Below are 56,021 nucleotides of genomic sequence, written 5' to 3'. Positions count from 1 at the left end.
GCACCACCTCGCCCCGCTCCCTGATCTGGGCCTACGCCGAGCTGATCCTGGGCGCCAACCCGGCCGTGTGGATGTACTCCTCGGGCCCCGCGTTCGCCGGCATCCTCTTCGAGGAGGGCAACGAGGTCCAGAAGCACATCGCGAAGATCGCCACCGAGAAGCAGTGGGGCTCCACGATGGTACTCACCGAGCCCGACGCGGGCTCGGACGTGGGCGCCGGCCGCACCAAGGCGGTCCAGCAGGAGGACGGCTCCTGGCACATCGAGGGCGTGAAGCGCTTCATCACCTCGGGTGAGCACGACATGTCGGAGAACATCCTCCACTACGTGCTCGCGCGCCCCGAGGGCGCCGGCCCCGGCACCAAGGGCCTGTCCCTCTTCCTCGTGCCGAAGTACCTGTTCGACTTCGAGACCGGCGAACTGGGCGAGCGCAACGGCGTCTACGCCACCAACGTCGAGCACAAGATGGGCCTGAAGGCGTCCAACACGTGCGAGATGACCTTCGGCGACCGGCACCCCGCCAAGGGCTGGCTGATCGGCGACAAGCACGACGGCATCCGCCAGATGTTCCGCATCATCGAGTTCGCCCGCATGATGGTCGGCACGAAGGCGATCTCCACGCTGTCCACCGGCTACCTGAACGCGCTGGAGTACGCCAAGGAGCGCGTCCAGGGTCCGGACCTGGCGAACTTCATGGACAAGACCGCGCCCAAGGTCACCATCACCCACCACCCCGACGTGCGCCGCGCGCTGATCACCCAGAAGGCCTACGCGGAGGGCATGCGCGCCCTGGTGCTGTACACCGCCTCGATCCAGGACGCCATCCAGATCAAGGAGGCGAACGGCGAGGACGCCTCCGCCGAGCACGCGCTGAACGACCTGCTGCTGCCGATCGTCAAGGGCTACGGCTCCGAGAAGGGCTACGAGCAGCTCGCCCAGTCGCTGCAGACCTTCGGCGGCTCCGGCTTCCTGCAGGAGTACCCGATCGAGCAGTACATCCGGGACTCCAAGATCGACACCCTGTACGAGGGCACCACGGCGATCCAGGGCCAGGACTTCTTCTTCCGCAAGATCGTCCGCAACCAGGGCGCCGCGCTGAACTCCCTCGCCGAGGACATCAAGAAGTTCCTGGCGCTCGGCACCGGCGGCGAGGAGCTGGCCGGCGCCCGGGAGCAGCTGGCCAAGGCCGCCGTGGAGCTGGAGGCGATCGTCGGCGTGATGCTGACCGACCTCGCCGCCACCGAGCAGGACACCAAGAACATCTACAAGGTCGGCCTGAACACCACCCGCCTGCTCATGGCCTCCGGTGACGTGGTCGTCGGCTACCTCCTGCTCAAGGGCGCCGCGATCGCCGCCGAGAAGCTGGCCACCGCCTCGGCGAAGGACAAGGCGTTCTACACCGGCAAGATCGCCGCGGCGAAGTTCTTCGCGGCGAACGTCCTGCCGGGCGTCACCCTCGCCCGCAAGGTCGCCGGCAACGTCGAGCTGGACCTGATGGAGCTGGACGAGGCCGCCTTCTAGGTCCCGGCGTTCCGGGCGTCCGGTTTTCCGACGTTCCGGACGTCCCCGTCGATTCCTCGCGCGGGCCCGCTCTCTTTCCGGGAGCGGGCCCGTGCACGTCGTTAAGGTGAATCCCATGAGCGCACCAGCCCGCTTCGACCGCGGCCACACCGACGACCTGATGTCCTTCCTGGCGGCGAGCCCGTCGCCGTACCACGCCGTGGCGAACACCGCCGAGCGGCTGGAGAAGGCGGGCTTCCGGCAGGTCGCGGAGACGGACGCCTGGGACGGGACGCACGGCGGCAGGTACGTGCTGCGCGGCGGCGCGATCGTGGCCTGGTACGTGCCCGAGGGGGCCGAGCCGCACACCCCGTTCCACATCGTCGGCGCGCACACCGACTCCCCGAGCCTGAGGATCAAGCCGCGCCCGGACAGCGGGGCGCACGGCTGGCGCCAGGTCGCCGTGGAGATCTACGGCGGCCCGCTGCTCAACTCCTGGCTGGACCGCGACCTCGGGCTGGCCGGGCGGCTGTCCCTGCGGGACGGCTCCTCCGTCCTGGTCAACGTGGACCGGCCGCTGCTGCGGGTGCCGCAGCTCGCCATCCACCTGGACCGGACGGTCGGCTCCGAGGGGCTGAAGCTCGACAAGCAGCGGCACCTGCAGCCGGTGTGGGGCCTCGGCGACGACGTGCGCGACGGGGACCTGATCGCCTTCCTGGAGCGGGAGGCCGGGCTGGCCGCGGGCTCGGTGACCGGCTGGGACCTGATGACCCACCCGGTGGAACCGCCGGCCTACCTCGGCCGGGACCGGGAGCTGGTCGCCGGTCCGCGCATGGACAACCTGCTGTCCGTGCACGCCGGTGCCGCCGCCCTCGCCGCCGTCGCGGCCTCCGGCGCCCCGCTGCCCCGCATCCCGGTGCTGGCCGCCTTCGACCACGAGGAGAACGGCTCCCAGTCGGACACCGGCGCGGACGGCCCGCTGCTCGGCTCCGTCCTGGAGCGCTCGGTGCTCGCGCGCGGCGGCACGTTCGAGGACCGGGCCCGCGCCTTCGCCGGCTCGGTCTGCCTGTCCTCCGACACCGGTCACGCCGTGCACCCCAACTACGCCGAGCGGCACGACCCGACGCACCACCCGCGGGTCAACGGCGGCCCGATCCTCAAGGTCAACGTCAACAACCGCTACGCGACCGACGGTTCGGGGCGCGCGGTGTTCGCCGCGGCCTGCGAGAAGGCGGGCGTGCCGTTCCAGACCTTCGTCTCGAACAACTCCATGCCGTGCGGCACCACCATCGGCCCGATCACCGCGGCCCGGCACGGCATCCGCACGGTGGACATCGGCGTGGCGATCCTCTCCATGCACAGCGTCCGCGAACTGTGCGGCGCCGACGACCCGTTCCTCCTCGCGAACGCCCTGACGGCCTTCCTGGAGGGCTAGGCCCCCGCGCCGAACTCCCGCCGCGCGCACCGGATTCGGCGGCGGGGCCTAGCCGCGACCCCACCGGGTACCCGGACGGCACCGGAGATTCCGGCACCGGAAGGGGAGGCGAGGTCTCATGGGTCTCGGCGGATGCATCATCCTCATCGGCGTGGGGGCCATTCTGACGTTCGCGACCGACTGGCACATGAAGGGCGTCAACGTCACCGTCGTCGGCCTGATCCTCATGGCCGTCGGCCTGATCGGCGTCGCGACGTTCAGCGGGATCGCCCGCCGCCGCCGCGTGGTCGTCCCGCCGGCCACACCGGTGGTGGAGGAGGAGCCCCACCGCCACCACCACCGCGTCGACGGCTACACGGACGGCTACGGCGTCTGACGGACTTCGCCTACTGCTCGTCCATGCCCGCCAGGACGAGCGGCAGGCGGTCCGTCCCGCCCGCCGCGAGGCGGAGCGGGACGCCCCAGTCCTGCTGGTGCACGTGGCAGGCGGGATACGGGTTGGCGGGGTCGTCGTCGCAGCTCGCGGCCATGGCGGAGACGTGCAGGACGCCCTCGGGCACGGCCGGGTTCAGTTCCAGCTCGCGGGACAGGTCCGTGTCCGCTCCCTCGCCCTTGAGCAGCAGCTCGGGCGGGGTGGCGGAGACCAGCAGACGGGTCGAGGGGCCGTAGCGGGTGTCGAGTTTCTGGCCGGCCGGGGCCTGGAAGATCACGTCCAGGGCCAGGCGGCCGGGTGCGACCTCGGTGGCCGCCCGCCGGGTGCGGTGGGCGACCGACTCCACGCGCACCGCCTCCTCGGGCAGCCTCAGCCGGGTCAGCCGGTGCCGGGCCGACTCCACCACCACGATGTCCTCGCCCACGAGGACGGCGTCGCTCGGCTCGCGCAGATCGGTGGCGAGCGTGGTGACCTCGCCGGTGGCCGGGTCGTAGCGGCGCAGCGCGTGGTTGTAGGTGTCCGCGACGGCGACCGAGCCGTCCGGCAGGGCGGTGACGCCCAGCGGGTGCTGGAAGAGGGCCTGCTCCGCGGCGCCGTCCCGGTGGCCGAAGTCGAACAGGCCGGTGCCGACGGCGGTGTGCACCCGCCCGTCGGTGTCCACCCAGCGCAGGGCGCTCGTCTCCGAGTCGGCGAGCCACAGCCGGTCGGCGGTGGCCGCGAGGCCGGAGGGCTGGGCGAACCACGCCTCGGCGGCGGGACCGTCCACCAGGCCCTCGTTGGTGGTGCCGGCCGCCACCGCGACCGTCCGCTCGGCCGGGTCGTACGTCCACAGCTGGTGGACGCCCGCCATCGCGATCCACACCCTGCCGCCGAAGACCGCCACGTCCCACGGGGAGGAGAGGTCCACCTCGCGGGCCGGGCCCGAGGTCGCCGAGCCCTGCCACCACTGCCTGCCGGTGCCCGCCAGGGTGGTCACCTCGCCGGTGGCCGGGTCCAGCCGGCGCAGGGCGTGGTTGACGGTGTCGGCGACCACCACCGAACCGTCGTCCAGCAGGGCGAGGCCCTGCGGCTCGTTGAAGGACGCCCGGTCCGGGCCGCCGTCGGCGAAGCCGCGCGTGCCGGTGCCGAGCCGGCGCACGACCGTCTCGCCGTCCTCGGCCAGCTCCACCAGCTGGTGCCGGGTGGTGTCGCTGACCAGGAGGTTCCCCGACGGCAGCAGCAGCGCCTTGCCGGGGAAGCGCAGCGTCGTCGGCTCGGGCTCCGGCGGTACGTAGGGGCCGTCGCCGCGGCGCAGGGTGCCCTTCGCCCCGTACTCGGCCTCCAGCTCCCCGACCAGGCGCTCGATGGCGTGCGCGTGGCCCTCGCCGGCGTGCTGCGCGACGACGTACCCCTCGGGGTCGATCACCACGAGGGTGGGCCAGGCGCGCACCGCGTACTGCTTCCAGGTGGCCAGCTCCGGGTCGTCCAGGACCGGGTGCGCCACGCCGTAGCGCTCGACGGCGTCCACGACCGCCCGGTGGTCGGCCTCGTGGGCGAACTTCGGCGAGTGCACCCCGATCACCACCAGCGTGTCCCGGTGCTTCTCCTCCAGCTCGCGCAGCTCGTCCAGGACGTGCAGGCAGTTGATGCAGCAGAAGGTCCAGAAGTCCAGGACGACTATGCGTCCGCGCAGGTCGGCAAGGGTGTACTGCTGGCCGCCCGTGTTCAGCCAGCCGCCCTTGCCGATCAGCTCGGGGGCGCGTACTCGGGCGCGTCGGGGTGCGGAGTCGGTCATGGAACCAAGGGTGCCACCCGGCGCCGGCGGACGTTCGGGCGCCCGTGGACGACCCGGCCCGGCGGGGCCCGGCCGGGGACGACCGACCGGGGAGTCAGTCCTGGCGGACCACGTTCCGGCCGGGGCCGCCGGAGAGGGTGTCGCGGCCCGCTCCGCCGTAGAGCCGGTCGTCGCCGCTGTTGCCGTAGAGGGTGTCGTTGCCGCTGTTGCCGTACAGCACGTCGTTGCCCTTGCCGCCGTAGAGGCTGTCGGCACCGGCCCCGCCGGTGATCGTGTCCTTGCCGTTGTCGCCGGACAGGTACTGGCCCCCGGAGCCGCCGCGCAGCGTGTCGTCGCCCCTGCCGCCCTGCGCGATGTTGCCGCCGCCGGACGCGTTGATCGTGTCGTTGCCGTCGCCGCCCCAGGCCAGGCCCTCCTTGCCGACCGTGAGGGTGTCGTCGCCCGCGTCGCCCGAGACGTAGGCGCCGTCGAGGCGGCCCGAGTCGGTCGCCCTGTCGTCGCCGGCGCCCAGCGAGATCTGGGCGTAGGAGTAGATCTGGTCGGTGCCGTTCTCGTACGCGACCGTGTCGTCGCGGTCGCCGAGGTTCATGACCAGGGCGGCGTAGGGGTCCTGGCTGTCCACGCCGGTGACCGTGCAGGAGACCTTGGTGCGGTCCGCGGCGACGGGATGGGCGCAGCCGTGGCCCGCCTCGACCGGCACCACGTCGTCGATGAGGTAGGTGATGCCCGCGCGGTCCGCGGTGGGCGTCGCGGTGACGGTGGCCTTGTTGGTCTGGCCGGCGGCGGCCCGGTAGGTGAGCTGCCAGTCGTACTCGTTGACCTCGGCGGTGGCCGGGGCCGTGGCGGCGCCGGCGGCGCCGGCCAGGGTGAGCGGGACGGCCAGGGCCGTGCCGAGGACCAGCATCGCCGCCGGAACGGCGCGGAGCGCCCGGCTGCGGGCGGGACGGACGGGCATGGGAAACCTCCGAAAGGACGTGCGCGGTCGTGCGCCTTGCGTACCTTCCGACTCGCTTCCCACCCGCCCGGTTGGGCAACGGCACCCTGCGCACGGGAAGTTCATCCGGCCGTCACCGCGCGGCCGGACGGATTCCGCCGGCCGGACGCCCGGAGGCGCGGCACGGTCCCGTCGGCGGGTATGACGGCTTTGTGACGATCGCCCGTCGCCGGGGAAGCCTGTTCCGTATGAGATTCCTCGTACGCGACCGGATCCTCGGCATCGGTGACGACTGGTGGATCGAGGACGAGCACGGCCGCAAGGTCTACCTCGTCGACGGCAAGGCCATGCGGCTGCGGGACACCTTCGAGCTGAAGGACGCCGGGGGGCGGGTCCTGATCGACATCCACCAGAAGATGTTCGCGCTGCGCGACACCATGGTGATCGAACGGGACGGCGAGGTCCTGGCCCGGATCCGGCGCAAGCGGCTGTCCCTGCTGCGCAACCACTACCGGGTCGCCCTGGTGGACGGCACCGAGCTGGACGTCAGCGGCAAGATCCTGGACCGGGAGTTCGCCGTCGAGTACGACGGCGAACTGCTCGCGGTGATCTCCCGCCGCTGGCTGGCCGTCCGCGACACCTACGGCGTGGACGTCGTCCGGGAGGACGCCGACCCGGCGCTGCTGATCGCGGTGGCGGTGTGCGTCATCCACCTCTCCGAGAAGGAGGGAGCGGAGGACTGATCCGGGTCGGACGCGGCTTCGGCGAGGGCGCTCAGCCCCGCTGCCGGGGCGGCTCCAGGCCCAGGACCCGGTCCTTCAGGGCGGGGAACTGCTCGCGGGTCGCGGCCACCTTCGCCGGGTCGATGTCGACCGTGAGGACCTCTTCGCCGGAGCCGGCCTCCGCGAGCACCTCGCCCCACGGGTCCACCACGATCGAGTGACCCGCCTGCGGAACCCCGGCGTGCGTCCCGGCCGTTCCGCAGGCGAGCACGAACGCCTGGTTCTCCACCGCCCGCGCCCGGGCCAGCAGCGTCCAGTGCGCGCGCCGCCGCTCGGGCCAGCCCGCCGGGATCACCAGCGTCTCGGCGCCCGCGTCGACGAGGGAGCGGAAGAGTTCGGGGAAACGGAGGTCGTAGCAGGTGGCCACGCCGATGGTGGTGCCGGGCAGCCGGACCGTCACCAGGTCCCGGCCCGCGCCCATCAGCACGGCCTCGCCCTTGTCGAAGCCGAAGCGGTGGATCTTGCGGTAGGCCGCGGCCAGTTCACCGGAGGGGGAGAAGACGAGGGAGGTGTTGTAGAGGGGGCCCTCGGGGTCCCGTTCCGGGATGGAGCCCGCGTGCAGCCACACGCCCGCGTCGCTCGCCGCCTTGGCCATCGTCTCGTACGTCGGGCCTTCGAGCGGCTCGGCCTCGCGGCCGAACTCCTCGTAGGCGAAGGCTCCGGTGGTCCACAGTTCCGGGAGGACGACGAGGTCGGCGCCGCTCTGCTCCCGCACCAGCGCGGCCACGCGCTGCCGCCGGGAGTCGACCGGCTCCCTCTCGTCCACGGCTGTCTGGATCAGCGAGGCGCGCACACTACCACCGTCCTGGGTTTCGAGTCGTCCACACGGGCCTACGATCGTCACACGAAAGCACTGCCGGGGTGCCTTTCCGCAGCGTAACTTAGCGTCTCAAGACACCCGCCGAAGTGCAGCCGCCGTCCGCCGGCAACGCCGCCGCAAACCCGCCCGTGTACCGACCGCCGAGGGGTCCCGTTCCGTGAGTCTGCATCCCACTCTCCAGCCCTACGCCGACGCCTGGACGCACTCCATCGAAGCGATATCCGAGATGGCGCAGTCGCTCGTCGAGGGCGAGTGGAACCGGCGGACCCCGTGCCCCGGCTGGTCGGTGCGCGACATCGTCTCCCATGTCATCGGCATGGACTGCGAGATGCTCGGGGACCCGCGCCCCATCCACGCCCTGCCGCGCGACCTCTTCCACGTCGCCACCGAGCACCAGCGCTACATGGAGATGCAGGTCGACGTCCGCCGCCACCACACCGCGCCGGAGATGACGGCCGAGCTGGAGTACACGGTCATCCGCCGCAACCGCCAGCTCCGGGGCGAGTCCCGGGACCCCGGGACCCTGGTGCGCGGACCGCTCGGCAAGGAGATCACCCTGGAGCAGTCCTACCGGATGCGGGCCTTCGACGTGTGGGTGCACGAGCAGGACCTGCGCACGGCCCTCGGCCGCCCCGGCAACCTGGACTCGCCGGGCGCGTACGTCACCCGGGACGTGCTGCTGGACGCGCTGCCCAAGGTCGTCGCGCGGGACGCCGACGCCCCGCGCAGCTCGGCGATCGTGTTCGACGTGCACGGCCCGGTCGAGTTCCTGCGCACGGTCCGCGTCGACATCCAGGGCCGGGGCACGGTGGAGACCGTCCCCGCCCTCGGCCCCGCCGCCACGCTCACCCTGGACTGGGAGACCTACGTCCGCCTGGCCTGCGGCCGGGTCTCCCCGGAGGCGGTGGGGGACCGGGTGAAGACGGAGGGCGACCAGGACCTGGCGGCGGCGATCCTGCGCCACTTCGCGGTCACGCCGTAGCCCCGCCCCGGCCGCGGCCACCGGGCAGCGGGCACCGCGGGCGCCTAGGCGGGAACGTGCACCGTCTCCACGCGGCTGGAGATCAGCCGCTCCCGTTCCCGCCGGGCCGCCCGCCCCCGCAGCCGCAGGATCTGGCTCACCCCGAGCGCCTGCAGCACGAACACGGAGCCGAACGCCACGGTGTAGTCGTCCCCGGTCGCGTCCAGCAGCACGCCGATCGCGAACAGCGTGGTCATGGAGGCGATGAAGCCGCCCATGTTGGTGATGCCGGACGCCGTGCCCTGCCGCTCGGGCGGGTTGGCGGGCCGGGAGAAGTCGAAGCCGAGCATGGACGCCGGCCCGCACGCGCCGAGCACCGCGCACAGCGTCACCAGCAGCCACAGCGGCGCGTGCCGCCCGGGGTAGGCGAGGGTCGCCGCCCACAGCAGCGCGGTCGCGCCCACCGTGCCGAGCGCCAGCGGCAGCCGCGCCGCGTGGTGGCGGGCGACGATCTGGCCGTAGACCAGGCCGATCACCATGTTGGACAGCACGACGAGGGTGAGCAGTTCACCGGCCGTGGCGCGGCTGAGGCCCTGCGCCTCGACGAGGAACGGCAGGCCCCACAGCAGCAGGAACACCATCGCCGGGAACTGGGTGGTGAAGTGCACCCACAGGCCGAGCCGGGTGCCCGGCTCCCGCCAGGCCGCGGCGATCTGCCCGCGGACGTAGGCGGCGCCCCGGTGCGGGGACGGCTGCGGTTCCTGTCCCTCGGGGTGGTCCTTGAGGAACAGCAGGGTCAGCACCAGGACGACCGCGCCCGCCAGCGCGCTGCCCGCGAACGCGGGGGTCCAGCCGATGCCGTGCAGCAGCCGGGCCAGGAGCAGGGTGGAGACCAGGTTGCCCGCCATGCCGATCAGTCCCGCGAGCTGCGCGATCAGCGGACCGCGCCGGGCCGGGAACCAGCGGGTGCCCAGCCGCAGCACGCTGATGAAGGTCATCGCGTCGCCGCAGCCCAGCAGTGCCCGGGAGGCGAGCGCGGTGCCGTAGGAGGGGGAGAAGGCGAAGCCCAGCTGTCCGGCGGTGAACAGCAGCGCGCCGATGCTCAGCACCTTCTTGGTGCCGAGCCGGTCGACCAGCAGGCCGACGGGTATCTGCATGCCCGCGTAGACCAGCAGCTGGAGTATGGAGAACGTGGACAGGGCGGAGGCGTTGACGTGGAAGCGGTCCGCCGCGTCGAGGCCGGCCACCCCCAGGGACGTACGGAAGATGACGGCCACGAAGTAGACCGCCACGCCGGTGGACCACACGGCGACCGCCCGGCGGCCCCCCGGGGGGTCTCCCGGAAGGGTGGCGTTGCGCGCCGTGGCGCTCATCGGACCTCACCTCGCGCGAGGTGCGAGAACCAGCTCACGTGCCGGTGCACGATCCCGACGGCCGCCTCGGCGTCCCCGGCGCGCAGCGCGTTCAGGATCTCCTCGTGCTCGGCGAGCGTCTTGGCGATCCGGTCGGGGTGGGAGTGCAGGACGGCGACGCCCATCCGCAGCTGGCGGTCGCGCAGCTGGTCGTAGAGGCGGGAGAGGATCTCGTTGCCCCCGCTGCGCACGATCTCGGCGTGGAAGGAGCGGTCGGTGACCGCGGCGGCGGCCAGGTCACCGGCGGCGGCCTGTGCCTTCTGCCGCTCCAGCAGCTCGGTCAGCCGCTCCAGCAGGCCCGGCGGGGCGGGGACGGCCTTGCGGGCCGCGTGCTCCTCGACCAGCAGCCGGGTCTCCACCACGTCGGCGATCTCCTGCGCGGAGACCGGCAGGACCAGGGCGCCCTTCTTCGGGTAGAGGCGGAGCAGGCCCTCGACCTCCAGCCGCAGCAGCGCCTCCCGGACGGGCGTCCGCGAGACCCCCACGGCCTCGGCCAGCTCGCCCTCGGTGAGCAGCGTGCCGCCCTCGTAGCGGCGGTCGAGCACGCCCTGTTTGACATGGGCGTACACACGGTCGGCGGCGGGTGGCTGCTTGAGGGACTGGGGCGCGGAGTGCTCGACGGCCGTTCTCATGCCCACAGGATAGATACAACACGTACGCAAGCGGGGGAGCCGTCCATCATGCGGACGTGGCGATTCATCACCCCTCACCCGGGAACCGCACAACCTTCTGTGCTACTTACGTGTCACACACATGCGGCCCCTTTTTCGCACCCACCTCAACTCGGCCGCACACCAGGGGCATTCAACACATTCGGGGTACATCAGTTGATTACCGGCATTAAGGGCACCAGTCTTCGCAAAGCCGCCGTCGTCACCGTCACCGCCGGCGCGCTGGCCGCCACCGGTGCCCTCACCGCGGCGCCCGCACAGGCCGTCACCGCGCCCTCGATCGTGGCCAAGGGCGGGTACCTGATGAACAACGCCAACAGCTCGTCGCTGTTCACGAAGAAGGCGGACACCCGGCTGGCCACCGGCTCCACCACCAAGATCATGACCGCCAAGGTCGTGCTCGCGCAGAAGAACCTCAACCTGGACTCCAAGGTCACGATCCAGAAGGCGTACAGCGACTACGTCGTCAAGAACAACGCCTCCCAGGCCCACCTGATCGTCGGCGACCGGGTGACCGTCCGTCAGCTGCTGTACGGGCTGATGCTGCCGTCCGGCTGCGACGCGGCCTACGCGCTCGCCGACAAGTACGGCTCCGGCTCGACCCGGGCGGCGCGCGTGAGCAACTTCATCGGCAAGATGAACACCGCCGCCAAGAACCTGGGCCTGAAGAACACCCACTTCGACTCCTTCGACGGCATCGGCAACGGCAAGAACTACTCGACGCCGCGCGACCTGACGAAGATCGCCAGCAGCGCGATGAAGAGCTCCACGTTCCGCACGATCGTCAAGACCAAGTCGTACACCGCCAAGACCCAGACCAAGTCGGGCGGCACCCGCACGATGGCGCCGTGGAAGAACACCAACGGGCTGCTCAGCAGCTACAGCGGCACCATCGGCGTGAAGACCGGCTCCGGCCCGGAGGCCAAGTACTGCCTGGTCTTCGCCGCGACCCGGAAGAACAAGACGGTCATCGGCACCGTCCTCGCCTCCTCCTCCATCGCCAACCGCGAGGCGGACGCCAAGAAGCTCCTCAACTACGGCTTCGCGCGCCTCGGCTGACGCGCACGCGTGACGAAGGAGCCCGCCGCGGCGAGCGGCGGGCCCCTTCGTGTTCCCTCCAGGTGTCGCGGACCACCCGGCGCGGGCGGTCACGCCCAGGTGATCAACCGCTTCGGCTGCTCCAGGATCGCCGCCACGTCCGCCAGCACCTTCGAGCCCAGTTCGCCGTCGACCAGGCGGTGGTCGAAGCTGAGGGCCAGGGTGGTGACCTGGCGCGGCTTCACCTTGCCCTTGTGGACCCACGGCTGGAGCTTGATCGCGCCGACCGCGAGGATCGCCGACTCGCCCGGGTTGAGGATCGGGGTGCCCGTGTCCACGCCGAAGACGCCGACGTTGGTGATGGTCACCGTGCCGCCCTGCATCGCGGCCGGCGAGGTCTTGCCCTCGCGGGCCGTCGTCACCAGCTCGCCCAGCGCCTCGGCCAGCTGCGGGAGCGTCTTGTCGTGCGCGTCCTTGATGTTCGGGACGATCAGGCCCCGGGGGGTGGCCGCCGCGATGCCCAGGTTGACGTAGCGCTTGAGGACGATCTCCTGGTTCGCCTCGTCCCAGGAGGCGTTGATCCCCGGGTTGCGCTTGATGGCGACGAGCAGGGCCTTGGCGATCAGCAGGAGCGGGTTGACCCGCAGGCCCTGCATGTCCTTGTCCTGCTTCAGCTCGTCGACCAGCCGCATGGTGCGGGTCACGTCCACCGTCACGAACTCGGTGACGTGCGGGGCCGTGAACGCCGAGCCGACCATCGCCTGCGCGGTGGCCTTGCGCACGCCCTTGACCGGGACGCGCGTCTCGCGCGCCGTGTCGTACGACGCCGCGGGCGCCGGGACCGCGGGTGCGGCGGCCGGGGCGGGCGCGGCCGGGGCCTGGGCCTGGGCGGCCGGTTCGGCGGCCGGCGGGGCGGCCGCGGCGTGCACGTCCTCGCGGGTGATCACGCCGTCCGGGCCGGAGGGGGTGATCGCGGCCAGGTCGACGCCCAGGTCCTTGGCCAGCTTGCGCACCGGCGGCTTGGCCAGCGGGCGGGACTTCTCGGCGACCGTGCCGCCGTGGCCGTTCAGCTCGGCCTGGATCGCCTGCGCCGCTCCCGTGCCACCGGTCTGCGGGCCCTTGCGCGGGCGGCGCCTGGTGGAGGTGGTGGCCACGCCGTAGCCGACCAGGACGGGCTGGCGGGCCTCCGGCTTCGGCTCCTCGGCGGCCGGGGCGGGCTCCGCCGCCGGCTGCTCGGCGGGCGCCTCGGGCGCGGCGGCGCCGGCCACGGCGACCGTGATGATCGACGTGCCCACGTCCACCGTGGTGCCCTCGGGGAAGCACAGTTCCCGGACCACGCCGTCGTAGGGGATGGGCAGTTCGACGGCCGCCTTCGCCGTCTCCACCTCGCAGACCACCTGGCCGTCGGTGACCGTGTCGCCCGGCTGGACGTACCACTTGAGGATCTCGGCCTCGGTGAGCCCCTCGCCCACGTCGGGCATCTTGAACTCGCGTACGGACGCATCCGTCATCGTCGTCACGTCCCTCTCCTCAGTACGCCAGCGAGCGGTCGACGGCGTCGAGCACGCGGTCCAGGTCGGGCAGGTACTCCTCCTCCAGGCGGGCCGGCGGGTACGGGGCGTGGTAGCCGCCGACCCTGAGGACCGGTGCCTCCAGGTGGTAGAAGCAGCGCTCGGTGATCCGGGCGGCGATCTCCGCGCCGGAGCCGAAGAACACCGGCGCCTCGTGCACCACGACCAGGCGGCGGGTCTTCTCCACCGAGGCCTGGACGGCGTCGAAGTCCAGCGGGCTGACCGAGCGCAGGTCCAGGACCTCCAGGGAGCGGCCCTCCTCGGCCGCCGCGGCGGCGGCCTCCTGGCAGAGCTTCACCATCGGGCCGTAGGCCGCCAGGGTCAGGTCCGTGCCCTCGCGGACGACGCGCGCCTTGTGCAGCGGCGCCGGGATCGCCTCGGGGTCGACCTCGGCCTTGTCCCAGTAGCGCCGCTTGGGCTCGAAGTAGATCACCGGGTCGTCGCTCTGGATGGCCTGCTGCATCATCCAGTACGCGTCCGAGGCGTTCGACGGGGAGACGACCTTGAGGCCGGCCACATGGGCGAACAGCGCCTCCGGGGACTCCGAGTGGTGCTCGACCGCGCCGATGCCGCCGCCGTAGGGGATGCGGACGACGACCGGCATCTTGACCTTGCCCAGCGAGCGGGCGTGCATCTTGGCGAGCTGGGTGACGATCTGGTCGTAGGCCGGGAAGACGAAGCCGTCGAACTGGATCTCCACCACCGGGCGGTAGCCGCGCAGGGCCAGGCCGATCGCGGTGCCGACGATGCCGGACTCGGCGAGCGGGGTGTCGATGACCCGGCTCTCGCCGAAGTCCTTCTGCAGGCCGTCCGTCACCCGGAAGACACCGCCGAGCTTGCCGACGTCCTCGCCCATGACCAGGACCTTGGGGTCGGCGTCCAGGGCGCGGCGCAGCGACTCGTTGATGGCCTTGGCCATCGCCATCTTCTCGGCCATCTCAGTGACCCCCTTCATCGGCGAACGACGCCTGGTAGGCAGCGAACTGGGCGCGCTCCTCGTCCACGAGCGCGTGTCCGTCCGCGTACACGTTCTCGAAGAGGGCGAACCGGTCCGGGTCGGGCATGGCGCGGACCGCTTCGCGCACTCGCCTGCCCAACGCCTCGGACTCGGCCTCGAGTTCCGCGAAGAATCCCTCGTCCGCGTGGTTCGACGCCTCCAGGTAGCGGTGCAGGCGCAGGATCGGGTCCTTCGCCTCCCAGGCCAGCCGCTCCTCGTCGCCCCGGTAGCGGGAGGGGTCGTCGGAGGTGGTGTGGGCGCCCATGCGGTAGGTGTACGCCTCGACCAGCGTGGGGCCCTCGCCGTTGCGGGCGCGCTCCAGCGCCCACTTGGTGACCGCGAGGCAGGCCAGCACGTCGTTGCCGTCGACCCGGACGCCCGGGAAGCCGTAGCCCTGCGCGCGCTGGTACAGCGGGACGCGGGTCTGCTTCTCGGTCGGCTCGGAGATCGCCCACTGGTTGTTCTGGCAGAAGAACACCACGGGGGCGTTGTAGACCGCGGAGAAGGTGAACGATTCGGCCACGTCGCCCTGGCTGGAGGCGCCGTCGCCGAAGTAGGCGATGACCGCCGAGTCCGCGCCGTCCTTGGCCACACCCATCGCGTAGCCGGTGGCGTGCAGCGTCTGGGAGCCGATGACGATCGTGTACAGGTGGAAGTTGTTGCCGTTCGGGTCCCAGCCGCCGTTGTTCACGCCGCGGAACATGCCGAGCAGGTTGGTCGGGTCCACGCCGCGGCACCAGGCGACGCCGTGCTCGCGGTAGGTCGGGAAGACGTAGTCGTCCGGACGGGTGGCGCGGCCCGAGCCGATCTGGGCGGCCTCCTGTCCCAGCAGGGAGGCCCACAGGCCCAGTTCGCCCTGGCGCTGCAGGGCGGTGGCCTCGGCGTCGAAGCGGCGGGTGAGCACCATGTCGCGGTACAGGCCGCGCAGCTCTTCGGGGGTGATGCCGGCGACGTAGCCGCCGTACTCGGCGTTCTCGACCCGCTCGCCCTCCGGGGTCAGGAGCTGCACGAGGTCGGGGTCGGCGCTCTTCTTCGCGGTACTGCGGGTGGTACGGGTGGTGCGCTTGGTGCCGGTGGCTCCGGTCTTGCTGCCGGTGGTGCCGGCTTTGCCTGCGGCGGTGCGTCGCGGCTTGCGCGCGGCACTGCTCTCCACGGTCACGTGTGCTCCTCCGTCGTTCCGGCCCCCGGGGTTGCCGGTAGGCCAGTGCGGCTCACCTGTTTCGACCACCGGGCACGGGGTGGGTGCCACTCGGCCGGGAACAGGCGTGACAGGTGCCCCGGCGAGCGCCCTGCAACCATCACGTTACCCAGTGCCCCACATTTCTGTGAAACCCCGTTTGACCTGCGATTTTGCTTGGATTTCCAAGTAAATCGAGGTGGTGGGAAAGCGCGCTGGTCACAGCCTTGCGACAGGCCCGAGCAAGCGCACGTTATCCCGCCGACCCAGGTCACGGGAAGGGTTTCATGTGAAACGGGACTCGTACACAAAGCGGGAGAAATCCCGTTATTACCGCCCGGTTGGCGGAGTGCGCATTGCGGTGGCGTTACCGGACGGCCGTCACCGTCACCCGTATGCGCGAGGAAATGCCCGAGCGGTATCCGAAAGCGACCGGCGATGACAGCCCGTGACAACGCCCAGCTCACGGCCGCCTCGCGTGCCCTAGCATCTGGCGCGTGCCGCGCTCATGTGTACCACCTGCCGTGCTTCACGCGCCCCCTCTGGGCGCCCTGCTGCGCCTGTATGCCGCGGGTACCGCCCTCGCCTGCGAGCCGGTTGACCAGGGGCTGCTCAACCGCGGCTACCGGCTGCGCACCACCCGCGGCCGCTACTTCCTCAAGCACCACTTCGATCCGGACACCGCCGACCCGGCCGCCATCGAGCGCCGGCACCGGGCCACCCGGCGCCTGGCCGACCTCGGCGTCCCCGTCGCCCCGCCGCTCGCGCACCGCGGGGGCCGCACGGTCGCGGTCGTCGGCGGCCACGCCTACGCCCTGCACCCCTGGATCGACGGCGGGCACCGCGACGGCGGCCAGCTCACCCGCGCCGAGAGCGCCCGCCTGGGCGCGCTCCTGGGGGCCGTCCACGCCTGTCTGGAGCGGGTGATGCCGCCCAAGGGCCGCACCCGCCCGGCGACGGGCCCGCACCCCGTGGAGAGCGCCGATCCGGCCGGCACCTTCGCCCTCATCGACGCCCTGCTCGCGCGGGTGCGGCGGCGCCGGCCCGCCGACGCCTTCGACGAGCTCGCCCGGCACCGGCTGCTGGAACGCCGCGCCCTGCTGGAGCGGCACGCGGACCGGCGCCCGCCGCGCGGCGGACCGGTGGGCTGGGTGCACGGCGACTTCCACCCGTTCAACCTGCTCTACAAGGACGACGCCCCGGCCGCCATCGTGGACTGGGACCGGCTCGGGGTGCAGCCGCGCGCGGAGGAGGCCGTGCGCGCCGCCGCCCTCTTCTTCGTGCGGCCCTCCGGGCGGCTGCACCTGCCGAAGGTGCGCGCCTACGCGCGCGCGTACCGGCGCGCGGCCGGTGCCACGCCCTCGGAGCTGGCCGCGGCCGTGCACCGCGTGTGGTGGGAGCGGCTGAACGACTTCTGGATGCTGCGCTGGCACTACGAGCGCGGCGACACGCGCGCGGACTGCCAGTTCCCGGCCGCGTCGGCGCTCGCGGTGTGGTGGACGCGCGAGTACGACGCGGTGTGCGACGCGTTCGTGGGGTGAACGGCCGGCGGGCGGTGAACGCCCGGCGTCACCTCAGGGGGTCGCCGGGCCGGTCTCCGCGGGCTCGCTTCAACCGGTGGTCTCACCGGTGGTGCCGCCGTCGGTCGTGGTCCCCTCCGAGGTGCCGCCGTCGGTCGTGGTCCCCTCGGAGGTGCCGCCGTCGGCCGTACCGGCGTCCGTGCCGCCGTCCCCGGTCCCCGCGTCGGTGCCGCCGTTCACCGGGTCCGTCGGCTGCGACTGGGTGGTCTGCGGGCTCGACGGCTGGGTGCTCGGGGTGGAGGAGGCCGTGTGCGACCGGGGGTACGACGGCGTGGTGGCCGGCGGCCAGCCGGAACCGCCACCGCCGCCGGTGCTGTTCGAGCCATCGGTGTTCGTGGAGACGTCCGGCGAGTCCTCGGTGTCCTCCTCGCTCGGGGTCGGGGAGGGCGACTTCTTCTTCGTGTCCTTGGAGTGCGTCGTCGTCGGCTTGGTGTCGGTGCCCTTGCCGCCGTCGCCGCCGCCCGTGTTGTGCAGCGCCAGCGCCACGCCCGCCGAGATCGCGATGACCGCGAGGACGGCCAGGATCCACAGCTTGCCGCGGCCGCCGCCCTTGTTGCCGTGCCCCTCGAAGCCGCCGTCGTCGCCGCTGCCGTAGCCCGTGGGCAGGATCGGCTGCGGGATCTGCGCGGTGCCGCCCGCGTCCACCGGGTGCGGCATGACGGTCGTCCCCGCGAAGCCGGCCGACGGGGTGTGCCGGCCGTCGTGCGCCTCCACCGGGCCGGTGTTCCAGGTGCCGGTGTGGGCGCCCTGCTCGTACAGCATCTGCAGGCCGTACTGGACCAGGCCGCGCATCTCCTCGGCCGTCTGGAACCGGTCGTCGGGCTCCTTGGCGAGGGAACGCATCACCAGGCCGTCCAGCTCCGGCGGGCAGGTGCCGTCGGTGACCTGCGACGGCGGCACCGGGATGTCCTGGACGTGCTGGTAGACCACGGAGAGCGGGGTCTCGCCGGTGAAGGGGGGCCGCAGCGCGAGCAGTTCGTACAGCAGGCAGCCGGTGGCGTACAGGTCGGAGCGGTGGTCGACGGCCTTGCCGAGCGCCTGCTCCGGGGAGAGGTACTGCGGGGTGCCCATGACCATGCCGGTCTGGGTCATCGTCGTGGACGCGCCGTGCAGGGCGCGGGCGATGCCGAAGTCCATCACCTTGACGGCGCCGCTGTGGGTGATGATGACGTTCGCCGGCTTGATGTCACGGTGCACGATGCCGTGCTGGTGCGAGTAGGCGAGCGCCTCCAGCACCCCCGAGACGATGATCAGGGCCTGCTCGGGGCCCGGCGCCTCGGCGTTCAGCAGCAGGTCGCGGATCGTGCGGCCCTCGACCAGCTCCATGACGATGTACGGCACGGCCTGACCGCCCACCGTGTCCTCGCCGGAGTCGTACACGGCGACGATCGCGTGGTGGTTGAGGCCCGCGACGGACTGTGCCTCGCGGGTGAAGCGTGCCTTGGAGACCGGGTCCTCGGCCAGGTCCGCGCGGAGCAGCTTGACCGCGACGGTGCGGCCCAGGCGGACGTCCTCGGCGGCGAACACCTCGGCCATGCCGCCCCGGCCGAGGCGGTGCGTGAGCCGGTACCGGCCGTCTCCGACGAGCCCGCCGTTGCCCCACAGCTCCGGCGCGTCCGACATGCCGCCGCCAGTCGCCTCGGGGTCGGACGGGCCCTGAGAGCGCTGCGTCTGTGCCATCAGTCCTCGCCGTCGTTTCTGCCCGCGGTGCGCGCGGTGTTGTTACGGTCTCCGTCGGCCACGCTACAGCCTTCGTGGGGGCCGCCGGTCCGGAACCGCGACCGGGACGGACCCGAGACGGGACCGGTCATGAAACCCCCAGCACGCGCTGTCGTGCAAATTCCGTGTGCTGGTCGTACGTCCCCTGTAACGCTTGCGCGACGCTTCTTGCGCGTACGGTCACGGAACGGGCACCGAGCTTGACGTGCCGGTGCCCTCGGGCAGACTTGGCCGGGAATGAGACATTCGATCAAGGCCTGTCCGCTGGATCACGGCGCCGGACGGCCACTGGGGGACGCGGAGAGATGAGCCAGCACGGCGCACGGGGCCGGTACGCGGGGCAGGCCCTGGCCCAGGGCCGCTACCAGCTGCGCGACCTGCTCGGCGAGGGCGGCATGGCCTCGGTGCACCTGGCGCACGACACGGTGCTGGACCGTCCGGTCGCGATCAAGACCCTGCACACCGAACTCGGCCGGGAACCGGCGTTCCGCGAGCGCTTCCGCCGCGAGGCGCAGGCCGTGGCCAAGCTCACGCACACCAACATCGTCTCCGTCTTCGACACCGGCGAGGACGAGCTGGACGGCATGGCCACGCCGTACATCGTCATGGAGTACGTCGAGGGCCGGCCGCTGGGCTCGGTCCTGGAGGAGGACGTCCGGCAGTACGGCGCGATGCCCGCCGACAAGGCGCTGAAGGTCACCGCCGACGTGCTCGCCGCCCTGGAGATCAGCCACGAGATGGGGCTGGTCCACCGCGACATCAAGCCGGGCAACGTGATGACGACCAAGCGCGGTGTGGTCAAGGTCATGGACTTCGGCATCGCCCGCGCCATGCAGTCCGGCGTCACCTCGATGACCCAGACCGGCATGGTCGTGGGCACCCCGCAGTACCTCTCGCCCGAGCAGGCCCTGGGCCGTGGCGTGGACGCCCGCTCCGACCTGTACTCGGTCGGCATCATGCTCTTCCAGCTGGTCACCGGGCGGCTGCCGTTCGACGCGGACTCGCCGCTGGCGATCGCGTACGCGCACGTGCAGGACGAGCCGGTGGCGCCCTCCTCGGTCAACCGGTCGCTGCCGCCCGCCGTGGACGCGCTGGTGGCCCGCGCGCTGAAGAAGAACCCGAACGAACGCTTCCCGACCGCCGAGGCCATGCGCGACGAGTGCCTGCGCGTCGCGGCCTCCCTGCAGGCGGCGCCGCCGAACATCGTGCCGGACGCCGGGCCGCGGCAGAGCGGTTCGGGCGTCGGCTCCGCGGTGTTCCCGCCGGTCGACCAGGCGGCCCCCGCCCCGCACGGGCAGGTCCGGACGCCGTACCAGCCGGCCCCGCCGCCCAGCCCGTACGGCCACCCGGCCCCCGCCCCGGCCTACGGCTACCCGTCGCAGGGCGGCTACCAGAACCCGCCCGCCGTCTACGGCCCGCAGGGCACCGCCCCGACCCCGCCGCCGTACACCATGTCGCCCCAGCCGCCCCGGCAGAGCCGGCCGTCCGCCGGGCCGGGGCGCGGCAGGCGGCCGGTGGTCGTCACCTCGGTCGCGGTGGCGGCCATCGTGGTCGCCGGGGTGGTCGTCGCGCTGACGCTGCGCAACGGCGGCGACGCCGAGGCCGGGGGCACCGGTGCCTCGGCGTCCGCGTCCCACCGGGCGGGCTACCGCGGGCCGGACCCCACGCGGCGGATCGACAAGAGCGCGTGCACCGACCCGCAGGAGTCCTGGCGCGACTCGGACAAGATCGAGCTGCCCGACTTCCGGTACAAGGACATCGCCTCCGTGAAGCAGTGCCTCCAGGCCGCGGGCTGGAAGTGGAAGATCGGCCGCGAGGACGACAACACCTGGGGCGAGGGCACGGTCCTGAAGCAGTTCCCCGTGCAGGGCGCCGACGTCGACCCGGACGATGTGGGCACCATCCAGCTGAACGTGTCCACGGGCAATCCCCCGCAGTGACCGGCGGCCGGGGCGCGGCCCTCGCGCGCCCGCCCCGCGGCCACCGGACACGACAGGGGCCCGGCGGTCGTCCGCCGGGCCCGTTCGTGCCGTAGTCGGGTCGGGTGAGCGCTTCGGGCGCGGATTACAGGTACGGGCCGCCCGAACGGCCGCCCGCGTGGTGCTCGTCGCCGCCCTCGGGACCGGCGACGCCGGGCGGGAGCGCGCGGCGCATCTGCTCCAGCTGGGCCCGCGCGGCCATCTGCTGGGCGAACAGCGTCGTCTGGATCCCGTGGAAGAGGCCCTCCAGCCAGCCCACCAACTGCGCCTGCGCGATCCGCAGTTCCGCGTCGCTCGGGGTGGCGTCGTCGGTGAACGGCAGGGAGAGCCGCTCCAGCTCCTCGACCAGCTGGGGGGCCAGGCCGTCCTCCAGCTCCTTCACGGAACTGGCGTGGATCTCCTTCAGCCGCACCCGGCTGGCCTCGTCGAGGGGAGCCGCCCGCACCTCCTCCAGCAGCTGCTTGATCATGCTGCCGATCCGCATGACCTTGGCCGGTTGCTCCACCTGCTCCGTCACCGGGGTCTCGCGGGAGTCCTCGTCCCCGCCGCCGAGTGCCATCCCGTCCTGACCCACGACGAGGATCTGGGGATTCTCCGGCGACCGTTCGTTCCTCGGCATCTCCATGCCGTCATTCTCTCGCACGCCCCCACCCGGGCACCGTGGCGCCCCCTCGTGGCGCCGTTCGGCCGATTCGACCCATCGGCCCAATCCGGCATGCCCTCTCCGGGATCGGATGTGAGGCTGTTCCCGTCGGTTATCCATCGGTCACGACACCTGGGCTCCGGGAGGTCACCGACGTGACTCCACGCCTGCGACTCACGCTCCGCTGTCTGCGGCTGCCGGCCGTGCTCACGGCGGCGGCGCTGCCGTGGTACGGCATCGCCGTCGTGTACGGCAGCCCGCCCGCGCACACCGCCGAGCCCGGCCCCGCCACGTCCGCGCACCACGGCGAGCAGCGGCCGGAACCCGTGCGGGACGCGCCGCCGGGGCGGTCGCTGCCGGGCCACCCCCCGGTCCACTCGGCCGGGACCCGTTCCGCCGCGGCCCGTCCGCACAGCGGCCCCCCGGACGCGGGGCACGGCGCCCGGGAGGGGGAGCGTCACGAGGGCGAGCATCCGGGCCGGGACCGTCCGGACGGGGACCATCCGGACCGGGACCGTCCTCCGGAACGGGACCGCCCGGACCACGACCGGCCGGGCCGGGGGCCTTCCCCGTCCGCCGGGCTCGCGCAGGAGGGCTCGGCCGCCCCCGTTCCCCCGCCGACCGGCTCCGCGTCGGCGTCGGTCCACCCCTATCGCTCCCTCGCCTGGACCGAGCCCACCCGGGCGGGCAGCAGGCCCGGGGAGGGGAGGATGCGTCCGGGCCGGCCGGACGGACCCCCGGCCGAGGCGGAGGACGAGGACGGCTCCGCCACCGCCACCCCGGCCGTCCAGCCGGCGGAGCCGGAGACCACGGACGTGCCCACCGTCTCCGGGGAGCCGCCCGAGGAGGCCGGTCCCGGCTCCGCCCCGCCCGCGCCGCGTACCGGCGCCCGGCAGGCGGCCCCGCGGAGCGAGGCCGCCGCGGAGCCGATGCTGCGGATCCTGCCGCTGGGCAGCGGGCTCGTGCTCATCGGGCTGGGTCTCGGCCTGGCCCTGCTGGGCCTGAGACTGCGCAGGACCTGAGCGAACCGCGCGGGGGCGGCGGCCGCTACGGCGCGACCAGCAGCACCTTGCCGATGTGACCGCTGTCCTCCACCAGCCGGTGTGCCTCGGCCGCCTCCGGCATCGGCACCTCCCGGTCCACGACCGGCCGGACGTGCCCGTCGGCGAGCAGCGGCCACACGTGCTCGCGCACGGCGGCGACGATGGCCGCCTTCTCCTCCAGCGGACGGCCGCGCAGCGAGGTCGCGCTGATGGCGCCCCGCTTGTTCAGCAGCGCGCCGATGTTCAGCTCGCCCTTCACGCCGCCCTGCATGCCGATGATGGCCAGGCGTCCGTTGACGGCGAGGGCCTGGACGTTGCGGTCCAGGTACTTGGCCCCCATGTTGTCCAGGATGACGTCGGCACCCGCGCCGTCGGTGGCCTGCTTGATCTCGGCGACGAAGTCCTGCTCGCGGTAGTTGACGAGCACGTCCGCGCCCAGCTCGGCGCAGCGGTCCAGCTTCTCCCGCGTGCCGGCGGTCACCGCGACCCTGGCGCCGACGGCCTTGGCGAGCTGGATCGCCATGGTGCCGATGCCGCTGGAGCCGCCGTGCACCAGCAGCGTCTCCCCCGGACGCAGATGGGCGACCATGAACACGTTGGACCAGACGGTGCAGACCACCTCGGGCAGCGCCGCCGCCTGCCGGAGGGAGAGGCCCTCGGGCACCGGCAGCAGCTGCCCGGCCGGTACGACGGTCTTCTCGGCGTAGCCGCCGCCCGCGAGGAGCGCGCACACCTCGTCGCCGACGGCCCAGCCGGAGACGCCGGGGCCGAGCGCGGCGATCCGGCCGGAGCACTCCAGGCCGGGGTAGGGGGAGGCACCGGGCGGAGGGGAGTAGGCGCCCTGGCGCTGGAGGATGTCGGCGCGGTTGACGGCGCTGGCCGCCACCTCGACCAGCACCTCGCCCTCGCCGGGCACCGGATCGGGGACCTCCGCCCACACCAGCGCCTCGGGACCACCGGGTTCGGGAATCGTGATCGCATGCATGCGGGTGACGCTACTCCCCACCGGCCCCGTCAGCCGTGCGGCAGGGGGCGGGTGTCCGGGGTGACCTGGCTGCCCGGGGTGGCCCGGACGATGGCGATGAGCCGGTCCGTCGGCTGGAGGGTGCCGACGGACGGATCGTCGTAGCCGAGCACCCGGTGGCCGCGGACGACGCTCAGCACCAGGTCGTCCGTCTCGCGCGGCGTCTTGCCCACCTCGGCGCGCACCACCGGCCGCTCCACGAGGTCCAGCCCGCTGCCCTGCTGGATCAGGTCCTCCATCACCATGCCGGCGGCCGGGCTCAGCACCGACAGGCCGAGCAGCCGGCCGGCCGCGCCGGAGCTGGTGATGACGGCGTCGGCGCCGGACTGGCGCAGCAGCGGGGCGTTCTCCTCCTCGCGGACGGCGGCCACGATCTTGGCGCCGCGGTTGAGCTGGCGGGCGGTCAGGGTGACGAGGACGGCGGTGTCGTCGCGCTGCGGGGCGACGATGATCTGCCGGGCCTTGTGCACCTCGGCGCGCTTGAGCACGTCGCTGCGGGTGGCGTCGCCTATGACCCCGGCGTAGCCCTCGGCGTTCGCGGCGTCGATCGCCTTGGAGCTGGGGTCGACCACGACGACCTGCTCCCTCTTCAGCCCGGTCGCGCAGACGGTCTGGACGGCCGACCGCCCCTTCGTGCCGAAGCCGATGACGACGGTGTGATCGCGCAAGGTGGACCTCCAGCGGTTCAGGCGCCATTCCTCACGGGTGCGTTCGGTGAGGACCTCCAGCGTGGTGCCGACCAGAATGATCAGGAACAGCACGCGCAGGGGCGTGATGAGCAGGATGTTGGCGAGCCGGGCCCCGTCGCCGACCGGGGTGACGTCGCCGTACCCCGTGGTGGAGAGGGTCACGGTCGCGTAGTAGAAGGCGTCGAGGAGGTCGACGGAGCCGTCGGCGTTGTCGTGGTAGCCGTCGCGGTCGAAGTAGACGATCAGCGCGGTGGCCACCAGCACCACCAGGGCCATGACCAGTCGCTTGACGACCTGGCGGACCGGGCGCTCCACCACTTTCCTCGGCAGTTGCACCCGATGGGTCACCAGATGCTCGTCCGCTTGGCGGGCGATGGCGTCGTGGCCCGGAAGTTTCACGTGAAACACACCCCGATTCCGGCGGTCGCCCATGGCAGGTCCAGCAGTTCCGCCTCCTCGCCCTGCCGGGCCCCGCCCGGCGGCACGACGGCCAGCGCGTCGGCGGCGGCGATGCCGCGGAGCATCGCCGGACCGTTGTAGCGCAGCGGCACGGCGTGGTCCCCGCGCAGCACCACGGGGATGAGCCGGGTGTCGTACGGGTGCCCCTGCACCGCCTCCCTCAGGGGCAGGGTGTACGGCTCGGGCGCGGGACGGGCGGCGAGGGTCCGCAGCAGCGGCTCGGCGAGCGTGAGCAGGCCGGAGACGGCCGCGAGCGGGTTGCCGGGCAGGCCGACGAGGTGCTGGTGGTCCTTGGTGCGGGCCAGCAGCATGGGGTGGCCGGGACGCACCTTGACGCCGTCGACGAGGAGTTCGGCGCCGATGCGTTCCAGGACCGGGTGGACGTGGTCGACGGGTCCGGCGGCGGTGCCGCCCGTGGTGACGACGAGGTCGGCCCGGGAGCCGGTGACCGCCTTGCGTAGCGCCCGGGCGTCGTCGCCGATCCGGCGCACGGCGACGACGTCGGCGCCGAGCGCGCGCAGCCAGGACGGCAGCATGGGGCCGAGGGCGTCCCTGATCAGCCCGTCGTGCGGCAGGCCCTCGCTCAGCAATTCGTCGCCGAGGATCAGCAGTTCGGCGCGGGGGCGGGGGACGACGGTGACCGTGTCGTAGCCGGCCGCCGCGGCGAGGCCCAGGACGGCGGGGGTGACGAGGGTGCCGACGGGCAGCAACTGGTCACCGGTGCGGCACTCCTGGCCCCGGGGGCGGATGTCCTGGCCGTGGAACATCTCGCGGGTGGGGTGCAGCCGTCCCTGGGCGTCGGTCCGGCCGTGCTCCGTGCGCAGGACGGCGGTGGTGTCGGCGGGAACGCGGGCGCCGGTGGCGATGCGGACCGCCTCGCCGTCGGTGAGCGGCTCCGGCTGGGCGTGCCCGGCGAGGACGCCCTCCTCCCGTACCTGCCAGGGGCCGGGGCCGGCGACCGCCCAGCCGTCCATCGCCGAGGTGTCGAAGGAGGGCAGGTCGGCGAGGGCGTCCAGGGGGGCGGCCAGGACCAGCCCGAGGGCGTCGCCGAGGGCCGCGGAGACGGGGCCGCGCCGGGACCCGGCCGGGGTGCCCGCCGGGTCGTCCCGGCCGTGGGCGCGCGCGGTGCGGGCGGCGCGGGCGGCGATCTCGCGGGCGCGGGGCCAGGGGGTGGACGTGTGCCGATCGGCGGGCCCGCCGGGCCGCCGCGCGGACGGATCCGCGGGCGGGCCGCCTGCCGGGCCGTCGTCCCCGGGCTCCCTGTGGGGTTCCCTCACCAGCGCCAGGGCCTCCTCGACGTCGAGGTCGTCGGCGCCGGCGGCGCCGGCGGGCGTCCCGGCCCGGGTGCCGGGGGCGGTCATCCGGCGTCCGGGGCGCTCGGGCCCCCGCCGCTCGCGCTCTTGCCGTCCCCGTCGTTCTCCTCCTGCCACCGCAGGGCCAGCGCGGCGGCCCGGCGGGCGGCTTCGGCGACGGCCTCGGGGTCGCCCGCGCCCCGGGCCGCGGCATAGCCGACGAGGAAGGTGGTCAGCGGGGCGGCCGGGCGGGCCACGCCGTGGGCGGCGTCCCGGGCCAGGTCGAGCAGGACGCCGGTGTCGACGTCCAGGTCGATGCCCAACTCGTCCTTGACTGCGGAGATCCATTCATCCAACACGTGCCCATGCTCCCTGATGCGTGCCCTGGCGTCGGCGATGTCGTCCCAGGTGTCGCAGTCGAAGGACGCGAGCGGGTCCGGGACTCGGGTGAGGCGGAGGGCGCCGGTCAGCCGGCGCAGGGGCAGCCCGGTGAGCCCGTCGTGGGCGGCGGCGAGGGCGGCCAGCTCGCGGCGCAGGGCGGCGGTGCGGTAGACGGCCACGAGCGGCTGGTCGCGGCCGTCGGCGTCGGTGAGGAGCGCGCCGTCGGCGCCGGTGCCCCGAAGGGCCGTCAGCAGCCGCCCGATCGTGGCCGGCCGGAGAAAGGGCAGGTCGGCGGAGAGGACGGCGGTGTACTCGGCGACGGTGCGGTCGGCGGTGGTGCGCTCGACGGTGCCACGGTCGGCGGGGGTGTGCTCGGTGCGCCCGGCGATGGTGCGGTCGGCGGTGGTGTGCCGCAGTCCGGCCGCCAGCGCGGCGAGCGGGCCGCCGCCGGGCGGTTCCTCGCGGGTCCAGCGCACCGGGCGGGCGGTGGGCCGGGGCGCGGCCACGACGACGGTCGTCCGGGCGTCGGCGCAGGCCGCGAGCACCCGGTCGAGCAGGGCCCGGCCGCCGACCCGGACGCCGGGCTTGTCGGCCCCGCCGAGCCGCCGGGCGGACCCGCCGGCCAGGACGACGGCGTCGTACGGGGCGGGTGTCCCGGGTGCGGCGGGTGCGGCGTCGGTCACCCCACGAGTATGTCCCGTCGACCCCTCCGTCCGGGCCGGGCGGGGGTCACGGGATGCGCACGCTCGTCCCTCACAGGGTGCGCAGCAGCACCGCCGGCTGCTCCACGCAGTCCGCCACGTACCGCAGGAAGCCGCCCGCCGTGCCGCCGTCGCACACCCGGTGGTCGAAGGTGAGCGAGAGCTGCACGACCTGCCGGACGGCCAGCTCGCCCTCGTGCACCCACGGTTTGGGCACGATGCGGCCGACGCCGAGCATGGCCGCCTCGGGGTGGTTGACGATCGGGGTGGAGCCGTCGACGCCGAAGACGCCGTAGTTGTTCAGCGTGAAGGTGCCGCCGGTGAGTTCCCCGGGGGTCAGCGTGCCGGTGCGGGCGGCCTCGGTGAGCCGGGCGAACTCGGCGGTCAGGGACTCGGCGTCGCGGGTGTGGGCGTCCCGGACGACCGGCACGACCAGCCCGCGGTCGGTCTGGGCGGCGAACCCGAGGTGGACGCGGTCGAGCCGGACGATCTCGCGGGCCCCGGTGTCGACGAAGGAGTTCAGCTCGGGGAACCGGGCCAGCGCGGCGGTGCAGATCCGGGCGAGCAGCGCGAGGAGGGAGATCCTCGGGCCGCCGGCCGCGTTCATCGCGGCGCGGGCCCGCATGAGTCCGGTCGCGTCGGCGTCGACCCAGCAGGTGGCGTCCGGGATCTCCCGGCGGCTGCGGGCGAGCTTGTCGGCCACGGTGCCGCGGACGCCCTTGAGCGGGATCCGCACCCCGTCCTCGCCGCCGGGAACCGCCGCGGCGGCCGATGCGGCCGGTTCGCTCCCCGCGGAAACCGGCACCGCCCGGCCGGCGGCCCGGGTGCGCAGGGCGTCCTCGACGTCCGCGCGCAGGATGAGGCCGTCCGGGCCGGAGCCGGTCAGGTGCCGCAGGTCGACGCCGTTGTCCCGGGCGAGCTTGCGCACCAGCGGGGAGATCACGGGGACCGGCCCCTCGACGGGCGGGGACGCCGGTGCCGTCTTCGGCGCGGCCACGCGCGCGTGGGGCGCCGTCTCGGCGGCCGCGGTGTGCCGGGGCCGTCCGTCGGCGGTGGCCGTGCCCGCCCGGACCCGACGGCGGCGGGCCGCCGGTGGCTGGGTGCCGTAGCCCACCAGGACGTTGCCCGAGCCCTCCGGTTCGCCGACGGCGACCGTCAGCAGCGGGGCGCCGACGGGCAGTTCGGTGCCCTCCTCGCCGAAGCGGGCGGTGACCACGCCGCCGTAGGGGCAGGGCACCTCGACCATCGCCTTGGCCGTCTCCACCTCGACCACCGGCTGGTCGACGGCGACCACGTCGCCGACCTGGACGAGCCAGCGGACGATCTCCGCCTCGGTGAGTCCTTCGCCGAGGTCGGGCAGCTTGAACTCCAGCACCTGGGCCATCAGCTCCCCGCCTCCCACTGCAGCCGGGCCACGGCGTCCAGGATGCGGTCGACGCCGGGCAGGTGGTGCCGCTCCAGCATGGGCGGCGGGTAGGGGATGTCGAAGCCGGCCACGCGCAGCACGGGGGCCTCCAGGTGGTGGAAGCAGCGTTCGGTGATGCGGGCCGCGATCTCTCCGCCCGGCCCGCCGAACCCGGTGGACTCGTGGACGACGACCGCGCGGCCGGTGCGCCGGACGGCCGCGCACACCGTCTCGTCGTCGAACGGCACCAGGGAGCGCAGGTCGATCACCTCCAGGTCCCAGCCCTCGGCCCGGGCGGCGTCGGCGGCCTCCAGGCAGACCGGCAGCGAGGGGCCGTAGGTGATCAGCGTGGCACTGGTGCCCGGGCGGCGCACCACCGCGCGTCCGAGGGGCGCCACCTCCTCGGGCCGTTCGGGGTTCCAGGAGTCCTTCGACCAGTAGAGCCGCTTGGGCTCCAGGAAGACCACCGGGTCGTCGGAGGCGATGGCCTGGCGCAGCAGGCCGTAGGCGTCGGCGACGGTGGCCGGGGTGACGACGTGCAGGCCCGGGGTGGCCATGTAGTAGGCCTCGGACGAGTCGCTGTGGTGCTCGACGCCGCCGATGCCGCCGCCGTAGGGGACGCGGACGGTGATCGGCAGGGGCATCCGGCCGCGCGTGCGGTTGCGCATCCGGGAGACGTGGCTGACCAGTTGCTCGAACGCCGGGTAGGCGAAGGCGTCGAACTGCATCTCCACGACCGGGCGCAGGCCGTACATCGCCATGCCGACGGCGGTGCCGAGGATGCCGGCCTCGGCGAGCGGGGTGTCGGTGCAGCGGTCCTGGCCGAACTCCTTGGCCAGTCCGTCGGTGACGCGGAAGACGCCGCCGAGGGTGCCGACGTCCTCGCCCAGGACGTGCACGGCGGGGTCGTCGGCCATGGCGTCGCGCATCGCGCGGGTGAGCGCCTGGGCCAGGGTGGCGGGCTTGACGGCGACGGTGGTCATCGGGCGCCGCCTTCCCGCGCGCCGGGCTCCTCGCCGAATCCGCCGGACTGCTCCTGCCCGGCCTCCAGCTCGGCCCGCAGCAGGGCGCGCTGCTCGCGCAGTTGGGGGGTCATCTCGGCGTAGACGTGGTCGAAGAGGTCCATGGGGTCCGGCTCGGGGTCCCGGTTCATGCGTTCCCGCAGGGAGGCGGCCATGGCCTCGGCGTCCTGCCGGACGGCCTCGATGCCGGCCTCGTCCAGCAGTCCGCGTCCGGTCAGTTCGCGTTCCAGCAGCTCGACCGGGTCGTGCGCGCGCCAGGCCGCCACCTCGGCGTCCTCCCGGTAGCGGGTGGCGTCGTCGGCGTTGGTGTGGGCCTCCAGGCGGTACGTCACGGCCTCCACCAGGGTGGGACCGCCGCCCGCGCGGGCGTGCCGTACGGCCTCGCCGAGGACCTCGTGCACGGCCGCGGCGTCGTTGCCGTCGACCAGCCGGCCCGGCATGCCGTATCCGACGGCCTTGTGGGCCAGGGAGGGCGCGGCGGTCTGCTTGGCGAGCGGGACGGAGATGGCGAAGCCGTTGTTCTGGACCAGGAAGACGACCGGGGCCTGCCAGACGGCGGCGAAGTTCAGCGCCTCGTGGAAGTCGCCCTCGCTGGTGCCGCCGTCGCCGACCATGGCGAGCGCCACCACGTCGTCCCCCTTGAGGCGGGCGGCGTGGGCGAGGCCGACGGCGTGCGGCAGCTGGGTGGCCAGCGGGGTGCTGAGGGGGGCCACCCGGTGGGCGTAGGGGTCGTAGCCGCCGTGCCAGTCGCCGCGCAGCAGGGTGAGCGCCTCGACGGGGTCCACGCCCCGGGCGATGACGGCGAGCGTGTCGCGGTAGCTCGGGAAGAGCCAGTCGCGCTCCTCCAGGGCCAGGGCGGCGCCGACCTGGCAGGCCTCTTGGCCGGTGCTGGACGGGTAGACGGCGAGCCGGCCCTGCTTGGTCAGGGCGGTGGCCTGCGTGTTGTAGCGGCGCCCGCGCACCAGCTGGGCGTAGAGCCGCAGCAGCAGGTCGGGGTCGGTCCTGGCGGCCGAGCCGGTGCCGAGGACGCGGTGGGGCTCGGCGTCGGGCAGCAGCGGCGCGGGGTCCGTACGGGGCTGCCAGGCGGGCGGCGGCGACGGCCGGTACGCGCCCCGCTGCTCCAGAACCGTCATGACGGCACCTCCTCGTGGGAGTGGCTACGGAGACGGGTCGGCTGTGACCCGTCTCACCTACCGATTGTTCGGTCGTCGGCACATTTTGGCTACAGGCGCCCTCGGGCTGTGGACAAACGGTTCTGCACAGCCTGGAATGAACGCAGGACGTCCACGGCGAGGAAGCGGGGGGACATGGCGCCTGAACAAATGGCCGACGGGCCGCGGGAGGGCGGGGCGCTGCCGCCGCCACGCCCGCTGGACGCCGTCGACCAGGACATCCTGAAGATCCTCCAGGCGGACGGCCGCGCCTCGATACGCTCCGTCGCCGAGCGCGTCCACGTCTCGCGCGCCAACGCCTACGCCCGGATCAACCGGCTCGTCGAGGACGGGGTGATCCGGGGGTTCGGCGCCCGCGTGGACCACGAGCGGGCGGGCCACGGCACGTCCGCCTACATCACGCTGAAGATCGTGCAGAACAGCTGGCGCACGGTCCGCGAGCAGCTGCGCCGGCTGCCCGGCGCCTCCCACATCGCCCTGGTGGGCGGCGACTTCGATGTGCTGCTGCTGGTGCACACGCCCGACAACCGGGCGCTGCGCGAGCTGGTGCTGACCCGGCTCCAGGCGATCCCCGAGGTGCTCAGCACCCGCACGCTGCTGGTGTTCGAGGAGGAGGACCTGGAGCCGGACGGCTGAGGTCAGCCTCGGCGCAGCCCCGAGAAGACCAGCCGGACGACGGCGTCGGCCACGTCCCGGTCGCTGGCGCCGCGGACGTCCGGCCGGTACCACTCCACGATGGAGTTGATCATCCCGAAGACCAGCCGGGTGGCCAGCCGCACCTCCACGTCGCCGCGTATGTCCCCCTCGTCCGCCGCCGCCCTCATCAGCCCGGCCACCCGGTGGTCGAAGTCGCGGCGCCGCTCCAGCGCCCACCGCTCGGTCTCGGTGTTGCCGCGCACGCGCAGCAGCAGCGTGACGTAGGGCAGCTCGGCGGTGAGCACCTCCACCATGCGGCGCACCACGTGCTCCAGCCGGTCGGCGGCGCGTCCCGCGCGCGCGTGCTCCTCCTCCAGGATCGCGAACAGCCCGTCCAGGGCGCGGCTGACGGCCCGGCGCAGCAGCTCCTCCTTGCCGCTGACGTGGTGGTAGATCGACGACTTGGAGATGCCGGCGGCCTTGGACAGGTGCTCCATGGAGGTGCCGTCGTAGCCGCGCTCGTTGAAGACCCGCACGGCGACGGAGAGCAGCGTCTCGGGGGTGTAGGTGTCGCGTCGGGCGGTGGTCATGAGGTGCTCTCCCGCCGGTCGTTGGCGTAGGCGTGCCGGTAGAGCGCGAGGGACGGCGCGTAGCGCCCACAAGGGTCGCGCTCGTGCATCTCGTCCAGGATGTCGTAGGCGAAGTCGCGCCCGAGCCTGCGGTCCCACTCGAAGGGGCCGAGCGGGTAGCTGACGCCGAGGCGCATCGCGGTGTCGATGTCCTCCTCGGTGGCCACGCCCTTGGCGACGGCGTCGTGGGCGAGGTCGATGATCCGGGCGACGGTACGCGCGACGATCATGCCGGGGACGTCGCCGATGACGCTGACGTCCTTGCCGAGCGCCTGGAAGAGCCCGGTGGCCTCGGCGAGGGTCCGCGGCGAGGTGTCCTTGGAGGCGGACAGGGCGATCCGGGTGGCCTTGCGGTAGTCCAGCGCGAGGTCGAAGTAGACGACGTCGCCGAACTCGGCGGAGGTCTGGCCGTCGGCCAGCACCAGGTCGCCGCCGCCGGGCAGCACCAGTCGGGTGCCCTGGTTCTCGTCCTCCTCGCGGACCTGGATGCCCGCCTCCCGGATCAGCGGGAGCAGCTCGGCCGCCGGGCCCAGGCCGCCCTCGGCGACGACGTGGGCGGGCGGCCGCTCCTTGTCGGCCGTGTGCGGCTCGGGCCGCTCGGCGCCTTCGGCGTGGTCGTACCAGCCGCGTCCGCTCTTGCGGCCGAGCCGGCCGGACTCCACCAGGCGCCGCTGGGCCAGGGAGGGGGTGAAGCGCACGTCCTGGAAGAAGGACTGCCACACCGAGTGGGTGACGGACTCGTTGACGTCCTGGCCGATCAGGTCGGTCAGCTCGAACGCGCCCATCCTGAAGCCGCCCGACTCGCGCAGGACCGCGTCGATGGTCGCCGGGTCGGCCGCCTGGGACTCGTAGACGGCGAACGCCTCGGCGTAGAAGGGCCGGGCGATGCGGTTGACGATGAAGCCGGGGGTGTCGGCGCAGGCCACCGGGGTCTTGCCCCAGGCGCGAGCGGTCTCGTACGCGCGCGTGGCCGACGTGACGTCGGTGGCGAAGCCGGAGACCACCTCCACCAGGGGCAGCAGCGGCGCCGGGTTGAAGAAGTGCAGGCCGACGAAGCGGCCCGGGTGGCGCAGGGCGCCGCCGATCGCCGTCACCGACAGCGAGGAGGTGTTGGTGGCCAGCAGGCAGTCCTCGGCGACGACGTCCTCCAGCTCGCCGAAGAGCCGCTGCTTGACGTCCAGGCGCTCCAGGACCGCCTCCACGACCAGTCCGCAGCCGGCCAGCTCGGCGAGGCCGTCCACGGGCGTGAGGCGGGCGCGGGCCGCGTCCCGGTCGCCGGCGGCGAGCCGGCCCTTGTCCACGAGCCGGTCGAGCCGGGCGCCGATCGCTCCGGCCGCGTCCCGGGCCCGCCCGGGAACGGCGTCGTACAGCCGTACGGGATGGCCGGCGACCAGCGCGACCTGGGCGATGCCCTGGCCCATGGTGCCGGTGCCGACGACGGCCACGGGGCTGCTGAGGTCGAGTCCTGTCATGTGCGCGATCCTCCCGCACGACGTTTTCCACAGATGCGCCGGACCCCCTTGTCCCGACCGATCGTTCGGTTACTCTAGCTCTGACGGGCAGCCGCTGCCCAGGTCACGGACTCGACGAAGAGACTCTCCAGACGAGGAGTTGGTCCCGCATGGCCGCCGAACCGACCGCCCACGAGCTGCTCCGGAAGCACCGGCCCACGCTCGACCAGGCGCTGGAAGCGATCCGCACGCGCGCCTACTGGTCCCCGCACCCCGAGCACCCGAAGGCGTACGGCGAGGACGGCAGCCTGGACGCGGCGGCGGGCAAGGCCGCCTTCGACGCCCTGCTGGGCAACCGCCTCGACCTCGCCGACCAGCCGGGCATCGACGACTGGGTGGGCGGGGAGGTCTCCCCGTACGGCATCGAGCTGGGCGTGACCTACCCGCACGCGGACATCGACGTGCTGCTGCCCGCGATGCGGGCCGGGCAGCGCGCCTGGCGGGACGCGGGCCCGGAGCTGCGGGCCGCGGTCTGCCTGGAGGTCCTGAAGCGGATCAGCGACCGCACGCACCAGTTCGCGCACGCGGTCATGCACACCTCCGGCCAGGCGTTCATGATGGCCTTCCAGGCGGGCGGCCCGCACGCCCAGGACCGCGGCCTGGAGGCGGTGGCGTACGCGTACGCGGAGCAGATCCGCACTCCGGAGCAGGCGGAGTGGACCAAGCCGCAGGGCAAGCGCGACCCGCTGGTCCTCACCAAGCGGTTCACCGCGGTCCCGCGCGGCATCGGCCTGGTCATCGGCTGCAACACCTTCCCGACGTGGAACGGCTACCCCGGCCTGTTCGCCTCCCTGGCCACCGGTAACGCGGTCCTGGTCAAGCCGCACCCGCGCGCGGTGCTCCCGCTCGCGCTGACCGTCCGGATCGCGCGGGACGTGCTCGCCGAGGCGGGCTTCGACCCGAACCTGGTCGCGCTGGCCGCCGAGCGCCCCGGCGAGGGCATCGCGAAGGCCCTCGCGCTGCGCCCCGAGATCAAGCTCATCGACTACACGGGCTCCACGGCGTTCGGCGACTGGCTGGAGGCCAACGCCCGCCAGGCGCAGGTCTACACCGAGAAGGCCGGCGTCAACACGGTGATCGTGCACTCCACGGACGACTACCGGGGCATGCTGTCCAACCTGGCGTTCTCGCTGTCCCTGTACAGCGGCCAGATGTGCACCACCCCGCAGAACCTGCTCGTCCCCCGCGACGGCATCGCCACCGACCAGGGGCACAAGACCTTCGACGAGGTCACCGCCGATCTCGCCCGCGCGGTCGACGGCCTGCTCGGCGACGACGCCCGCGCGAACGCGCTGCTCGGCGCGATCGTCAACCCGGACGTCAAGGCCCGCCTGGAGGCCGCGGCCGGTCTCGGCGAGGTCGCCCTCGCCTCCCGCGAGATCGCCAACCCGGAGTTCCCGGGCGCGGTGGTCCGCACCCCCGTCATCGTCAAGCTGGACGGCGCCAAGCCGGACGACGAGGCGGCGTACATGAGCGAGTGCTTCGGCCCGGTCTCCTTCGCGGTCGCCGTCGACTCGGTGACGGACGCCGTGGAGCTGCTGCGCCGCACCGTCCGCGAGAAGGGCGCCATGACGGTCGGCGCGTACACCACGGACGCCGCGACCGAGCGGGCCGTCGAGGAGGTCTGCCTGGAGGAGGCGGCCCAGCTCTCCCTGAACCTGACCGGCGGGGTGTACGTCAACCAGACGGCCGCCTTCTCCGACTTCCACGGCTCCGGCGGCAACCCCGCGGCCAACGCGGCCCTCACCGACAGCGCCTTCGTGGCCAACCGCTTCCGGATGGTGGAGGTGCGGCGGGAGGTCTAGGTGACGGGCACGCCCCCGGTCGCGCTCCAGTGGTACAGCGTCATCGCCACGCTGGTGGCGAGGTTGTAGCTGGAGACCTGGGGGCGCATCGGCAGGCGCAGCAGATGGTCGGCGCGGGCGCGCAGCTCCGCCGAGAGGCCGGTGCGTTCCGAGCCGAAGGCCAGCACGGCGTCGTCCGGCAGCCGGGTGCCCCGGATGTCCTCGCCCTCCGGGTCCAGCGCGAACAACGGCCCGGCGGGCAGGCCGGCCGGCTCCAGGCGCTCCACGACGGTCGCGAAGTGCAGGCCCGCGCCGCCGCGCACCACGGTGGGGTGCCAGGGGTCGAGCGTGCCCGTGGTGACCACCCCGGTCGCCCCGAACCCGGCGGCCAGCCGGATCACGGCGCCGGCGTTGCCCAGATTGCGCGGGTGGTCCAGGACAACGACGGGTGCGGTGCGGGGCGTACGGGCGAGCGCCCGCAGACCGGCCTCCCGGGACGGCCGCACCGCGAGGGCGGCCACCCCGGTCGGGTGCGGGCGCGGGACGAGGGAGGCGTACGCCTGCCCGGACACCTCCGTCAGCAGGGCGTCCAGCGTGTCACGGACGTCCCCGGCCAGTTCCTCGGCGAGCCCGAGGGCGGCCCCGCGGTCGGTGGTGACGGCGACCGGCACCTCGGCGCCGAAGCGCAGCGCGTGCTTGAGGGCGTGGAAGCCGTCGAGCAGGACGGCGCCCTCCTCGTGCGCGCGCCAGCGGCTCAGCGGGTCGGTCATGCGGTGAACCCTACGTGGTCGGGCGTGCCCTCCTGCGCGGAGCGCGGCGCCGGCACCGCGCGGCGGGCGAGCCGCCCCCGCGCGCGTGCCGCCAGGCCGCCGAGCCGGCGCAGGAAGGACGTCGGCAGGAACACCGAGTCGGCGGCGATCATCGCCAGCGAGAAGAAGGGCAGGCCGAGGACGACGGCGATCACCAGGTGCTCGGCCATCATCACCACCAGCAGGACGTTCTTGACCCGCCGGTTGAACAGGCTGAACGGGAAGGCGACCTGCACCATGACCGTCCCGTAGGCCACGGCCATCATGATCGTGCCGCTGGAGGACATCAGGTCGGCGAGGCCGGGCCAGGGCGAGAAGTAGTCCAGGTGGAGCGGGTAGTAGACGGCGGTGCCGTCCTGCCAGCGCGAGCCCTGGACCTTGTACCAGCCGGCCGTGGCGTAGATCAGGCACGCCTCCGCCATGATCACGACCAGGGCGCCGTTGTGCAGGATGTTGGCGACGACGTCCAGCAGGGTCCGCGGCTCCCGCCAGGCCGCCCGGCGCCCGGCGGCCCACCACAGGCCGAGTCCCGCCCAGGCCGTCCACAGCAGCACCGGGATCAGCCGGTCGTTGCCGTGGAACCGCCCGGTCAGCGTCGCCGCGCCGAGTGCCGTACCGAGCACCGCCCACAGCACCGGCCCCACCCGGTCGGCGGGCACCCGCTCCCCACGCGCGCGTGCCGCCGCCTCGCGCGCCGCGCGGCGGGCGTCCAGGGACCACACCTGTCCGCAGCGCGTGAACACCAGGTAGATCGACATCAGGTGCAGCACGTTGTCGCCGCCGTCGCCCACGAACACGCTGCGGTTCTGGAGCGACAGCACGCCCACCATGAACAGCACGGAGGAGGTGCGGGTGCGCCAGCCGAGCGCCAGGGCGGCGGCGGCGAGGACGGCCAGCGCGTAGCAGACCTCGAACCACAGGCGTCCGTCGGACCACAGCAGCGCCGAGAAGGCGTGGTTGTCGTCGGTCAGCTGCCTGGCGAGGTTCCAGCCCCAGGGCCCGGAGGGGCCGTACAGCTCCTGGCGGTGCGGGAACTCGCGCAGCAGGAACAGCAGCCAGGTACCGGCGAACCCGATCCGGATCACGGCGCTCTGGTACGGGCCGAGGGCCGCGCCGGTGATCCGGGCGATGCCGCGCGACAGGGTCAGGGAGAGCTGGTTCACCGCACGCCTCCCGCGGCCTCGTCGGACGTCACGGACCACCAGGGCAGCAGGCGGTGGACGGGCTTGTCGGGCACGCGCTCACGACTCCAGGGCGGTGGCTGCACATTGAGGGTGCTGGAACGGACCTGCACGCGCCGGATCACGCCGTCCCGGCTCGTCGGGTCGCTCCGGTACAGGCGCATCACCACGAGCCGGCGCAGGTACTGCTCGGACAGCGAGCCCCGCAGGCCCACGGCACGGTTGTCGGTGCCGTGCGTGGCGGAGAAGAAGTCCCAGGCGCGGCGCAGCTCGTTCTGCTGGGTGTGGCTGGGCACCGGATTGCCCTTGATGGCGGCGCCGTCCTGGGCGGACAGGTCGGTCCACCCGGTGGTGCGCAGCCCGCCGTCCCGCGTCCGCACCTCGGCGCGGACCTGTACGGCGATGTTCTGCTGGAGCGGGTTGGGGGCGAACAGCTTCCAGTTCTGCTCGAACTCGGGGTACACCCATTCCTCTATCGCCTCGCCGTGCTGCTTCGTCACGGTGTTGGAGGGCGCGAGGCTGAGGAACACCATCAGCAGATGCGCACAGGCGGCCACCCCCACCACCGCGAGCGCCAGCGCGGCGCCGACCTGGTAGGGCAGGGAGAGCGCGGCCACTCCGGTACGGGGCCGGGGAGCGCCGCTGCGGGGACCGGAGGCGTCGGTACGGGGCTCGGGCGGGGTCGGGCCGGTACGGGGCCCGGAGCCGGCGGCGGGCGGTGGGGGCGGCTGCGGTGACCGTGGTGGCTGTGACGGCTGATCCGGGAGACGCGTCCCGGCCGGCCCGTCGGGAGCCTGCGGTTCCCGCGAGTCCTTGTCGTACGCGTCCATTCCGTCCCGTCCCCCGTCTCGGTTCGTTCTCGTCCGGCCCGGTCGTTCCGCTCGGTGTCCCCGCCCGGCATCCGGCCCGGCGGGGACGCCCGGCGGCGCAGGGTCGTCACAGGCGTCACATGCTGCACGAGCACCACGTCTCGGCGCCCGCACGGAACGGTACTCAGCCGGAGGCACCGGGCGCAGCCCCGGGTACGGACCGAGCACCCGGACCGGCCCGCCCGGCGGTTCCCAAGGCTGGGTCGCACGGCCTGTGGCGCCCCGGCCGACGCCGGTGACGCGGACACGGCCCCTCTCCCGGCCCAGCCCTCCGACCCCGGTCCCCCTCCTGCCTCCTGCCACGCGGCGCCACGGGTCGGGCCCCGACTGCGGCCGCCCTCCTCCCCACCGGCCCCGGCCACCGCCGTCATCCCCTCGGCACCAGCCCCGCAGCCCCGCCCCCGCGAGTTGTCCACAGGCCGGGCCGGGAGTTTTCCACAGCGGTTGACACCCCGCGGCGGCCCGGCACACCATGGTTGCGCACGGACCGAACGATCGGTCGGGCCGGAGCAGACGGACAGCGTTCACCGCACAGCCGAGGTCAGGGGGACCGCATGGCCACAGCAGCCGCGCAGCGCACGGCCCGCACCGGGGCGGACGGCGCGCCGGACACCGCCGGCACGACGGCCTACCAGCACGCTTTCGACGCGGCCGTGGCCGCGGACGAACGCGTCGAACCACGCGACTGGATGCCCGACGCCTACCGCGCGACCCTGGTCCGGCAGATCGCCCAGCACGCGCACTCCGAGATCATCGGCATGCAGCCGGAGGCCAACTGGATCACCCGCGCGCCCTCCCTGCGCCGCAAGGCCATCCTGATGGCCAAGGTCCAGGACGAGGCGGGCCACGGCCTGTACCTGTACAGCGCTGCGGAGACGCTCGGCACCAGCCGCGACGAGTTGCTGGACAAACTGCACACCGGCCGCCAGAAATACTCCTCGATCTTCAACTACCCGACCCTGACCTGGGCCGACGTCGGCGCGATCGGCTGGCTGGTGGACGGCGCCGCGATCACCAACCAGGTCCCCCTGTGCCGCTGCTCCTACGGCCCGTACGCCCGCGCGATGGTCCGGATCTGCAAGGAGGAGTCCTTCCACCAGCGCCAGGGCTACGAACTGCTGCTGGCCCTCAGCAAGGGCACACCGGAGCAGCACGCCATGGCGCAGGACGCCGTGGACCGCTGGTGGTGGCCGTCGCTGATGATGTTCGGCCCGCCCGACGACGAGTCCCAGCACTCCGCGCAGTCGATGGAGTGGAAGATCAAGCGCCACTCCAACGACGAGCTGCGCCAGCGCTTCGTGGACATCTGCGTCCCGCAGGCCGAGTCCCTGGGCCTCACCCTCCCCGACCCGCACCTGCGGTGGAACGAGGAGCGGGGGCACTACGACTTCGGTCCGATCGACTGGACGGAGTTCTGGGAGGTGCTCAAGGGCAACGGCCCCTGCAACGACCAGCGCCTCACCCAGCGCAGGCGCGCCCACGACGAGGGCGCGTGGGTACGGGAAGCCGCCGCGGCCTACGCGGCCAAGCACACCGGCGACACCGGTGGGACGGGAGCGACGCGAGCATGAGCACCACCGACTGGCCCCTGTGGGAGGTCTTCGTGCGCTCCCGGCGCGGCCTGTCCCACACCCACGCCGGCAGCCTGCACGCGCCCGACGCCGAGCTGGCCCTGCGCAACGCCCGCGATCTGTACACCCGGCGCGGCGAGGGCGTCTCCATCTGGGTCGTCCCGGCCGCCGCCGTCACCGCCTCCTCGCCGGACGAGAAGGACCCCTTCTTCGAGCCGGCCGCCGACAAGCCCTACCGGCACCCGACCTTCTACGAGATCCCGGAAGGGGTGAAGCACCTGTGACCGCCACCGGCCCCGCCACCGTCCCGGTGACCGCCGCGCTCGCCCTCGGCGACGACGCCCTGGTGCTCTCCCACCGCCTCGGGGAGTGGGCCGGTCACGCCCCCGTCCTGGAGGAGGAGGTCGCCCTCGCCAACATCGCCCTGGACCTGCTCGGCCAGGCCCGGGTGCTGCTGTCGCTGGCCGGCGACGAGGACGAACTGGCCTATCTGCGCGAGGAACGCGCCTTCCGCAACCTCCAGCTGGTCGAGCAGCCGAACGGCGACTTCGCGCACACCATCGCCCGCCAGCTGTACTTCTCCACCTACCAACACCTCCTCTACGCGGAACTCGCCGCGGGTGACGGCCCGTTCGCCCCGCTGGCCGCGAAGGCCGTGAAGGAGGTCGCCTACCACCGCGACCACGCCGAGCAGTGGACCCTGCGGCTCGGCGACGGCACGGAGACCAGCCGGGACCGGATGACCCGTGCCTGCGCCGCGCTGTGGCGGTACACCGGGGAGATGTTCCAGCCGGTGGAGGGCCTGGCCGCCGACTGGGCACTGCTGGAGGAACGCTGGCTGGAGTCCGTCGGGGGTGTGCTCGCCCGTGCCACCCTCGCCCTGCCCGAGGGGCCGCGCACGGGGGCCTGGTCGGCCGGTGCCGGCCGGCAGGGCCTGCACACCGAGCCGTTCGGCCGGATGCTCGCCGAGATGCAGCACCTGCACCGCAGCCACCCGGGGGCGTCATGGTGACCTCCACCGCCCTGGAGGCGGAGCTGCTGGAGCTGGCCGGGTCGGTGCCCGACCCCGAGCTGCCCGTGCTCACGCTGCGGGAGCTGGGCGTGCTCCGCGCGGTCCGTGTCCGCGCCGCGGGCGCGGTGGAGGTCGATCTCACCCCCACCTACACCGGCTGCCCCGCCATCGAGGCGATGAGCGTCGACATAGAGCGGGTGCTGCGCGCCCACGGCATGCGCGAGGTGACGGTCCGCACGGTGCTCGCGCCCGCCTGGTCGACCGACGACATCACCCCCGAAGGACGCGAGAAGCTGCGGGAGTCCGGCATCGCCCCGCCCCGCACGCACCGCGCGGCCGGCCCGGTGCCGCTCACCCTCGGCCCGACCCGCACCGAGTCCGCGCACACCGGCGGGAACACCCGCCCGGAGGCCGGGACGGAACCGGTCCGCTGCCCGCACTGCGGATCGGCCGGCACCGAGCTGCTGAGCCGGTTCTCCTCGACCGCGTGCAAGGCGCTGCGCCGGTGCCTGGCCTGCCGTGAACCGTTCGACCACTTCAAGGAGTTGTGATGGCACGCTTCCACCCGCTCCCGGTGGCCGCGGTCGACCGGCTCACGGACGACTCCGTCGCCCTCACCCTCTCCGTCCCGCCCGAGCTGCGCGAGGAGTACCGGCACGCGCCCGGCCAGCACCTCGCCCTGCGCCGCCGGGTCGACGGCGCGGAGGTCCGGCGCACCTACTCGATCTGCTCCCCCGCCCCCGACCCGGCCGGCGAGGGCCCGGCCGCCCTGCGGGTGGGGGTGCGGCTGGTGGAGGGCGGCGCCTTCTCGACGTACGCGCTGAAGGAGATCAACGTCGGGGACGAGCTGGACGTGATGACCCCGGCGGGCCGCTTCACGCTGGAACCGGCGCCCGGGCTGTACGCGGCGGTGGCCGGCGGCAGCGGCATCACCCCGGTGCTGTCCATCGTCGCCACGCTGCTGGCCCGGGAACCGGCGGCCCGGTTCTGTCTGATACGCGGCGACCGGACGGCCGCCTCGACGATGTTCCTGGAAGAGGTCGCCGACCTGAAGGACCGCTACCCCGAGCGGCTCCAGCTGGTGACCGCGCTCTCCCGGGAGGAGCAGCAGGCGGGCCTGCCGTCGGGCCGGCTCGACCGGGAGCGGCTCGCGGGGCTGCTGCCCGCGCTGCTGCCGGTGGACGAGGTGGCGGGCTGGTTCCTGTGCGGGCCGTACGGGCTGGTGCGGGGCGCCGAGGAGGCACTGCGCGACCTGGGCGTGGCGCGCGAGCGGATCCACCAGGAGATCTTCCACGTGGACGCGGGCTCGGCCCCGGTGGCGACGACGGCGGTTCCCGCGCACAGCACCGTCACCGCACGTCTCGACGGCCGTGGCGGCACCTGGCCGGTGCGGGAGGGCGAGTCGCTGCTGGGGACCGTGCTGCGCAACCGGCCCGACGCGCCCTACGCCTGCAAGGGCGGGGTGTGCGGGACGTGCCGGGCCTTCCTGGTCGAGGGCGAGGTGCGCATGGACCGCAACTTCGCGCTGGAGTCGGAGGAGACCGAGGCCGGGTATGTGCTGGCCTGCCAGTCGCATCCGCTGACCGAAAGGGTGGAGCTGGACTTCGACCGCTGAGACGCCGTCCGTCCCCTTCACCTGGGGACCTTCTCCTGGGAACTTGCTCCCGGGACCGTTACCGCCTGACGCACCATCAGAGCACGGTCGCGCCGGCCTGCGAGGGGCGGATGTCGCGCCGGCCTGCGAGGGGCGGATCCGGGCGGCCGGCCGGCCGCCCGGCCCCTCGGCCGGCGGAACGGAAAGGGGCGTCCCGCCACGGGACGGTCAGGCGACGAAGCCCGGGGCGCCGTCGTCGGTGACGACCGGCCGGCCGGCCCGCTGCCAGTCCTGCATGCCGCCGTCGACGTTCACCGCGTCGATGCCCTGCTGGACCAGGTACATGGTGACCTGGGCCGAGCGGCCGCCCGAGCGGCAGATGACGTGGACGCGGCCGTCCTGCGGGGCGGCCTCGGCCAGCTCGCCATAGCGGGCCGCGAACTCGCTGAGGGGGATATGCAGCGCTCCCTCGGCGTGGCCCGCCTGCCACTCGTCGTCCTCGCGGACATCCAGCAGAAACGCGCCGTCCTTGAGATCCGTGACCTGGACCGTGGGCACACCAGCTCCGAAATTCATGGCTCCGACGCTACCCGACGCCCGGCTCAGCCCTGTCCCAGCAGCCCCGCCAGCTCCGTCTCCCGCTGGGCGATGTCGGCGTGCAGCCGGCCGGCGATCTCGTCGAGCAGGCCGTCGGGGTCGTCCGGGGCGAGCCGGAGCAGCCCGGCGATCGCGCCCTCCTCCAGCTCACGGGCGACCAGGGTGATCAGCTCCTTGCGCTGGGCGAGCCATTCGAGGCGGGCGTACAGCTCCTCCGCCGGGCTCGGACGGCGCTCGGGCGGCAGCGGTCCGGCGGCCCACTCGGCTGCCAGCTCCGTGAGAAGGGTCTCGTCACCGCGGGCGTAGGCGTCGTTGACCCGGCTGAGGAACTCCTCGCGCCGCTTGCGCTCGTCCTCCTCCTGGGCCAGGTCCGGGTGGGCCTTGCGGGCGAGGTCGCGGTAGAGCTTGCGGACCCGCTCATCGGGCCGCACCCGCTGCGGGGGCCGCACCGCCTGGCCGGTGAGCATGGCGGTGGCCTCCGGGAACAGGCCGTCCCCGTCCATCCAGCCGTGCAGCAGCTCCTCCACGCCCGGCAGCGGCAGCACCCGGGCACGGGCCTCGTCGGCGCGGCGGATGTCCTCGGGGTCACCGGTGCGGGCGGCCCGCGCCTCGGCGATCCGCGCGTCCAGCTCCTCGATCCGGGCGTAGAGCGGGCCGAGCCGCTGGTCGTGCAGGCGGGAGAAGTTCTCCACCTCGACGCGGAACGTCTCCACGGCGATCTCGTACTCGATCAAAGCCTGCTCGGCGGCCCGGACGGCCTGCTCCAGCCGCTCCTCGGGACGCGGCTTCTCGGACGGCTGGCCGGCTTCGGGGGTGGTCACCCGCTCAGCGTAGCGCCGTGGGGCGCTGCGCCGGTCCCGGGCCGGGGCCGGGGCTTCGGTGCGCCGCCTTCCGGGAGCGGCCGGGCACCGCGCCACCGCAGCGGTGCGGATATGCCGCCCGGTGCCGACCCGCCGGAGCCGGGCAGCACGGCGGCCCGCGCCCCTGCCAGTCGCGCCCCGCGCCTGGGAAGCGCCGGGCCCGGGCCCGAACCGGGGACCGGGGCTTCGGTGCGCCGCCCTCCGGGAGCGGCCGGGCACCGCGCCACCGCAGCGGTGCGGGTGTGCCGCCCAGTGCCGACCCGCCGGGGCCAGGCACGCGGCGCCCCGCACCCCTGCCAGTCGCAGCCCGCGCCTCCGCAGCGGTGGCGGTGTGCCGCCCGGCGCGGACCCGCCGGAGCCGGGCAGCACGGCGCCCCGCGCCCCTGCCAGTCGCAGCCCGTGCCTCCGCAGCGGTGGCGGTGTGCCGCCCGGTGCCGACCCGTCGGAACCGGGCACGCGGCGACCCGCGCCCCTGCCAGTCGCGGCCCGCGCCTGGGAGACGCCGCGCCCCGGAAGGCTGCTCAGACCCCCGTCTCCGCCGCGATCCGGCCCGCCCGGATGCCCGCGAGGAGGTCGGCGTGGTCGGATTCGGTGCGGTCGGCGTAGGTGACGGCGAACGCGGCGACGGCCTCGTCCAGCTCCTCGTTCTTGCCGCAGTACCCGGCGATCAGCCGCGGGTCCGCGCTGTGGGAGTGGGCGCGGGCCAGCAGCGCGCCGGTCATCCGGCCGTAGTCGTCGAGCTGGTCGGCGGGCAGGGCGGCCGGGTCGACGCTGCCCTTGCGGTTGCGGAACTGGCGCACCTGGAACGGGCGGCCCTCGACGGTGGTCCAGCCGAGCAGGATGTCGCTGACGACCTGCATCCGCCGCTGGCCGAGGACCACCCGGCGGCCCTCGTGCGCCACCGGCGCCACCGGGAAACCGGCCGTGGCCAGGTGCGGGACCAGCGCGGAGGGGCGGGCCTCCTTCACCTGGAGGATCAGCGGCTCCCCGCGGTGGTCGAGCAGCAGGACGACGTAGGAGCGGGTGCCGACGCTGCCGGTGCCGACCACCCGGAAGGCCACGTCGTGCACGGCGTACCGGGCGAGCAGGGGACGCAGGTCCTCGCCGATCGTGCCGGCGTACTCCTCCAGGGCGAGGGCGACCGCGGCGGCCTCGGCGTCCGGGAGCGGGCGCAGTACCGGCGGGGCGGGCACGAACCGGCGGCCGCCGTCCGCGACGGGCTCCGTCGACTTCGCCGCGAACCGGCCGCTGGTGTTGGACCGGGCCTTCTCCGAGACCCGCTGGAGGGTGCCGAGCAGGTCGTGGGCGTCGGTGTGGGAGACCAGTTCCTCGTCCGCGATGGCGTTCCAGGCGTCGAGCACGGGCATCCTGGCGAGCAGCCGCATGGTGCGGCGGTAGGCGCCGGCCGCGTCGTGGGCCGCCGCGCGGCAGGTGTCCTCGTCGGCGCCCGTCTCCCGCCCGGCCAGCACCAGGGAGGCCGCGAGCCGCTTCAGGTCCCACTCCCAGGGGCCGTGCACGGTCTCGTCGAAGTCGTTGAGGTCGATGACGAGGTCGCCGCGGGCGTCGCCGTACAGGCCGAAGTTGGCCGCGTGCGCGTCCCCGCATATCTGGGTGCCGATCCCGGTGACGGGGGTGCGGGCCAGGTCGTACGCCATGAGTCCGGCCGATCCGCGCAGGAAGGCGAACGGCCCGGCCGCCATCCGGCCCACGCGCAGCGGCGTCAGCTCGGGGATGCGGCCGGCGCCGGACTCGCGTACCGCGGTGACCGCGTCCGGGCGGCCGGTGTCCGGGTCGAACGCGTGGTGGGCGGACCGCGGCACGCTCCGCCGCAGCGCCTTGCCCTCCCCCTTCGGCGACCTCGGGGCATCCGGCGCCCCCGGCCCGCCCGTCGACGCCCGCGGCGGCCACGGGGCGAACCCCCGCACCCGGGGCAGCCGACGCGCGCCCCGGTCCGCCGCGTCCGCCGTCCCCGCACCGCTTCCGGTCACCGCGACCGCCTCCCCCACACTGCCCGCACACCCTCGACCGAGTGCCGGTACGAACATCAGGTCGGAGAGACGGTACAGCCGGTGGCCGGAACGCATCAGCCCCGCGCGGGCGGCGAACCGCGCCCTGGGCCGGCGACGGCCGTGATCGGGGACGTGTCGAGAGAGCCGGCGCGGGTCACGCTCCTCGCGCTTCCCAGGGTCCGCGCGGGCCGGAGGGATGCGGAAACGGCGTTCCCCGTCACCCTGACCGGCGGCCGGCCCCCGGCACCGCCCTGCCCGCCGGCCGCCCCCGGCACCACGCCCGGCACCGCCCCGACCGGCTCCCGGCCCGGCCCCCGGTTCTCCGGAAAGCGCGATGGGACAATGGACGGCGGCCTCATGCGTCAGGAAGGTGTAGGCCCATGACCACCCGACCCGGTCTGCGGGAGCGGAAGAAGGCCAAGACCCGCCGCCTTCTGCGCCAGGAAGCCCTCCGCCTTTTCGTCGAGCAGGGGTACGACAACACCACCGTCGAACAGATCTGCGACGCGGCCGACATATCGCCGAGCACGTTCTTCCGTTACTTCCCGACGAAGGAGGACGTGGTCCTCACCGACGACCCCGAGGACCTCGACGCCTCCGACACCTCCGACACCTCCGACGGCCTCGACGTCCCCGGTCGGCTCACGCGGGAAACGCCCGCCGCACCCGGTCCGGCCCAGTCGCCGGCGGACGACGCGGTGCGGGCGACGCTCCACGATCTGCTCGCTCGCGGCACCGGCCGGGACCGGGACACCCTGCTGGCCCGGCTCGGGCTGGCCGCACGGGTCCGGCCCCTGCGCGCGCGGCTGTGGCAGCGGCAGGAGGCGCAGGTGGCGCACGCGGCGGCGCTGCTCGCCCGGCGCACCGGCAGGGACGAGGACGCGTACGAGGTGCGGCTGACCGCGGCCGTCCTCACCGCGGTGACTACCGAGACCCTCATGTACTGGGCGGAACGGAACGGCGAGCCCGATCTCACGACCCTCGTCACCCGGGCCCGGGAGCACCTCGGCGACCTGCGCCTGTGACCCGGCCCACCAACCGGGGCGACCGCGGCGGCCCTTGAGAGCTTCCTCACAGGAACACCGCACCGGGAAAACGAAAGTGGGCGGTCTCTGAGAGACCGCCCACTTCCGCATTGTGCGCGAGGGGGGAGTTGAACCCCCACGCCCTTGCGGGCACTGGAACCTGAATCCAGCGCGTCTGCCTATTCCGCCACCCGCGCATTGGGTGTGTCTTCCGGTTCCTTCCCTTTCGGGCTGGCCCCTTCCGACATCGAGAACATTAGCACGACGTCCGGGGTGGATTCACATCCCTTCCCGGCGGCCCCCGGGAGCCGCCTTCTCCCGGTCGGGGGCCCGCCGGACGGCCGGTGGGCACGCCCGGCCGTCCCCCGCGTCCCCCGCCCGTCCCGTCCGTCTCGGGGAGACTCGGTTCACGTATCAACCTCGTACCGGTCCCGGCCGTCTCCCCGGAAGGCGGGCCGGGCGCACAGCCGGGTGCGGGACACTGGTCTTCGCCCGCCTCTACGATCCATGGCAGCAGGACACGCCGCAGGAGTTCGAAGGGGAGGCGCTGGGGGAACCGGCTGATTGGCGGGCGCGTAGATACGATCAGTGAGCAGTACCCGGCAGTACCCCGGCAAGGCAGCGGCACACAGCAAGGCAAGACGACGGCAGGGACGGAGGAGGTGCCCCATGGGAGTCCTGAAGAAGTTCGAGCAGCGTCTCGAAGGTCTGGTGAACGGCACCTTCGCCAAGGTCTTCAAGTCCGAGGTCCAGCCCGTGGAGATCGCCGGTGCGCTCCAGCGGGAGTGCGACAACAACGCCACCATCTGGAACCGCGACCGCACCGTTGTACCCAACGACTTCATCGTGGAACTGAGCGCGCCGGACTACGAGCGCCTCAGCCCCTACTCCGGGCAGCTCGGCGACGAGCTGGCCGGCATGGTGCGCGACTACGCCAAGCAGCAGCGCTACACCTTCATGGGCCCGATCAAGGTCAACCTGGAGAAGGCCGAGGACCTGGACACCGGCCTGTACCGGGTGCGCTCGCGCACCCTCGCCTCCTCCAGCGACCAGCAGGGCCAGCAGGCCCCGTCCGCCCCGGCGCCCGGCCGGCCCGCGGCCGGCGCCCCCGGCGGCTACGGCCATCCGCAGCCCGCCCCGCCCGCCGGCGCCCCCCCGATGCCGTCCACGCCGCCGCCCGGCGCCCGCCCCGGCGGGTACGGCTATCCGCAGCCCGCCACCCAGCGGCCCGCCGCGGCCCCGATGGGCGGCGCGCGCACCCGCTACTGGATCGAGATCAACGGCACCCGCCACCAGATCTCCCGCCCGACGCTGGTGCTGGGCCGCAGCACCGACGCCGACGTGCGGATCGACGACCCCGGCGTCTCCCGCCGGCACTGCGAGATCCGGACCGGAACGCCCTCGACGATCCAGGATCTCGGCTCCACCAACGGCATCGTGGTGGACGGGCAGCACACCACCCGCGCTACGCTCCGCGACGGCTCGCGGATCGTCGTGGGCAGCACCACCGTTATCTATAGGCAAGCCGAAGGGTGAAGCGGGGGCAATGTCAGAGCTGACCCTCACGGTCATGCGGCTGGGTTTCCTGGCCGTACTGTGGCTGTTCGTGATCGTGGCCGTGCAGGTCATCCGGAGCGACCTGTTCGGTACGCGCGTCACCCAGCGCGGATCGCGTAGGGAGGCGGCCCGGCCGCAGCAGGGCGGGCGCCAGCAGGCCCGGCAACAGGCCCGGCAGCAGGCCGCGCCGCCGCCGCAGCGCGGCCAGCAGGGCGGCGGCGGCCGGCGCGGCCGCAACGCCCCCACCAAGCTGGTCGTGACCGAGGGCACGCTCACCGGCACCACCGTCGCGCTGCAGGGCCAGACCATCACCCTGGGCCGGGCGCACGACTCCACGATCGTGCTGGACGACGACTACGCCTCCAGCCGCCATGCCAGGATCTACGCGGACCAGAACGGCCAGTGGATCATCGAGGACCTCGGTTCCACCAACGGCACGTACCTGGACCGGACCCGGCTGACGACCCCCACACCGATCCCGCTGGGCGCGCCGATCCGCATCGGCAAGACCGCAATCGAGCTGCGGAAGTAGTGCTACGTCATGAATAAGCGCGAGCGGAGCGAGCACGCCGCGGCAGGCCGCCACCCGGTCTCCGGCGCGCTCCCGACCGGAGGGTGGGCAGTGTGGCTCGACACGACCGGCTGCATTCGGAGCCGACGGGCGAGGTGCGCATGAGTCTGTCACTGCGCTTCGCCGCCGGATCGCACGAGGGCATGATCCGGGGCCACAACGAGGACTCCGGCTACGCCGGCCCGCGCCTGCTGGCGATCGCCGACGGCATGGGCGGCCAGGCGGCCGGCGAGGTCGCCTCCTCCGAGGTGATCTCCACCATCGTCCCGCTCGACGACGACGTGCCCGGCTCCGACATCCTCACCTCCCTCGGCGTCGCCGTGCAGCGCGCCAACGACCAGCTGCGCGCGATGGTCCAGGAGGACCCCCAGCTGGAGGGCATGGGCACCACCCTCACCGCCCTGCTGTGGACCGGTCAGCGGCTCGGCCTCGTCCACGTCGGCGACTCGCGCGCCTATCTGCTGCGGGACGGCGTCCTCACCCAGATCACCCAGGACCACACCTGGGTGCAGCGGCTCGTCGACGAGGGCCGCATCACCGAGGAAGAGGCCACCACCCACCCGCAGCGCTCCCTGCTGATGCGCGCCCTCGGCAGCAGCGAGCACGTCGAGCCCGACCTCTCCATCCGCGAGGTCCGCGCCGGCGACCGCTATCTGATCTGCTCCGACGGCCTGTCCGGGGTGGTCTCCCACCAGACGATGGAGGAGACCCTCGCCAGCTACCAGGGCCCGCAGGAGACCGTGCAGGAGCTGATCCAGCTCGCGCTGCGCGGCGGCGGCCCCGACAACATCACCGTCATCGTGGCCGACGTGCTGGACCTGGACCAGGGCGACACCCTCGCCGGTCAGCTGTCGGACCAGCCGGTGGTGGTCGGCGCGGTCGCCGAGAACCAGCACCACACGCAGGACAACGGCATCATGCAGACCCCGGCCGGCCGCGCCGCCCACCTGGGCCGCCAGGGGCACGGCGGCGGCGAGTTCGGCCCGCCCGGCTCCGGCGACCCCGGCTACGCCCCGGCCGACGGCTTCGGCGAGTACGCCGACGACGACTTCTCCAAGCCGCGCAAGCAGCGCAGATGGCTGAAGACCTCGCTCTACGGCGCCCTCGCCCTGGCGGTGGTCGGCGGCGGTCTGTACGGCGGCTACCGCTGGACGCAGACGCAGTACTACGTCGGCGCCAAAGGGGAGCACGTCGCGCTCTACCGCGGGATCAGCCAGGACCTGGCCTGGGTGTCGCTGTCGAAGGTGGAGCGGGACCACCCCGAGATCGAACTCAAGTACCTGCCGCCGTACCAGCAGAAGCAGGTGAAGGCCACGATCGCCGAGGGCGGCCTCCAGGCGGCCCGGACGAAGGTCGACGAGCTGGCCGTACAGGCCTCCGCCTGCCGGAAGCAGGCCGAGCGCAAGGCGGCGGACGAGGCCGCGCGCAACGCCAAGAACGGCAAGGACAAGGCCGGGAGCCCCGAAGGCACCGGGAACACCGGCACCACCGGGACCACCGGGGGCGCCGGGGCCGGCGAGGGCACCGGCGGCACCACGGGAGCCGGCAACGGCACCGGCACCACCGCGGGCACGGGCACGCAGGCCGCGTTCTCCGCGGACCCCGCCGGCCCGGTCACCGCCTTCGCCGTCCACGCCTCCCTCGTCACGAAGGCGTCCCCGACCCCGAACCCGTCGGCCTCGAAGACGCCCCAGGCGTCCTCTTCGAAGTCTCCGTCCACGACCCCGTCCGCGACCCCCAGCCCCGGCCCCACTCTCTCGGAGGATGAGCAGAAGGTCGTCTCGCTGTGCGGTAAGCAGTAGGCAAGCCGTGAGAGGCCCCGTCACACGATGAGCAGTTCTACGAATACGCCGACGCATCACACGTCCACGATCGGCGCCATCGGCGCGCCGAGCCGCCGCAACACCGAGCTGGCCCTGCTGGTCTTCGCCGTGGCCATCCCGGTGTTCGCCTACGCCAACGTGGGCCTGGCCATCAGCGACCAGGTCCCGTCCGGGCTGCTCAGCTACGGCCTGGGCCTCGGTCTGCTGGCCGGCGTCGCCCATCTCGTCGTACGGAAGTTCGCGCCGTACGCGGATCCGCTGCTGCTGCCGCTGGCCACCCTGCTCAACGGGCTGGGGCTGGTCGTGATCTGGCGGCTGGACCAGTCCAAGCTGCTGCAGTCGCTCAGAGGCTTCTCACCGGCCGCGCCGCGCCAGCTGCTGTACACCGCGCTGGCCATCGCCGTGTTCGCCGTCGTGCTGGTCTTCCTGAAGGACCACCGGGTCCTGCAGCGCTACACCTACATCTCGATGTTCTGCGCCCTGGTGCTGCTCATCCTGCCGCTGGTGCCGGGCCTCGGGGCCAACATCTACGGCGCGAAGATCTGGATCCGGATCCCCGGACTGGGCTCCCTCCAGCCCGGCGAGTTCGCCAAGATCGTCCTCGCCGTCTTCTTCGCCGGGTACCTGATGGTGAAGCGGGACGCGCTGGCCCTGGCCAGCCGCCGCTTCATGGGCCTGTACCTGCCGCGCGGCCGCGACCTCGGTCCGATCCTGGTCGTCTGGGCGATCTCGATCCTGATCCTGGTCTTCGAGACGGACCTCGGCACCTCGCTGCTGTTCTTCGGAATGTTCGTCATCATGCTGTACGTCGCCACCGAGCGGACCAGCTGGATCGTCTTCGGTCTGCTGATGTCCGCGGCCGGCGCGGTCGGCGTGGCGAGCTTCGAGCCGCACATCCAGACGCGTGTGCGTGCCTGGCTCGACCCGATGCGCGAGTACGAGCTGAGCCGCCAGATCACCCATGACGGCATCCTCCACTCCGACCAGCTCCAGCAGTCCCTGTGGGCGTTCGGCTCCGGCGGCACCCTCGGCACCGGCTGGGGCCAGGGGCACTCGGACCTGATCAAGTTCGCCGCCAACTCCGACTTCGTCCTCGCCACGTTCGGCGAGGAGCTGGGCCTGGCCGGCGTCATGGCGATCCTGCTGATCTACGGCCTGATCGTGGAGCGCGGCGTGCGCACCGCCCTCGCCGCCCGCGACCCGTTCGGCAAGCTGCTCGCCATCGGCCTGTCCGGCGCCTTCGCCCTCCAGGTCTTCGTGGTGGCCGGCGGTGTCATGGGCCTCATCCCGCTGACCGGTATGACCATGCCGTTCCTGGCCTCCGGCGGTTCCTCCGTGCTGGCCAACTGGGCCCTGATCGCCATCCTGATCCGGATCAGCGACACCGCCCGCCGCCCCGCCCCGGCCCCCGCGACCAACCCCGACGCCGAGATGACCCAGGTGGTCCGCCCGTCATGAACAAGCCCCTGCGCCGGATCGCGATCTTCTGCGGCCTGCTGGTGCTGACCCTGCTGCTGCGGGACAACTGGCTCCAGTACGTCAGGGCCGACGGCCTGAAGGACGATCCGAAGAACCGTCGTGTCACGATCGCCCGCTACGCCACCCCGCGCGGCGACATCATCGTCGGCGGCGACCCGATCACCGGATCGGCCGAGTCCAGCAAGAGCGGTCTGAACGACCTGAAGTACAAGCGGACCTACAAGAACGGCCCCATGTGGGCGCCGGTCACCGGGTACGCCTCGCAGGCATTCGGCGCCACGCAGCTGGAGTCCCTCGAGGACGGCATCCTCACCGGCAACGACGACCGGCTGTTCTTCCGCAAGACCCTGGACATGATCACCGGCAAGGAGCAGCAGGGCGGCAACGTCGTCACCACGCTCAACGCGGGTGCGCAGAAGGCCGCGTTCGAGGGTCTGAAGAAGCAGGGCGGCAAGGGCGCGGTGGTCGCCCTGGAGCCCTCCACCGGCAAGATCCTGGCGCTGGCCTCCTACCCGTCGTACGACCCCTCGTCCTTCGCGGGCAACACCGACGACGACGCGGCGGCCTGGAAGAAGCTCCAGAAGAAGTACAACCCCGCCGACCCGATGCTGAACCGGGCGCTGCGCGAGACCTATCCGCCGGGCTCGACCTTCAAGGTGGTCACGGCCGCGGCGGCGCTGGAGAACGGCAAGTACACCTCGGCCGACCAGCGGACCGAGACGCCGCTGCCGTGGACCATGCCGGGCACCACGACCGAGCTGAAGAACGAGGGCAACATCCCGTGCGAGAACGCGACCATGCGGGTCGCGCTCCAGTTCTCCTGCAACACCGTCTTCGGCAAGATCGGCTCCGACCTCGGCAACGACAAGATGCTGGAGGAGGCGAAGAAGTTCGGGTTCGACTCGGAGCAGTTCACCCCGGTCCGCGCGACCGCCTCGGTGTTCTCCGACGACATGAACCAGTCGCAGACCGCGCTGTCCTCCATCGGCCAGTACAACACCGCCGCCACCCCGCTGCAGATGGCGATGGTGGCCTCGGCGGTCGCCAACGACGGCAAGCTGATGAAGCCGTACATGGTCGACGCGCTCCAGTCCCCCAACCTGGACCCGGTCGCCAAGACCGAGCCGGAGGAGCTGAGCCGGCCGCTGTCGCCGAAGAACGCGCAGATCCTCCAGGACATGATGCAGACGGTGGTCGAGAAGGGCACCGGTACGAACGCGAAGATCGACGGCGTCACGGTCGGCGGCAAGACCGGTACCGCCCAGCACGGCGTGGAGAACAGCGAGAACCCGTACGCGTGGTTCATCTCCTACGCCAAGCTGCCCGACGGCAGCTCGCCGGTGGCGGTGGCCGTGGTGATCGAGGACGAGGGCGCCAACCGCGACGACATCTCCGGTGGCGGCCTGGCCGCGCCGATCGCGAGGAACGTCATGAAGGCGGTCGTCAACTCCAAGAAGTGACCGCCGGGGCCCGGGTGAGTGACGCCGCTCACACCCTTTTCACATCGTCGCACGTTGCGATACCGGTCCCGTATCGGGTTGCGGGCTTGGCCAGGTCACACAGAGCGAGCCGGGTACGGTAGGCCCGGACGGCAGCGCCTCCGGCCGCGCACAGGGGCGCGGCCGAGACCGACGGAGAGGGCTGGTAGGTAGCTATGGAAGAGCCGCGTCGCCTCGGCGGCCGGTACGAGCTGGGCCAGGTGCTCGGCCGCGGTGGCATGGCCGAGGTCTACCTCGCGCACGACACCCGGCTCGGCCGCACCGTGGCGGTGAAGACGCTGCGCGCGGACCTCGCGCGCGACCCGTCCTTCCAGGCCCGGTTCCGCCGGGAGGCCCAGTCGGCCGCCTCGCTCAACCATCCCGCGATCGTCGCGGTCTACGACACGGGCGAGGACTACATCGACGGGGTCTCCATCCCGTACATCGTGATGGAGTACGTCGACGGCTCCACGCTGCGTGAGCTGCTGCACTCCGGCCGCAAGCTGCTGCCCGAGCGGGCGATGGAGATGACCATCGGCATCCTCCAGGGCCTGGAGTACGCGCACCGCAGCGGCATCGTCCACCGGGACATCAAGCCGGCCAACGTCATGCTGACCCGGGGCGGCCAGGTCAAGGTGATGGACTTCGGCATCGCCCGCGCCATGGGCGACGCCGGCATGACCATGACCCAGACGGCGGCGGTCATCGGCACCGCCCAGTACCTCTCCCCGGAGCAGGCCAAGGGCGAGCAGGTCGACGCCCGTTCGGACCTGTACTCGACCGGTTGCCTCCTCTACGAACTGCTGACGGTACGGCCGCCGTTCGTGGGCGACTCCCCGGTGGCCGTGGCCTACCAGCACGTCCGTGAGGAGCCCCAGCCCCCGTCGGTCTTCGACCCCGAGATCACGCCCGAGATGGACGCGATCGTCCTCAAGGCGCTGGTCAAGGACCCGAACTACCGCTACCAGTCGGCCGACGAGATGCGCGCCGACATCGAGGCGTGCCTGGACGGCCAGCCGGTCGCGGCCACGGCCGCGCTGGGCGCGGTGGGCTACGGCGGCTACCCCGACGACCACGCGACGACCGCCCTCGGCGCGGACTCGGGCGCGACCACCGTGCTTCCGCCGATGGGCCCCGACGACGGCGGCTACGGCTACGACGACCGCCCGGACCGCCGCCGGCAGCAGAAGAAGAAGTCCAGCACCGGCACGGTGCTGCTGGTGGTCGCGGGCGTGCTGGTCCTGGTCGGCGCGATCCTGATCGGCAAGTACGCGTTCCCCGGCAAGGGGGACGACACGTCCCTGCCGGCGCCGAACTTCGTGGGCCGCACCTACGCCGAGGCGCAGAAGATGGCGGTGAACTCCGACCTGAAGCTGGCCCCGCCCACCCGCAAGGAGTGCGAGGACCAGCCCAAGGGCAAGGTCTGCACCCAGGACCCGGCGTCCGGCACGGAGGTCGAGAAGGGCGACACGATCACCCTGGTGGTCTCCAGCGGCGCGCCCAAGGTCCAGGTGCCGGACGTGCGCGGGGCCCAGTTCGAGCAGGCGGAGACCCAGCTCAAGGACAAGGGCTTCGACGTCGAGAAGAAGCTGGAGGTCTCGGACCGCACGCCGGGTGTCGTGATCGACCAGACCCCGGAGCCCGGGCTGAACAAGGAGAAGGGCACCACGATCACCCTCACGGTCGCCAAGCCCGAGGAGAAGATCGCGGTCCCCGACGTCACCGGCAAGTCCTGTGACGAGGCGAAGGCCGCGCTCCAGGCCCAGGGCCTGGTGCCGTCCTGCAACGAGACCCCGGTCACCGACCCGGCCCAGGACGGCAAGGTGCAGAACACCAACCCGACGGCGGGCCAGCAGGTCGTCAAGAACACCAACGTGGTGATCAACGTCGGCAAGGCCCAGCAGCAGCAGTCGTCGGTGCCGCGCGTGGTGGGCCAGCGGGTGAAGGACGCCAAGAAGCTGCTTCAGCAGGCCGGCTTCAACAACATCCGGTTCGCGGACGGCAGTTCCGGTGACGACAACGCGTTCGTCACCCAGCAGGACCCGCAGCCGGACAGCACGGCGGACCCGAACGCGACGACGGTCACGCTGACCACGATCTCCTTCGACGGTGGTCACGGGAACGGCAACGGGAACGGCGACAACGACAACGGCAACGGCAACGGCGGGGAGACCAACTTCTTCGGCGGTCTGGGCGGCTGACGCCTCCGTACGCCGCGTGGGGGGGGGGGGGGGGGGGGGGGGGGGGGGGAGGGGGGCGGGGGGGGGGGGGGGGGGGGGGGGGGGGGGGGGGGGGGGGGGGGGGGAACCCCCCCCCCCCCCACCACCGCGATCCCGGCCGCCGAGCCGACGCGCTGGCCCGTCTGGAGGACGCCGCCGGCCGCGCCCGCCCGCTGCACGGGGACCCGGGTGAG

48 protein-coding genes and 1 tRNA gene (1 of these 49 running past the window's edge) are annotated in these 56,021 nt (G+C 73.1%); 23 read left to right on the top strand and 26 right to left on the bottom strand.

Features of this window, described 5'->3' with window-relative positions; genetic code table 11:
* From ACZ63H_RS11275 to ACZ63H_RS11265, 3 genes are all read left to right on the top strand, one after another.
* Positions 1 to 1,520 carry the 3' portion of an acyl-CoA dehydrogenase gene (locus ACZ63H_RS11275; protein WP_469863846.1) on the top strand. 307 nt of this gene lie to the left of the window's left edge, so 1,520 of the gene's 1,827 nt are visible here — the last part of the coding sequence; the start codon falls outside the window, past its left edge; the stop codon is at positions 1,518 to 1,520.
* Between the two features lie 115 nt (positions 1,521 to 1,635).
* Positions 1,636 to 2,934: a M18 family aminopeptidase gene (locus ACZ63H_RS11270; RefSeq protein ID WP_469863710.1), complete on the top strand. Its 1,299-nt coding sequence runs from the start codon at positions 1,636 to 1,638 to the stop codon at positions 2,932 to 2,934.
* 118 nt (positions 2,935 to 3,052) lie between these two features.
* On the top strand, positions 3,053 to 3,310 hold the full coding sequence (locus ACZ63H_RS11265) for a hypothetical protein (RefSeq protein WP_469863709.1): 258 nt from the start codon (positions 3,053 to 3,055) through the stop codon (positions 3,308 to 3,310).
* Positions 3,311 to 3,320: 10 nt separating this feature from the next.
* Here ACZ63H_RS11265 and ACZ63H_RS11260 read toward each other — a convergent pair whose 3' ends face one another.
* Positions 3,321 to 5,141 (bottom strand): thioredoxin-like domain-containing protein, encoded by a 1,821-nt coding sequence (locus tag ACZ63H_RS11260; protein ID WP_469863708.1) that lies wholly within the window; start codon positions 5,139 to 5,141, stop codon positions 3,321 to 3,323.
* Positions 5,142 to 5,235: 94 nt separating this feature from the next.
* A complete protein-coding gene (locus ACZ63H_RS11255) occupies positions 5,236 to 6,096 on the bottom strand; it encodes a calcium-binding protein (RefSeq protein ID WP_469863706.1) in 861 nt (286 codons plus the stop codon).
* A 227-nt stretch (positions 6,097 to 6,323) separates the two neighbouring features.
* Between ACZ63H_RS11255 and ACZ63H_RS11250 the strand changes: the two genes are divergently transcribed.
* Positions 6,324 to 6,818 carry an LURP-one-related/scramblase family protein gene (locus tag ACZ63H_RS11250; protein WP_469863704.1) on the top strand — a complete coding sequence of 165 codons (495 nt, stop codon included), beginning with the start codon at positions 6,324 to 6,326 and terminating at the stop codon, positions 6,816 to 6,818.
* 31 nt (positions 6,819 to 6,849) lie between these two features.
* Here ACZ63H_RS11250 and ACZ63H_RS11245 read toward each other — a convergent pair whose 3' ends face one another.
* Positions 6,850 to 7,650, bottom strand: a complete 801-nt coding sequence (locus ACZ63H_RS11245; protein ID WP_469863703.1) for a carbon-nitrogen family hydrolase — start codon at positions 7,648 to 7,650, stop codon at positions 6,850 to 6,852.
* A 184-nt stretch (positions 7,651 to 7,834) separates the two neighbouring features.
* Between ACZ63H_RS11245 and ACZ63H_RS11240 the strand changes: the two genes are divergently transcribed.
* Entirely contained in the window at positions 7,835 to 8,659 is an 825-nt protein-coding gene (locus ACZ63H_RS11240; RefSeq protein WP_469863702.1) for a maleylpyruvate isomerase family mycothiol-dependent enzyme, read from the top strand.
* A gap of 44 nt (positions 8,660 to 8,703) precedes the next feature.
* On the opposite strand, the gene ACZ63H_RS11235 is transcribed toward ACZ63H_RS11240, so the two are convergent.
* Positions 8,704 to 10,011 (bottom strand): MFS transporter, encoded by a 1,308-nt coding sequence (locus tag ACZ63H_RS11235; protein WP_469863700.1) that lies wholly within the window; start codon positions 10,009 to 10,011, stop codon positions 8,704 to 8,706.
* Entirely contained in the window at positions 10,008 to 10,682 is a 675-nt protein-coding gene (locus tag ACZ63H_RS11230) for a GntR family transcriptional regulator (RefSeq protein ID WP_469863699.1), read from the bottom strand. The genes ACZ63H_RS11235 and ACZ63H_RS11230 overlap by 4 nt, the downstream gene beginning before the upstream one ends.
* A 195-nt stretch (positions 10,683 to 10,877) precedes the next feature.
* Here ACZ63H_RS11230 and ACZ63H_RS11225 point away from each other — a divergent pair, with 195 nt between their 5' ends.
* On the top strand, positions 10,878 to 11,780 hold the full coding sequence (locus tag ACZ63H_RS11225; RefSeq protein WP_469863697.1) for a D-alanyl-D-alanine carboxypeptidase family protein: 903 nt from the start codon (positions 10,878 to 10,880) through the stop codon (positions 11,778 to 11,780).
* Positions 11,781 to 11,869: 89 nt separating this feature from the next.
* Here the strand turns inward: ACZ63H_RS11225 and ACZ63H_RS11220 are convergent, their stop codons facing one another.
* From ACZ63H_RS11220 to pdhA (ACZ63H_RS11210), 3 genes are read right to left on the bottom strand one after another with little or no spacing between them, the layout of a single operon-like run.
* Complete coding sequence (locus ACZ63H_RS11220) at positions 11,870 to 13,279, bottom strand: dihydrolipoamide acetyltransferase family protein (protein ID WP_469863696.1); 1,410 nt, start codon at positions 13,277 to 13,279, stop codon at positions 11,870 to 11,872.
* Between the two features lie 10 nt (positions 13,280 to 13,289).
* A complete protein-coding gene (locus ACZ63H_RS11215) occupies positions 13,290 to 14,267 on the bottom strand; it encodes an alpha-ketoacid dehydrogenase subunit beta (RefSeq protein ID WP_469863694.1) in 978 nt (325 codons plus the stop codon).
* A 1-nt stretch (position 14,268) separates the two neighbouring features.
* Positions 14,269 to 15,486 carry a pyruvate dehydrogenase (acetyl-transferring) E1 component subunit alpha gene (pdhA, locus tag ACZ63H_RS11210; protein ID WP_469863692.1) on the bottom strand — a complete coding sequence of 406 codons (1,218 nt, stop codon included), beginning with the start codon at positions 15,484 to 15,486 and terminating at the stop codon, positions 14,269 to 14,271.
* A 542-nt stretch (positions 15,487 to 16,028) separates the two neighbouring features.
* Between pdhA (ACZ63H_RS11210) and ACZ63H_RS11205 the strand changes: the two genes are divergently transcribed.
* Positions 16,029 to 17,045, top strand: coding sequence for a phosphotransferase (locus ACZ63H_RS11205; protein ID WP_469863690.1), 1,017 nt, complete (start codon positions 16,029 to 16,031; stop codon positions 17,043 to 17,045).
* 69 nt (positions 17,046 to 17,114) lie between these two features.
* Here the strand turns inward: ACZ63H_RS11205 and ACZ63H_RS11200 are convergent, their stop codons facing one another.
* Positions 17,115 to 18,764 carry a protein kinase domain-containing protein gene (locus tag ACZ63H_RS11200; RefSeq protein WP_469863688.1) on the bottom strand — a complete coding sequence of 550 codons (1,650 nt, stop codon included), beginning with the start codon at positions 18,762 to 18,764 and terminating at the stop codon, positions 17,115 to 17,117.
* 344 nt (positions 18,765 to 19,108) lie between these two features.
* Between ACZ63H_RS11200 and ACZ63H_RS11195 the strand changes: the two genes are divergently transcribed.
* On the top strand, positions 19,109 to 20,743 hold the full coding sequence (locus tag ACZ63H_RS11195; protein WP_469863687.1) for a protein kinase domain-containing protein: 1,635 nt from the start codon (positions 19,109 to 19,111) through the stop codon (positions 20,741 to 20,743).
* Positions 20,744 to 20,867: 124 nt separating this feature from the next.
* Here the strand turns inward: ACZ63H_RS11195 and ACZ63H_RS11190 are convergent, their stop codons facing one another.
* Complete coding sequence (locus ACZ63H_RS11190; RefSeq protein WP_469863686.1) at positions 20,868 to 21,407, bottom strand: bacterial proteasome activator family protein; 540 nt, start codon at positions 21,405 to 21,407, stop codon at positions 20,868 to 20,870.
* 173 nt (positions 21,408 to 21,580) lie between these two features.
* On the opposite strand from ACZ63H_RS11190, the gene ACZ63H_RS11185 reads away from it, so the two are divergent.
* On the top strand, positions 21,581 to 22,447 hold the full coding sequence (locus tag ACZ63H_RS11185; RefSeq protein ID WP_469863684.1) for a hypothetical protein: 867 nt from the start codon (positions 21,581 to 21,583) through the stop codon (positions 22,445 to 22,447).
* Between the two features lie 25 nt (positions 22,448 to 22,472).
* On the opposite strand, the gene ACZ63H_RS11180 is transcribed toward ACZ63H_RS11185, so the two are convergent.
* The 7 genes from ACZ63H_RS11180 to pdhA (ACZ63H_RS11150) all read right to left on the bottom strand — a co-directional run bounded on the left by ACZ63H_RS11180 (position 22,473) and on the right by pdhA (ACZ63H_RS11150) (position 30,574).
* Positions 22,473 to 23,453 (bottom strand): NAD(P)H-quinone oxidoreductase, encoded by a 981-nt coding sequence (locus ACZ63H_RS11180; protein WP_469863683.1) that lies wholly within the window; start codon positions 23,451 to 23,453, stop codon positions 22,473 to 22,475.
* A 29-nt stretch (positions 23,454 to 23,482) separates the two neighbouring features.
* Positions 23,483 to 24,580 carry a potassium channel family protein gene (locus ACZ63H_RS11175; RefSeq protein ID WP_469863681.1) on the bottom strand — a complete coding sequence of 366 codons (1,098 nt, stop codon included), beginning with the start codon at positions 24,578 to 24,580 and terminating at the stop codon, positions 23,483 to 23,485.
* Positions 24,577 to 26,001 (bottom strand): molybdopterin molybdotransferase MoeA, encoded by a 1,425-nt coding sequence (locus ACZ63H_RS11170; protein ID WP_469863680.1) that lies wholly within the window; start codon positions 25,999 to 26,001, stop codon positions 24,577 to 24,579. Before ACZ63H_RS11170 ends, ACZ63H_RS11175 begins: the two co-directional genes overlap by 4 nt.
* A complete protein-coding gene (locus ACZ63H_RS11165; RefSeq protein ID WP_469863679.1) occupies positions 25,998 to 26,996 on the bottom strand; it encodes an NTP transferase domain-containing protein in 999 nt (332 codons plus the stop codon). Before ACZ63H_RS11165 ends, ACZ63H_RS11170 begins: the two co-directional genes overlap by 4 nt.
* A 70-nt stretch (positions 26,997 to 27,066) precedes the next feature.
* On the bottom strand, positions 27,067 to 28,398 hold the full coding sequence (locus ACZ63H_RS11160; RefSeq protein ID WP_469863677.1) for a dihydrolipoamide acetyltransferase family protein: 1,332 nt from the start codon (positions 28,396 to 28,398) through the stop codon (positions 27,067 to 27,069).
* A complete protein-coding gene (locus tag ACZ63H_RS11155) occupies positions 28,398 to 29,402 on the bottom strand; it encodes an alpha-ketoacid dehydrogenase subunit beta (RefSeq protein WP_469863675.1) in 1,005 nt (334 codons plus the stop codon). The genes ACZ63H_RS11160 and ACZ63H_RS11155 overlap by 1 nt, the downstream gene beginning before the upstream one ends.
* The gene (pdhA, locus tag ACZ63H_RS11150; protein WP_469863674.1) at positions 29,399 to 30,574 is read right to left on the bottom strand and encodes a pyruvate dehydrogenase (acetyl-transferring) E1 component subunit alpha; all 1,176 of its coding nucleotides are present in this window, start codon (positions 30,572 to 30,574) and stop codon (positions 29,399 to 29,401) included. Before pdhA (ACZ63H_RS11150) ends, ACZ63H_RS11155 begins: the two co-directional genes overlap by 4 nt.
* Before the next feature lie 174 nt (positions 30,575 to 30,748).
* Here pdhA (ACZ63H_RS11150) and ACZ63H_RS11145 point away from each other — a divergent pair, with 174 nt between their 5' ends.
* Complete coding sequence (locus ACZ63H_RS11145) at positions 30,749 to 31,249, top strand: Lrp/AsnC family transcriptional regulator (protein ID WP_469863672.1); 501 nt, start codon at positions 30,749 to 30,751, stop codon at positions 31,247 to 31,249.
* Between the two features lie 2 nt (positions 31,250 to 31,251).
* Here ACZ63H_RS11145 and ACZ63H_RS11140 read toward each other — a convergent pair whose 3' ends face one another.
* Together ACZ63H_RS11140 and ACZ63H_RS11135 are read right to left on the bottom strand one after the other, a co-directional pair.
* Positions 31,252 to 31,839, bottom strand: coding sequence for a TetR/AcrR family transcriptional regulator (locus tag ACZ63H_RS11140; RefSeq protein WP_469863671.1), 588 nt, complete (start codon positions 31,837 to 31,839; stop codon positions 31,252 to 31,254).
* Complete coding sequence (locus ACZ63H_RS11135) at positions 31,836 to 33,350, bottom strand: 3-hydroxyacyl-CoA dehydrogenase (RefSeq protein WP_469863669.1); 1,515 nt, start codon at positions 33,348 to 33,350, stop codon at positions 31,836 to 31,838. The genes ACZ63H_RS11140 and ACZ63H_RS11135 overlap by 4 nt, the downstream gene beginning before the upstream one ends.
* Positions 33,351 to 33,499: 149 nt before the next feature.
* On the opposite strand from ACZ63H_RS11135, the gene paaN reads away from it, so the two are divergent.
* Positions 33,500 to 35,194, top strand: coding sequence for a phenylacetic acid degradation protein PaaN (gene paaN, locus ACZ63H_RS11130; protein WP_469863668.1), 1,695 nt, complete (start codon positions 33,500 to 33,502; stop codon positions 35,192 to 35,194).
* On the opposite strand, the gene ACZ63H_RS11125 is transcribed toward paaN, so the two are convergent.
* Genes ACZ63H_RS11125 through ACZ63H_RS11115 form a run of 3 tightly spaced genes read right to left on the bottom strand, consistent with a single transcriptional unit; the run spans position 35,191 to position 37,993 of the window.
* Positions 35,191 to 35,943 carry a TrmH family RNA methyltransferase gene (locus ACZ63H_RS11125; RefSeq protein WP_469863667.1) on the bottom strand — a complete coding sequence of 251 codons (753 nt, stop codon included), beginning with the start codon at positions 35,941 to 35,943 and terminating at the stop codon, positions 35,191 to 35,193. The two genes, paaN and ACZ63H_RS11125, sit on opposite strands and share 4 nt — an antisense overlap.
* Positions 35,940 to 37,145: an HTTM domain-containing protein gene (locus ACZ63H_RS11120; RefSeq protein ID WP_469863666.1), complete on the bottom strand. Its 1,206-nt coding sequence runs from the start codon at positions 37,143 to 37,145 to the stop codon at positions 35,940 to 35,942. Before ACZ63H_RS11120 ends, ACZ63H_RS11125 begins: the two co-directional genes overlap by 4 nt.
* The gene (locus ACZ63H_RS11115) at positions 37,142 to 37,993 is read right to left on the bottom strand and encodes a DUF5819 family protein (protein ID WP_469863665.1); all 852 of its coding nucleotides are present in this window, start codon (positions 37,991 to 37,993) and stop codon (positions 37,142 to 37,144) included. The genes ACZ63H_RS11120 and ACZ63H_RS11115 overlap by 4 nt, the downstream gene beginning before the upstream one ends.
* A gap of 593 nt (positions 37,994 to 38,586) precedes the next feature.
* On the opposite strand from ACZ63H_RS11115, the gene paaA reads away from it, so the two are divergent.
* From paaA to ACZ63H_RS11090, 5 genes are read left to right on the top strand one after another with little or no spacing between them, the layout of a single operon-like run.
* A complete protein-coding gene (paaA, locus tag ACZ63H_RS11110) occupies positions 38,587 to 39,603 on the top strand; it encodes a 1,2-phenylacetyl-CoA epoxidase subunit PaaA (protein ID WP_469863663.1) in 1,017 nt (338 codons plus the stop codon).
* Positions 39,600 to 39,887, top strand: coding sequence for a 1,2-phenylacetyl-CoA epoxidase subunit PaaB (gene paaB, locus ACZ63H_RS11105; protein WP_387513223.1), 288 nt, complete (start codon positions 39,600 to 39,602; stop codon positions 39,885 to 39,887). Before paaA ends, paaB begins: the two co-directional genes overlap by 4 nt.
* Positions 39,884 to 40,615, top strand: a complete 732-nt coding sequence (gene paaC / locus ACZ63H_RS11100; protein ID WP_469863661.1) for a 1,2-phenylacetyl-CoA epoxidase subunit PaaC — start codon at positions 39,884 to 39,886, stop codon at positions 40,613 to 40,615. Before paaB ends, paaC begins: the two co-directional genes overlap by 4 nt.
* Positions 40,609 to 41,166 (top strand): 1,2-phenylacetyl-CoA epoxidase subunit PaaD, encoded by a 558-nt coding sequence (paaD, locus tag ACZ63H_RS11095; protein WP_469863660.1) that lies wholly within the window; start codon positions 40,609 to 40,611, stop codon positions 41,164 to 41,166. Before paaC ends, paaD begins: the two co-directional genes overlap by 7 nt.
* Positions 41,166 to 42,230 (top strand): 2Fe-2S iron-sulfur cluster-binding protein, encoded by a 1,065-nt coding sequence (locus ACZ63H_RS11090; protein ID WP_469863658.1) that lies wholly within the window; start codon positions 41,166 to 41,168, stop codon positions 42,228 to 42,230. The genes paaD and ACZ63H_RS11090 overlap by 1 nt, the downstream gene beginning before the upstream one ends.
* Positions 42,231 to 42,437: 207 nt before the next feature.
* Here ACZ63H_RS11090 and ACZ63H_RS11085 read toward each other — a convergent pair whose 3' ends face one another.
* The 3 genes from ACZ63H_RS11085 to ACZ63H_RS11075 all read right to left on the bottom strand — a co-directional run bounded on the left by ACZ63H_RS11085 (position 42,438) and on the right by ACZ63H_RS11075 (position 45,711).
* The gene (locus tag ACZ63H_RS11085) at positions 42,438 to 42,767 is read right to left on the bottom strand and encodes a rhodanese-like domain-containing protein (RefSeq protein ID WP_469863844.1); all 330 of its coding nucleotides are present in this window, start codon (positions 42,765 to 42,767) and stop codon (positions 42,438 to 42,440) included.
* A 44-nt stretch (positions 42,768 to 42,811) separates the two neighbouring features.
* A complete protein-coding gene (locus ACZ63H_RS11080; protein WP_469863657.1) occupies positions 42,812 to 43,627 on the bottom strand; it encodes a hypothetical protein in 816 nt (271 codons plus the stop codon).
* Positions 43,628 to 44,187: 560 nt separating this feature from the next.
* On the bottom strand, positions 44,188 to 45,711 hold the full coding sequence (locus tag ACZ63H_RS11075) for a DUF2252 domain-containing protein (RefSeq protein ID WP_469863842.1): 1,524 nt from the start codon (positions 45,709 to 45,711) through the stop codon (positions 44,188 to 44,190).
* Between the two features lie 344 nt (positions 45,712 to 46,055).
* Between ACZ63H_RS11075 and ACZ63H_RS11070 the strand changes: the two genes are divergently transcribed.
* Entirely contained in the window at positions 46,056 to 46,700 is a 645-nt protein-coding gene (locus ACZ63H_RS11070) for a TetR family transcriptional regulator (protein ID WP_469863655.1), read from the top strand.
* A 113-nt stretch (positions 46,701 to 46,813) separates the two neighbouring features.
* Here the strand turns inward: ACZ63H_RS11070 and ACZ63H_RS11065 are convergent.
* Positions 46,814 to 46,897: transfer RNA gene (locus tag ACZ63H_RS11065), tRNA-Leu, on the bottom strand.
* A gap of 472 nt (positions 46,898 to 47,369) precedes the next feature.
* Here ACZ63H_RS11065 and ACZ63H_RS11060 point away from each other — a divergent pair.
* The 6 genes from ACZ63H_RS11060 to pknB all read left to right on the top strand — a co-directional run bounded on the left by ACZ63H_RS11060 (position 47,370) and on the right by pknB (position 55,809).
* A complete protein-coding gene (locus tag ACZ63H_RS11060) occupies positions 47,370 to 48,236 on the top strand; it encodes an FhaA domain-containing protein (protein WP_469863654.1) in 867 nt (288 codons plus the stop codon).
* Positions 48,237 to 48,246: 10 nt separating this feature from the next.
* A complete protein-coding gene (locus tag ACZ63H_RS11055) occupies positions 48,247 to 48,789 on the top strand; it encodes an FHA domain-containing protein FhaB/FipA (protein ID WP_469863653.1) in 543 nt (180 codons plus the stop codon).
* Between the two features lie 140 nt (positions 48,790 to 48,929).
* Complete coding sequence (locus ACZ63H_RS11050; RefSeq protein ID WP_469863651.1) at positions 48,930 to 50,630, top strand: Stp1/IreP family PP2C-type Ser/Thr phosphatase; 1,701 nt, start codon at positions 48,930 to 48,932, stop codon at positions 50,628 to 50,630.
* A 27-nt stretch (positions 50,631 to 50,657) separates the two neighbouring features.
* Complete coding sequence (locus ACZ63H_RS11045; RefSeq protein ID WP_469863650.1) at positions 50,658 to 52,109, top strand: FtsW/RodA/SpoVE family cell cycle protein; 1,452 nt, start codon at positions 50,658 to 50,660, stop codon at positions 52,107 to 52,109.
* A complete protein-coding gene (locus tag ACZ63H_RS11040) occupies positions 52,106 to 53,590 on the top strand; it encodes a peptidoglycan D,D-transpeptidase FtsI family protein (protein ID WP_469863649.1) in 1,485 nt (494 codons plus the stop codon). Before ACZ63H_RS11045 ends, ACZ63H_RS11040 begins: the two co-directional genes overlap by 4 nt.
* A gap of 194 nt (positions 53,591 to 53,784) precedes the next feature.
* Entirely contained in the window at positions 53,785 to 55,809 is a 2,025-nt protein-coding gene (gene pknB / locus ACZ63H_RS11035; RefSeq protein ID WP_469863647.1) for a Stk1 family PASTA domain-containing Ser/Thr kinase, read from the top strand.
* The last annotated feature ends 212 nt before the right edge of the window (positions 55,810 to 56,021 follow it).

The organism is Streptomyces sp. NPDC104831 (assembly GCF_055583025.1).
The sequence above is the reverse complement of the archived record's forward strand: the minus strand, read 5'-3'. Positions and strand labels throughout refer to the sequence as shown.

Excerpts from the sequence above, each read along its gene's own strand:
- ACZ63H_RS11260 (WP_469863708.1), bottom strand. The coding sequence starts at position 5,141 with ATGACCGACTCCGCACCCCGACGCGCCCGAGTACGCGCCCCCGAGCTG.
- ACZ63H_RS11250 (WP_469863704.1), top strand. The coding sequence starts at position 6,324 with ATGAGATTCCTCGTACGCGACCGGATCCTCGGCATCGGTGACGACTGG.
- ACZ63H_RS11090 (WP_469863658.1), top strand. The coding sequence starts at position 41,166 with ATGGCACGCTTCCACCCGCTCCCGGTGGCCGCGGTCGACCGGCTCACG.
- ACZ63H_RS11145 (WP_469863672.1), top strand. The coding sequence starts at position 30,749 with ATGGCGCCTGAACAAATGGCCGACGGGCCGCGGGAGGGCGGGGCGCTG.
- paaA (WP_469863663.1), top strand. The coding sequence starts at position 38,587 with ATGGCCACAGCAGCCGCGCAGCGCACGGCCCGCACCGGGGCGGACGGC.
- ACZ63H_RS11060 (WP_469863654.1), top strand. The coding sequence starts at position 47,370 with ATGGGAGTCCTGAAGAAGTTCGAGCAGCGTCTCGAAGGTCTGGTGAAC.
- paaB (WP_387513223.1), top strand. The coding sequence starts at position 39,600 with ATGAGCACCACCGACTGGCCCCTGTGGGAGGTCTTCGTGCGCTCCCGG.
- paaD (WP_469863660.1), top strand. The coding sequence starts at position 40,609 with ATGGTGACCTCCACCGCCCTGGAGGCGGAGCTGCTGGAGCTGGCCGGG.
- ACZ63H_RS11050 (WP_469863651.1), top strand. The coding sequence starts at position 48,930 with ATGAGTCTGTCACTGCGCTTCGCCGCCGGATCGCACGAGGGCATGATC.
- ACZ63H_RS11160 (WP_469863677.1), bottom strand. The coding sequence starts at position 28,398 with ATGGCCCAGGTGCTGGAGTTCAAGCTGCCCGACCTCGGCGAAGGACTC.
- ACZ63H_RS11270 (WP_469863710.1), top strand. The coding sequence starts at position 1,636 with ATGAGCGCACCAGCCCGCTTCGACCGCGGCCACACCGACGACCTGATG.
- ACZ63H_RS11170 (WP_469863680.1), bottom strand. The coding sequence starts at position 26,001 with ATGACCGCCCCCGGCACCCGGGCCGGGACGCCCGCCGGCGCCGCCGGC.
- ACZ63H_RS11135 (WP_469863669.1), bottom strand. The coding sequence starts at position 33,350 with ATGACAGGACTCGACCTCAGCAGCCCCGTGGCCGTCGTCGGCACCGGC.
- paaN (WP_469863668.1), top strand. The coding sequence starts at position 33,500 with ATGGCCGCCGAACCGACCGCCCACGAGCTGCTCCGGAAGCACCGGCCC.
- ACZ63H_RS11180 (WP_469863683.1), bottom strand. The coding sequence starts at position 23,453 with ATGCATGCGATCACGATTCCCGAACCCGGTGGTCCCGAGGCGCTGGTG.
- ACZ63H_RS11040 (WP_469863649.1), top strand. The coding sequence starts at position 52,106 with ATGAACAAGCCCCTGCGCCGGATCGCGATCTTCTGCGGCCTGCTGGTG.
- ACZ63H_RS11200 (WP_469863688.1), bottom strand. The coding sequence starts at position 18,764 with ATGGCACAGACGCAGCGCTCTCAGGGCCCGTCCGACCCCGAGGCGACT.
- ACZ63H_RS11230 (WP_469863699.1), bottom strand. The coding sequence starts at position 10,682 with ATGAGAACGGCCGTCGAGCACTCCGCGCCCCAGTCCCTCAAGCAGCCA.
- ACZ63H_RS11215 (WP_469863694.1), bottom strand. The coding sequence starts at position 14,267 with ATGGCCGAGAAGATGGCGATGGCCAAGGCCATCAACGAGTCGCTGCGC.
- ACZ63H_RS11155 (WP_469863675.1), bottom strand. The coding sequence starts at position 29,402 with ATGACCACCGTCGCCGTCAAGCCCGCCACCCTGGCCCAGGCGCTCACC.
- pdhA (WP_469863674.1), bottom strand. The coding sequence starts at position 30,574 with ATGACGGTTCTGGAGCAGCGGGGCGCGTACCGGCCGTCGCCGCCGCCC.
- ACZ63H_RS11235 (WP_469863700.1), bottom strand. The coding sequence starts at position 10,011 with ATGAGCGCCACGGCGCGCAACGCCACCCTTCCGGGAGACCCCCCGGGG.
- ACZ63H_RS11125 (WP_469863667.1), bottom strand. The coding sequence starts at position 35,943 with ATGACCGACCCGCTGAGCCGCTGGCGCGCGCACGAGGAGGGCGCCGTC.
- ACZ63H_RS11255 (WP_469863706.1), bottom strand. The coding sequence starts at position 6,096 with ATGCCCGTCCGTCCCGCCCGCAGCCGGGCGCTCCGCGCCGTTCCGGCG.
- ACZ63H_RS11070 (WP_469863655.1), top strand. The coding sequence starts at position 46,056 with ATGACCACCCGACCCGGTCTGCGGGAGCGGAAGAAGGCCAAGACCCGC.
- ACZ63H_RS11265 (WP_469863709.1), top strand. The coding sequence starts at position 3,053 with ATGGGTCTCGGCGGATGCATCATCCTCATCGGCGTGGGGGCCATTCTG.
- ACZ63H_RS11190 (WP_469863686.1), bottom strand. The coding sequence starts at position 21,407 with ATGGAGATGCCGAGGAACGAACGGTCGCCGGAGAATCCCCAGATCCTC.
- ACZ63H_RS11055 (WP_469863653.1), top strand. The coding sequence starts at position 48,247 with ATGTCAGAGCTGACCCTCACGGTCATGCGGCTGGGTTTCCTGGCCGTA.
- pknB (WP_469863647.1), top strand. The coding sequence starts at position 53,785 with ATGGAAGAGCCGCGTCGCCTCGGCGGCCGGTACGAGCTGGGCCAGGTG.
- ACZ63H_RS11195 (WP_469863687.1), top strand. The coding sequence starts at position 19,109 with ATGAGCCAGCACGGCGCACGGGGCCGGTACGCGGGGCAGGCCCTGGCC.
- ACZ63H_RS11045 (WP_469863650.1), top strand. The coding sequence starts at position 50,658 with ATGAGCAGTTCTACGAATACGCCGACGCATCACACGTCCACGATCGGC.
- ACZ63H_RS11140 (WP_469863671.1), bottom strand. The coding sequence starts at position 31,839 with ATGACCACCGCCCGACGCGACACCTACACCCCCGAGACGCTGCTCTCC.
- ACZ63H_RS11075 (WP_469863842.1), bottom strand. The coding sequence starts at position 45,711 with ATGTTCGTACCGGCACTCGGTCGAGGGTGTGCGGGCAGTGTGGGGGAG.
- ACZ63H_RS11115 (WP_469863665.1), bottom strand. The coding sequence starts at position 37,993 with ATGGACGCGTACGACAAGGACTCGCGGGAACCGCAGGCTCCCGACGGG.